The organism is Corynebacterium halotolerans YIM 70093 = DSM 44683, from assembly GCF_000341345.1.
GTDB lineage: Bacteria > Actinomycetota > Actinomycetes > Mycobacteriales > Mycobacteriaceae > Corynebacterium > Corynebacterium halotolerans.
The window spans coordinates 568152-624803 of the sequence record NC_020302.1 but is presented as its reverse complement, the minus strand read 5'-3'; the positions used below and the strand labels follow the sequence as shown (position 1 = coordinate 624803).

Annotated in this window: 54 protein-coding genes and 1 pseudogene (1 of these 55 cut by a window edge); 15 read left to right on the top strand and 40 right to left on the bottom strand. The window is 69.4% G+C overall.

Translation table 11 applies throughout. From position 1 onward, the window contains the following. The 3 genes from A605_RS02965 to nadB form a co-directional block, all read right to left on the bottom strand. Nucleotides 1-187, bottom strand: the 5' portion of a protein-coding gene (locus tag A605_RS02965; protein ID WP_015400019.1) for a hypothetical protein. The gene continues 293 nt to the left of window position 1, outside the view; the window shows 187 of its 480 coding nt (coding positions 1-187); the start codon lies at nucleotides 185-187; its stop codon lies off the left edge, out of view. A gap of 222 nt (nucleotides 188-409) precedes the next feature. Next, on the bottom strand, nucleotides 410-1159 hold the full coding sequence (locus A605_RS02960) for a class I SAM-dependent methyltransferase (RefSeq protein WP_015400018.1): 750 nt from the start codon (nucleotides 1157-1159) through the stop codon (nucleotides 410-412). Between the two features lie 53 nt (nucleotides 1160-1212). Continuing rightward, nucleotides 1213-2889 carry an L-aspartate oxidase gene (gene nadB / locus A605_RS02955; protein WP_015400017.1) on the bottom strand — a complete coding sequence of 559 codons (1677 nt, stop codon included), beginning with the start codon at nucleotides 2887-2889 and terminating at the stop codon, nucleotides 1213-1215. 64 nt (nucleotides 2890-2953) lie between these two features. On the opposite strand from nadB, the gene A605_RS02950 reads away from it, so the two are divergent. Next, entirely contained in the window at nucleotides 2954-3679 is a 726-nt protein-coding gene (locus tag A605_RS02950; protein WP_015400016.1) for an NUDIX hydrolase, read from the top strand. A gap of 10 nt (nucleotides 3680-3689) precedes the next feature. On the opposite strand, the gene tsaE is transcribed toward A605_RS02950, so the two are convergent. The 5 genes from tsaE to A605_RS02925 form a co-directional block, all read right to left on the bottom strand. Then, a complete protein-coding gene (gene tsaE / locus A605_RS02945; protein ID WP_015400015.1) occupies nucleotides 3690-4184 on the bottom strand; it encodes a tRNA (adenosine(37)-N6)-threonylcarbamoyltransferase complex ATPase subunit type 1 TsaE in 495 nt (164 codons plus the stop codon). Continuing rightward, nucleotides 4181-5278: an alanine racemase gene (gene alr / locus A605_RS02940; RefSeq protein ID WP_015400014.1), complete on the bottom strand. Its 1098-nt coding sequence runs from the start codon at nucleotides 5276-5278 to the stop codon at nucleotides 4181-4183. The genes tsaE and alr overlap by 4 nt, the downstream gene beginning before the upstream one ends. A 162-nt stretch (nucleotides 5279-5440) precedes the next feature. Beyond that, entirely contained in the window at nucleotides 5441-6517 is a 1077-nt protein-coding gene (locus A605_RS02935) for a maleylacetate reductase (RefSeq protein ID WP_015400013.1), read from the bottom strand. Between the two features lie 305 nt (nucleotides 6518-6822). Next, nucleotides 6823-8010 (bottom strand): cytochrome P450, encoded by a 1188-nt coding sequence (locus tag A605_RS02930; RefSeq protein ID WP_015400012.1) that lies wholly within the window; start codon nucleotides 8008-8010, stop codon nucleotides 6823-6825. Between the two features lie 79 nt (nucleotides 8011-8089). Continuing rightward, the gene (locus tag A605_RS02925) at nucleotides 8090-9037 is read right to left on the bottom strand and encodes a LysR family transcriptional regulator (protein ID WP_015400011.1); all 948 of its coding nucleotides are present in this window, start codon (nucleotides 9035-9037) and stop codon (nucleotides 8090-8092) included. A gap of 133 nt (nucleotides 9038-9170) precedes the next feature. Between A605_RS02925 and A605_RS02920 the strand changes: the two genes are divergently transcribed. Further along, nucleotides 9171-9374 carry a ferredoxin gene (locus A605_RS02920; protein ID WP_015400010.1) on the top strand — a complete coding sequence of 68 codons (204 nt, stop codon included), beginning with the start codon at nucleotides 9171-9173 and terminating at the stop codon, nucleotides 9372-9374. A 2-nt stretch (nucleotides 9375-9376) separates the two neighbouring features. Continuing rightward, nucleotides 9377-10507 (top strand): NAD(P)/FAD-dependent oxidoreductase, encoded by a 1131-nt coding sequence (locus A605_RS02915; RefSeq protein WP_027004241.1) that lies wholly within the window; start codon nucleotides 9377-9379, stop codon nucleotides 10505-10507. Between the two features lie 75 nt (nucleotides 10508-10582). Here the strand turns inward: A605_RS02915 and glmS are convergent, their stop codons facing one another. Next, complete coding sequence (gene glmS, locus A605_RS02910) at nucleotides 10583-12460, bottom strand: glutamine--fructose-6-phosphate transaminase (isomerizing) (protein ID WP_015400008.1); 1878 nt, start codon at nucleotides 12458-12460, stop codon at nucleotides 10583-10585. 131 nt (nucleotides 12461-12591) lie between these two features. Between glmS and A605_RS02905 the strand changes: the two genes are divergently transcribed. Continuing rightward, the gene (locus A605_RS02905; protein ID WP_027004240.1) at nucleotides 12592-13437 is read left to right on the top strand and encodes a poly(ethylene terephthalate) hydrolase family protein; all 846 of its coding nucleotides are present in this window, start codon (nucleotides 12592-12594) and stop codon (nucleotides 13435-13437) included. A gap of 9 nt (nucleotides 13438-13446) precedes the next feature. On the opposite strand, the gene A605_RS02900 is transcribed toward A605_RS02905, so the two are convergent. The 10 genes and pseudogenes from A605_RS02900 to eccCa all read right to left on the bottom strand — a co-directional run. After that, complete coding sequence (locus tag A605_RS02900) at nucleotides 13447-13683, bottom strand: hypothetical protein (RefSeq protein WP_034990529.1); 237 nt, start codon at nucleotides 13681-13683, stop codon at nucleotides 13447-13449. Then, nucleotides 13683-15176: a hypothetical protein gene (locus tag A605_RS02895; protein WP_015400005.1), complete on the bottom strand. Its 1494-nt coding sequence runs from the start codon at nucleotides 15174-15176 to the stop codon at nucleotides 13683-13685. The genes A605_RS02900 and A605_RS02895 overlap by 1 nt, the downstream gene beginning before the upstream one ends. Next, nucleotides 15173-15472, bottom strand: coding sequence for a hypothetical protein (locus A605_RS02890; RefSeq protein WP_015400004.1), 300 nt, complete (start codon nucleotides 15470-15472; stop codon nucleotides 15173-15175). Before A605_RS02890 ends, A605_RS02895 begins: the two co-directional genes overlap by 4 nt. A 101-nt stretch (nucleotides 15473-15573) precedes the next feature. Beyond that, a complete protein-coding gene (glmM, locus tag A605_RS02885) occupies nucleotides 15574-16917 on the bottom strand; it encodes a phosphoglucosamine mutase (protein ID WP_027004239.1) in 1344 nt (447 codons plus the stop codon). Nucleotides 16918-17126: 209 nt separating this feature from the next. After that, on the bottom strand, nucleotides 17127-17666 hold the full coding sequence (rpsI, locus tag A605_RS02880) for a 30S ribosomal protein S9 (RefSeq protein WP_015400002.1): 540 nt from the start codon (nucleotides 17664-17666) through the stop codon (nucleotides 17127-17129). Further along, complete coding sequence (rplM, locus tag A605_RS02875) at nucleotides 17663-18106, bottom strand: 50S ribosomal protein L13 (RefSeq protein WP_015400001.1); 444 nt, start codon at nucleotides 18104-18106, stop codon at nucleotides 17663-17665. Before rplM ends, rpsI begins: the two co-directional genes overlap by 4 nt. A gap of 367 nt (nucleotides 18107-18473) precedes the next feature. Continuing rightward, nucleotides 18474-18761, bottom strand: coding sequence for a WXG100 family type VII secretion target (locus tag A605_RS02870; protein ID WP_015400000.1), 288 nt, complete (start codon nucleotides 18759-18761; stop codon nucleotides 18474-18476). Nucleotides 18762-18823: 62 nt separating this feature from the next. Continuing rightward, nucleotides 18824-19141 carry a WXG100 family type VII secretion target gene (locus A605_RS02865; RefSeq protein ID WP_015399999.1) on the bottom strand — a complete coding sequence of 106 codons (318 nt, stop codon included), beginning with the start codon at nucleotides 19139-19141 and terminating at the stop codon, nucleotides 18824-18826. A 149-nt stretch (nucleotides 19142-19290) separates the two neighbouring features. Beyond that, nucleotides 19291-20352, bottom strand: a complete 1062-nt coding sequence (locus tag A605_RS02860) for a type VII secretion-associated protein (RefSeq protein ID WP_015399998.1) — start codon at nucleotides 20350-20352, stop codon at nucleotides 19291-19293. A 3-nt stretch (nucleotides 20353-20355) separates the two neighbouring features. Then, nucleotides 20356-23736 (bottom strand): annotated as a pseudogene (gene eccCa, locus A605_RS02855) (type VII secretion protein EccCa); the annotation flags it as partial. 31 nt (nucleotides 23737-23767) lie between these two features. Here eccCa and A605_RS02850 point away from each other — a divergent pair. The 9 genes from A605_RS02850 (at nucleotide 23768) to A605_RS15230 (ending at nucleotide 33326) form a co-directional block, all read left to right on the top strand. Further along, a complete protein-coding gene (locus A605_RS02850; RefSeq protein ID WP_015399996.1) occupies nucleotides 23768-25231 on the top strand; it encodes a recombinase family protein in 1464 nt (487 codons plus the stop codon). A gap of 278 nt (nucleotides 25232-25509) precedes the next feature. After that, the gene (locus A605_RS02845) at nucleotides 25510-25734 is read left to right on the top strand and encodes a hypothetical protein (RefSeq protein ID WP_015399995.1); all 225 of its coding nucleotides are present in this window, start codon (nucleotides 25510-25512) and stop codon (nucleotides 25732-25734) included. Next, the gene (locus A605_RS15465) at nucleotides 25731-25901 is read left to right on the top strand and encodes a hypothetical protein (protein WP_154653281.1); all 171 of its coding nucleotides are present in this window, start codon (nucleotides 25731-25733) and stop codon (nucleotides 25899-25901) included. Before A605_RS02845 ends, A605_RS15465 begins: the two co-directional genes overlap by 4 nt. A gap of 356 nt (nucleotides 25902-26257) precedes the next feature. Beyond that, the gene (locus tag A605_RS15920; protein ID WP_015399994.1) at nucleotides 26258-28789 is read left to right on the top strand and encodes a bifunctional DNA primase/polymerase; all 2532 of its coding nucleotides are present in this window, start codon (nucleotides 26258-26260) and stop codon (nucleotides 28787-28789) included. 924 nt (nucleotides 28790-29713) lie between these two features. Further along, nucleotides 29714-30295 (top strand): BRO-N domain-containing protein, encoded by a 582-nt coding sequence (locus A605_RS16005; RefSeq protein ID WP_015399993.1) that lies wholly within the window; start codon nucleotides 29714-29716, stop codon nucleotides 30293-30295. A 44-nt stretch (nucleotides 30296-30339) separates the two neighbouring features. Further along, entirely contained in the window at nucleotides 30340-31455 is a 1116-nt protein-coding gene (locus A605_RS02830) for a hypothetical protein (protein ID WP_015399992.1), read from the top strand. A gap of 51 nt (nucleotides 31456-31506) precedes the next feature. After that, complete coding sequence (locus tag A605_RS02825; protein WP_015399991.1) at nucleotides 31507-32103, top strand: hypothetical protein; 597 nt, start codon at nucleotides 31507-31509, stop codon at nucleotides 32101-32103. Continuing rightward, entirely contained in the window at nucleotides 32100-32486 is a 387-nt protein-coding gene (locus A605_RS02820) for a hypothetical protein (RefSeq protein WP_015399990.1), read from the top strand. Before A605_RS02825 ends, A605_RS02820 begins: the two co-directional genes overlap by 4 nt. A 36-nt stretch (nucleotides 32487-32522) precedes the next feature. Beyond that, the gene (locus A605_RS15230; RefSeq protein WP_149029371.1) at nucleotides 32523-33326 is read left to right on the top strand and encodes a DUF3800 domain-containing protein; all 804 of its coding nucleotides are present in this window, start codon (nucleotides 32523-32525) and stop codon (nucleotides 33324-33326) included. A 106-nt stretch (nucleotides 33327-33432) separates the two neighbouring features. Here A605_RS15230 and A605_RS02815 read toward each other — a convergent pair whose 3' ends face one another. Further along, complete coding sequence (locus tag A605_RS02815; protein WP_015399989.1) at nucleotides 33433-33681, bottom strand: hypothetical protein; 249 nt, start codon at nucleotides 33679-33681, stop codon at nucleotides 33433-33435. Nucleotides 33682-33838: 157 nt separating this feature from the next. On the opposite strand from A605_RS02815, the gene eccD reads away from it, so the two are divergent. Continuing rightward, nucleotides 33839-35164: a type VII secretion integral membrane protein EccD gene (gene eccD / locus A605_RS02810; protein WP_015399988.1), complete on the top strand. Its 1326-nt coding sequence runs from the start codon at nucleotides 33839-33841 to the stop codon at nucleotides 35162-35164. Continuing rightward, nucleotides 35161-36420, top strand: coding sequence for a S8 family serine peptidase (locus A605_RS02805; RefSeq protein ID WP_015399987.1), 1260 nt, complete (start codon nucleotides 35161-35163; stop codon nucleotides 36418-36420). The genes eccD and A605_RS02805 overlap by 4 nt, the downstream gene beginning before the upstream one ends. Here A605_RS02805 and A605_RS02800 read toward each other — a convergent pair. The 20 genes from A605_RS02800 to secY all read right to left on the bottom strand — a co-directional run bounded on the left by A605_RS02800 (nucleotide 36417) and on the right by secY (nucleotide 56301). Further along, complete coding sequence (locus tag A605_RS02800) at nucleotides 36417-36845, bottom strand: TIGR02611 family protein (protein WP_015399986.1); 429 nt, start codon at nucleotides 36843-36845, stop codon at nucleotides 36417-36419. The two genes, A605_RS02805 and A605_RS02800, sit on opposite strands and share 4 nt — an antisense overlap. A gap of 130 nt (nucleotides 36846-36975) precedes the next feature. Beyond that, a complete protein-coding gene (locus A605_RS02795) occupies nucleotides 36976-38271 on the bottom strand; it encodes an SAM-dependent methyltransferase (RefSeq protein ID WP_015399985.1) in 1296 nt (431 codons plus the stop codon). A 70-nt stretch (nucleotides 38272-38341) separates the two neighbouring features. Further along, a complete protein-coding gene (locus tag A605_RS02790; protein ID WP_027004236.1) occupies nucleotides 38342-39868 on the bottom strand; it encodes an FAD-binding oxidoreductase in 1527 nt (508 codons plus the stop codon). Between the two features lie 198 nt (nucleotides 39869-40066). After that, a complete protein-coding gene (gene eccB, locus A605_RS02785; protein WP_015399983.1) occupies nucleotides 40067-41317 on the bottom strand; it encodes a type VII secretion protein EccB in 1251 nt (416 codons plus the stop codon). A 91-nt stretch (nucleotides 41318-41408) separates the two neighbouring features. Continuing rightward, nucleotides 41409-43937, bottom strand: coding sequence for a DUF6541 family protein (locus tag A605_RS02780; RefSeq protein ID WP_015399982.1), 2529 nt, complete (start codon nucleotides 43935-43937; stop codon nucleotides 41409-41411). A gap of 93 nt (nucleotides 43938-44030) precedes the next feature. After that, nucleotides 44031-44936 carry a tRNA pseudouridine(38-40) synthase TruA gene (truA, locus tag A605_RS02775; protein ID WP_015399981.1) on the bottom strand — a complete coding sequence of 302 codons (906 nt, stop codon included), beginning with the start codon at nucleotides 44934-44936 and terminating at the stop codon, nucleotides 44031-44033. 144 nt (nucleotides 44937-45080) lie between these two features. Beyond that, a complete protein-coding gene (locus tag A605_RS02770) occupies nucleotides 45081-45758 on the bottom strand; it encodes a DUF2382 domain-containing protein (protein WP_051625627.1) in 678 nt (225 codons plus the stop codon). Nucleotides 45759-46206: 448 nt separating this feature from the next. Then, entirely contained in the window at nucleotides 46207-47043 is an 837-nt protein-coding gene (locus tag A605_RS02765; protein ID WP_149029370.1) for a hypothetical protein, read from the bottom strand. A gap of 168 nt (nucleotides 47044-47211) precedes the next feature. Continuing rightward, on the bottom strand, nucleotides 47212-47700 hold the full coding sequence (locus tag A605_RS14740) for a PRC-barrel domain-containing protein (RefSeq protein ID WP_015399978.1): 489 nt from the start codon (nucleotides 47698-47700) through the stop codon (nucleotides 47212-47214). A gap of 294 nt (nucleotides 47701-47994) precedes the next feature. Beyond that, complete coding sequence (gene rplQ, locus A605_RS02755) at nucleotides 47995-48555, bottom strand: 50S ribosomal protein L17 (protein WP_015399977.1); 561 nt, start codon at nucleotides 48553-48555, stop codon at nucleotides 47995-47997. A 79-nt stretch (nucleotides 48556-48634) separates the two neighbouring features. Beyond that, on the bottom strand, nucleotides 48635-49648 hold the full coding sequence (locus A605_RS02750; RefSeq protein ID WP_015399976.1) for a DNA-directed RNA polymerase subunit alpha: 1014 nt from the start codon (nucleotides 49646-49648) through the stop codon (nucleotides 48635-48637). 96 nt (nucleotides 49649-49744) lie between these two features. Beyond that, entirely contained in the window at nucleotides 49745-50350 is a 606-nt protein-coding gene (gene rpsD / locus A605_RS02745) for a 30S ribosomal protein S4 (RefSeq protein WP_015399975.1), read from the bottom strand. A 27-nt stretch (nucleotides 50351-50377) separates the two neighbouring features. Then, nucleotides 50378-50782, bottom strand: coding sequence for a 30S ribosomal protein S11 (gene rpsK, locus A605_RS02740; protein ID WP_015399974.1), 405 nt, complete (start codon nucleotides 50780-50782; stop codon nucleotides 50378-50380). A 3-nt stretch (nucleotides 50783-50785) separates the two neighbouring features. Further along, nucleotides 50786-51154 (bottom strand): 30S ribosomal protein S13, encoded by a 369-nt coding sequence (rpsM, locus tag A605_RS02735; protein WP_015399973.1) that lies wholly within the window; start codon nucleotides 51152-51154, stop codon nucleotides 50786-50788. A gap of 192 nt (nucleotides 51155-51346) precedes the next feature. Next, nucleotides 51347-51565 (bottom strand): translation initiation factor IF-1, encoded by a 219-nt coding sequence (gene infA, locus A605_RS02730; RefSeq protein ID WP_004566852.1) that lies wholly within the window; start codon nucleotides 51563-51565, stop codon nucleotides 51347-51349. 229 nt (nucleotides 51566-51794) lie between these two features. Next, the gene (locus A605_RS02725) at nucleotides 51795-52547 is read right to left on the bottom strand and encodes a L,D-transpeptidase (protein ID WP_015399972.1); all 753 of its coding nucleotides are present in this window, start codon (nucleotides 52545-52547) and stop codon (nucleotides 51795-51797) included. 103 nt (nucleotides 52548-52650) lie between these two features. Further along, nucleotides 52651-53346, bottom strand: a complete 696-nt coding sequence (locus tag A605_RS02720; protein ID WP_027004234.1) for a L,D-transpeptidase — start codon at nucleotides 53344-53346, stop codon at nucleotides 52651-52653. A 166-nt stretch (nucleotides 53347-53512) separates the two neighbouring features. After that, on the bottom strand, nucleotides 53513-54307 hold the full coding sequence (gene map, locus A605_RS02715) for a type I methionyl aminopeptidase (protein WP_015399970.1): 795 nt from the start codon (nucleotides 54305-54307) through the stop codon (nucleotides 53513-53515). Between the two features lie 129 nt (nucleotides 54308-54436). After that, on the bottom strand, nucleotides 54437-54982 hold the full coding sequence (locus A605_RS02710; RefSeq protein WP_015399969.1) for an adenylate kinase: 546 nt from the start codon (nucleotides 54980-54982) through the stop codon (nucleotides 54437-54439). Continuing rightward, nucleotides 54979-56301, bottom strand: coding sequence for a preprotein translocase subunit SecY (gene secY, locus A605_RS02705; RefSeq protein WP_015399968.1), 1323 nt, complete (start codon nucleotides 56299-56301; stop codon nucleotides 54979-54981). Before secY ends, A605_RS02710 begins: the two co-directional genes overlap by 4 nt. Nucleotides 56302-56652: the final 351 nt, after the last annotated feature.

Below are 56652 nucleotides of genomic sequence, written 5' to 3'. Positions count from 1 at the left end.
CCGCCGGTGAGATCGCGGAGATCGTCAGTCCCTGTTCATCGAAGGCGCCGAGGGTGCGCTCGAGGCCACCGGAGGTTTCGAAACGGGATTCCGTCATCCCCGCGCGGGCGACGAGACCACCCAGCACGATGACCCACACGACCAGAATCGCGACCACGATCCACAAGCTCTTCTTGGACAGACGCACAAGCTCCCCTTCATTGGTTCGGTTAACGGGCCCACGGTACCGGGTGTATCTGCGCGTTTCACGGCCCGCCCCTGTCAGGCGGCTGACAACCCGGGCGGGACGTGCCCGTGTCGCTCAATCGACCATCCCTGCCAGGGGCGGGAAAATTACGCCGGTCCCCGAACAGGCACCAGAAAATACTGCGCTTTCCGTTCGGGGTTCCGGGAAAACCGCCCGCCCCCTTCAGCCCACCCGCCCGGCGCGCACCGTCACCGGCCAGACCACGGTGCGGGCCTGCTCGGGATCACCCCAGCGGGCGGCCAAGCGTCGGGCGAAGTCCGCCAGCTCACCACCGTGCCCGCTCTCACGGGCCTTCTTCGCCGCGGACCAGGTGCCCACGTAGCCGAGGAAGTGGGCGAGCCGGTGTTTGCGCACGATCGGCGGGCAGACGATCTCGACCTCCTCGTAGGGGAACGGCAGATCGGCCAGGCCGTTTTCGACGTGCACGCGGGCCGGCGCCCAGAACCGGTGGAACTCACCCCAGTAGAACTCCTGGTAGAGCTCGTCGATTCCGGGGTCCGCCTCGGCGTCGAGACGGCACATGCCGTAGCTGACCAGGGCCAGGGCCGCACCGGGGGCCGCGACCCGGTCAACCTCACGGTAGAAGGCAGGCAGGTCGAGCCAGTGGGCGGCCTGCGCGACGGTGATCAGGTCCATGCCGGCGTCGTCGACGGGCAGGTCCTCCGCGGTACCGACCCGGTAGGTTGCCCCCGGGGCCGGGGTGGCGGCGTCGATCTGGCCGGCGCTGGCGTCGACGCCGAGGACCCGGTCGAAGTGACGGGAAAGCTGGACGGTCAACTGCCCGGTGCCGCAGCCGACATCGAGGGCGGTTGCGCGCCGTGCCGGCAGTTCCGCGAGCAGGCCGCCCAGCTCCCGTGGGTAGTCGGGGCGGTGGAGGGCGTAGTCGGCGCCGTCGGTGAAAGGGTTGGCCATGCAGTCAGCGTACGACCGGAACCGGTGCGTGGGGCGGTTTCGGGCGCGGGAGCTCAGACGGCCGCGACGACCGCGCCCACCGGCTCGTGGGTGATCACGATCTCCCCGGCCGCGCCGGGGGCCAGGCGCAGGTGGCTCTCCCAGTCTCCGGAGGTCTGAGGGTGGTCGGCACGGCGGTGGGCCCCGCGGGACTCGTCGCGTTCCCGGGCCGCCCGGGCGATGAGTCTGCCGACGGCGTGCAGGGCCGTGGTATCCAGCGTTGCGTCGTCCACGTCCGGGCGGGTCACCGGCAGGGTGGGCAGCGCGTCGAGCCCGTCGATTGCCGCGTCGAGGCCCTCGGCGGTGCGCAGCACCCCGACGTAGGTGTCCATGATCCCGTGGATGCGGGTCCGCGCCGCCGCGTCCGTGAGTGCCACGGCGGGCCGCTCGACGGGCTCACCCGCCCTGCCCGGGGGTGCGGAGGCCAGCAGCTGCCCGCACCGGTCGCCCATGACGAGTGCCTCGGTCACCGAGTTGGAGGCCAGCCGGTTGGCGCCCTGCACCCCGGTGGCGGCGACCTCCCCGATGGCGTAGAGACCGGGGACGCTCGTGCGTCCGTCCATGTCGGCGGCCACCCCGCCGCAGAGGTAGTGGGCGCCGGGGCGCACGGGAATCGGCTCGGTGACGGGGTCGATGCCGCGTTCGCGCAGCATCGCGAGGATGCCGGGGAATTTCGTCGCCCACGCCCGCGCGCTGAAGTGGCGGGCGTCGAGCAGCAGGTACTCCTCCCCCGTGGCCAGCATTCGTGCGTGCATCGCCGCGGAGATGACGTCGCGCGGGGCCAGGTCGGCCAGCGGGTGCACCCCGGCCATGACCCGCCGTCCGGCATGGTCGATGAGGACGGCGCCCTCGCCGCGCACCGCCTCGGAGATGAGCACGTCGCGCCCGCCGCTCCGCTCCTGCCCGGTGCGGCGGTGGAGGATCGTGGGGTGGAACTGGGTGAACTCGACGTCGCGCAGCACCGCCCCGACGCGCCAGGCCATCGCCAGTCCGTCGCCGGTGGCCACCCCCGGGTTCGAGGTCAGGGTCCAGGCCTGGCCGGCCCCGCCGGTCGCCAGCACGACCGAGTCAGCGAGTAGGTCACCGATGCGTCCCGTCGCGTCCCGGACCCGGACGCCGGCGGCGGCCCCGTGGGCGTCGGTGAGCACGTCGACGGCGCGGAGGCCGGTGCGCAGCCGGACGCTGCAGCCGGGCCGGTCCAGCCGGCGGCGCAGGGCGTTGACGAGCGTGCGCTCGACCTCGCGGCCGGAGCCGTCGCCGCGGGCGTGGAGGATGCGCCGGGTGCTGTGCCCGCCCTCGAGGTGCAGGTCGTAGTCGTCGCCGTCGCCCCCGCGGTCGAACCGGGCGCCGAGGGCGATGAGCCGGCGGACGGCGTGCGGAGCGGCGTCGACGAGGGTGCGCACGGCCGCGGGGTCGCAGAGTCCGGCGCCTGCGGTGAGGGTGTCCGCCACGTGGGCCTCAGGGGAGTCGGCGGAGTCCCACACCGCGGCCAGTCCGCCCTGGGCCCAGTCGGTCGAGGAGTCGGCGGGGTCGGTGGCGCGGGTGAGCAGCATCGCGGGCACGCCCGCCTCCGCGAGGTGGACCGCCGTCGCGAGTCCGGCGGCCCCGGAGCCGATGATGACCGCTCCGGTCTCGCGCCGCCAGGTCGGGGCCGGGGTGGCGAGCGCGCCGGCTGGTGCCGTGGGTGTCATTTCTCCTCCTCAGAGGTTTGCGACCGGGGGTCGAAAACTTTTGCCGCATGCTAGCATCCGATTCGTGCACAGTCCCAACCGCCCGGGCCCCCTCCGCGACCCCCTCGGTGTGGCCAAGTACCGCCACGAGGCGGTCGCGGTGACCCTGCGGATCAGGTTCGACGACCCCGCGCCCCCGGCGCTCGAGGTGCTGGCCTACCGGCGGCGCCGGGCCCCCTTCGAGGACCGGTGGGCGCTGCCGAGCGGCGCGGTCGAGGTCGAGGAGACCCTCACCGAATCAGTGCTGCGGCACCTCGGGCAGCGGGCGGGAATCGCCGCCCCCGCCCACCTCGAGCAGCTGGAGACCCGCGGCGCGCCCGGCCGCGACCCCTGGGACCGTACCATCGCCACCGCCTTCCTCGGACTCCTGCCCTGGTCGGACGGGCCGCGGGTGCGCGGGGAGCTGGCCTGGCTGCCGGTGGCCGACCTGCCGGAGATGGCCTTCGACCACCGCGAACTCACGCAGGTGGGCGTGGAGCGACTGCGCGCCAAGCTGTCCTACACCAACATCGCCTTCGCGCTGGCACCGGCAAGCTTCACCATCGCCCGGCTGCGCGACGCCTATGCCGCGGTGCTCGGCCACGAGGTCTCCGCCACGAACCTCAAACGCATCCTCACCCGCCGCGGTCAGCTCGCGGAGACCGGGCAGCATGCGGCCCCCGGGACCGGGGGTGGGCGGCCCGCGCAGCTCTACCGCTTCACGCGACGGGAGCTGACGGTCACTGACCCGTTCGCCGTGCTGCGGCCGTGAGTCCGTGAGTCTACGAGGCCCCGAGCAGCTCCCAGGTGAAGATGCGCGCCTCGGAGGACGGGTCCTCGGCCACGGCGGTCTCGCGGTCGATCCGGATCAGCAGGTAGGTCTGCGCGATCTGTTCGACCAGTCCTCCGCCCCACTCCGCGACGACGACCGCGTCCTCGATTTCAGTGTCCAGGTCGAGGGCGTCCAGCTCCCCGATGGGATCCCCGGAACCGCCCTCGCCGACCAGCCGGTAGGCGTCGACGTGCACGAGCGCCGGACCGTCCACCGTGGAACGGTGCTCCCGGGCGATGACGAACGTCGGGGAGGTCGCCCGCCCCCTGACCCCCATCCCGCGGGCCACGCCCTGGGTGAAGGTGGTCTTGCCGGCGCCGAGCGGGCCGTCGAGGATGACGACGTCGCCGGCCTCCAGCACGGTACCGAGCTCCTCGCCGAAGGTCTGGGTGTCGGCCGCGGTCTCGAGGCGGCGGGTGCCGGTGGTCGGGAAGGTGGGCTTCACTGCTGGTCGCCTCCTGTGTAGGTGCGCACCGTGCGGCCGGTGGGCAGGCAGATGATCTCGTAGTTGATGGTGCCGGTGGCCTCGGCCAGCTCGGTGGCGGACATGCCGCCGGCACCGAAGATGACGGCCTCGTCCCCGGGGCGGACGTCGGCGGCGTTGTCGCCCAGGTCGACGACGATCTGGTCCATGCACACCCGGCCGACCTGCGGGTAGCGCTTCCCGCCGATACCGACCTCCAGGTGCCCCTGCACCATTCGCGGCAACCCGTCCGCGTAGCCGCAGGGAATGACGGCGAGCCGGCCGGCCCGCTCGGCGTGCCAGGTCAGGCCGTAGCTCGTGCCCTCCCCCGGCGCGATCGGCTTGACCACCGCCACCCGGCCCACCCAGGTCATCGCGGGCTTCAGGCCGTGGTCGAGCCCCGGGACCGGCTCCTGGCCGTAGAGGGCCACGCCCACCCGGACCTGCCCGAAGTGCAGGTCCGCCCGCGTCAGGGCGCCGGGTGAGTTGCACAGGTGGTTGACGGGCACCTCGAGGCCGAGTTCCCGGGCGCGGGCGATCGCCCGGCGGAAGCGCTCGGCCTGCCGGTCGGTCTCCGGGTTATCGGGCTCGTCGGCGCAGGACAGGTGGGAGAATACGCCGGTGACGGTCAGGTGCGCGGCGTCGCGCAGGGTGGTGAAGACCTCGTCCCACTCGGCCTCGTCGACCCCGGAACGGTGCAGGCCGGTATCGACCTTGACGCAGACGCGGGCGGGCACCTCGGCGGCGACCAGCGCGCGGGCGTGCTCCAGCGAGGGCACGCCGAGCTCGATATTCAGTGCCAGCGCCTCGGCGACGTCCTGGTGGGGTGACCAGATCCAGGCGAGGATGGGGGTCTCGATGCCGGACTCGCGCAGCTCGACGGCCTCGGCGAGGGTGGCGACCCCGAAGGCGTCGGCGCCGTTGGCGGCCATGACGGGGGCGACCTCGGTGGCGCCGTGGCCGTAGCCGTCGGCCTTGACCACGGCCATCAGGCGCGCCTCCCCCACCAGGTCCTTGAGCAGGCGGGTGTTGTGGGCGATGGCGTCGAGATCGATGCGGGCGGTCAACAGGTCCATGGGGACCTATTGTGCCACCAGGACCGCAGGCCCTACTTCTCGGCGGGGGCGAGGACGATGTCGCAGCGGCACTTCGCCCAGCTGCGCTCCCCCGGGTCCCGCCCGTCCGGCGTCGGGCACCGGAGAGCCACCGGTTCCGGGCGATCCCGGGTGCGGTGTTCCCTAGTTGTCCTGGACGGAGGCCGGATTATCGCCGCTCAGCGCGGCGGTCAGTAGGGCGGTGAGGCTGCCCTCGTCGACGGCGCGCGGGTTGGAGTCCGGGATCGCCTCCAGCGCCAGCGCGACGGCCGTGGGCAGGTCGTCGGCGGTGAAGCCGTAGTCGGCCAGGGCGGTCGGGGCGTCGAGACGTTCCCGCAGCCCCTGCAGGCCCTCGAGTGCGGTGGGGGCACCGAACGCGGCGGCCATGCGCGCCTCCGCCTCCGGGGCGTTGGGGGCGTTGAAGGCCAGCACGTACGGCAGCACGGTGGCGTGGGTCTGGGCGTGCGGCAGGTTGAACGTGCCACCGAGGATGTGGCAGATCTTGTGGTGCATGCCGGAACCGGCGGAGGTGAACGCCACCGCCGACAGGTACGCCCCGTACAGCGCCAGATCCCGGCCGTGGACCGACTGCGGGTCCTCGACGATCACCGGCAGCCCCTCATTGAGCGCCCGGATGCCCTCGGCGGCCATCGCCGCGTTGACCGGATCGGCCTCCGGCGCCCACAGCGAGTCCACGCAGTGCGCCAGACCATTGAGCCCGGAGGCCACCGACAGCTCCACGGGCAGCGACAGGGTCAGCTCCGAGTCGTAGATGACGCTGGCCGGCAGCACCCGGTTGTCCGTGCCGGTGGTCTTGCGCCCGTTCTCGGTCAGGCCCCACACGTTGGTCGCCTCGGAACCGGCGTAGGTCGTCGGCACCGCGACGATCGGGATGCCGGTGGTCAGCGCCACCGCCTTCGCCAGCCCCGTGGTCGATCCGCCGCCCACGCACACCAGCAGGTCCACCTCGTTGCGTTGGGCGACATCGCGGGCGGCCTCAGCGGTCTCGACCGGCACGTGCATGACCACGTCCGAGTGCCAGACCGCCACCTCAATCCCGGCGGCGACCTCCCGGGCCAGGTCCAGTTCGCGTTCGCCGGCGATGACCATCACCCGCTGAGCATCGAATCGGCGGACTTCCGCGGCCAGGTTCCCGGACGCCCGGCCGAAACCGAACAGCACCCGCTGCGGAAGTGTCACATGGTTGAACTCCAGGCTCATTGCCTTGTCTCCTTCTTCTCGTCTTCGTCGTCCCAGTTCTGTCCCCACTGCGTGCGCCGCCATGGTACGGCGGCGTCACACCTCCACTGTGCCAGCGAGTCAGGACCGCCGTGGCCGGAATGAGCCCGGGGACGAGACAGACGAAGCGGGTGCCGGTCTTCGTCGATTCGCGGCGAGTGACGTCAGAAAGGGCCGCGGAGGAGTGGTCCCGGTCGAGGACCACTCCTCCGCGGCCGACATCGGCGTGTCAGCGCTTCCCGTGCCGCGGGAATCGGTCACGCCTCCACAGCGGTCCCCGGCGGGTACTACTCACCGGCGGGCACGAGGTCGGTGATCTCGATGGAGTCGTAGGGGCGGGTGAAGTTGTTCAGGCGCTGGACGACCTCACCGACCCGGTAGCTCTTGACGCGCGTGGCCCAGGCCTCGAGCAGTCCGTGGATCTCCAGTTTGGCCAGCCCCTGCCCGGCGCAGGCGTGGATGCCGTAGCCGAAGCCGAGGTGGTCGACGGCGTTGCGGGAGATGTCGAAGGTCTCCGGATTCTCGAACTTGCGCGGATCGAGGTTGCCGGAACCGTAGAGCAGGGCCACCTGCGCGCCCTCCGGAATGACCGTGCCGCCGATCTCGACGTCGCGGGTGGTCCGGCGGCCGAAGGCCGGGGTGGGGGTCTTCACGCGCAGGACCTCGGTGAGCGCGGCCGGGACCAACTTCGGGTCCTGGCGCAGCTTCTCGAACTGCTCCGGATTCCGCGCCAGGAGCACCAGCGCATTGCCGATGGTGGTGATGGTGGTGTCCATGCCGGCGGCCAGGATCTGGTGGACGATGTAGCCGAAGCTCTCGTGAGAGATGTCACCGCGCTCGGCGGCCTCCCAGATATTGCGACCGATGCTGCCCTCGGCCAGGTCCTCACCCCGCATCTCCTCGTGGGTCCAGTGGAACAGCTCGCCGGCGATCGGCAGACTCTCCTGGGCGCGCTGGTTCATCGGGCCGAGCAGGTTGAAGGCGGCCTCTCCCCAGGGCAGGATCCTCTCGCGCAGGTCACCCTGGACGCCGATGAGGTCGAGGACGATGGAGACCGGGAAGTGCACGGCCATGTCGGCCATGCCGTCGAAGCTGCCGCGCTCGACGAGTTCGCGGACCAGCTCGTCGGCCTTTTCGTAGATACCGGCCTTCATCTTGCGCATGGCGCGCGGCGAGAGGTTGTCGGTGAGCACCGCGCGGAGATCGCCGTGCTGCGGTGGATCGGACGCCAGGCTGGTGCCGGAGAGGATCTCGTTCATCTGTTCGTTGAACGCGACCGCCCTGGAGGAGAAGGTGGCGGGATCACCCAGGGCGTCGCGGATGTCCTCGTAGCGGGTGACCACCCAGGAGTCGTTGGCCGGCAGGTAGACAACCGGGGCCAGCTCCCGGAGTTCGGCGAACACGGCCTCGGTGTTGCGCAGGACGTCGTCGGAGAACAGGTCGATGGTGGATGTGGCGGGCACTGCGACCGTCATGGTGCACCTCTCTCGGATGAGTGAACTTGATCTGGGTCACAGTAAAGCGCGCCCACGCCCATCGGACAAATGAATGTTCCTAATCTTCATTATTCGGCCACTGCATGTCACAAGCCCGCAGGAGCAGATCCCGCAGCCATTCCCGGAAAGCGGCGTCACCCAGCCAGGGGTTCCACACGGTGTCCACCCCCAAACCGAGCAACGGAAACGGGAAATCCGCGATGTAGAGCGGGTGGTTGTGCGTCATCCGCTCGACGGCGCGGCGGCGGTGCAGGCCGATCTTGCGCACCCCGGCGACGAACTGCGGCAGCAGGAGGTAGTCGTTGACCCGCACCTGCACCTTCACGTCCACGCCCCGGTGCCGGAGCACCTCATAGGGGCGCGTCAACCGCTCCGAGTCGAGCGCCACGTGGGGCCAGTCCTGCAGCCGGGAGATCACGTCCCCCTCCAGCAGCTCGGGGGTGCCGCCGATGACCACCCACTCGTCATCGAAGAGCCGCTGGCGGGGATGTTCCGTCTCATACCCCTCCGCCAGCAGCAGGACATCCGCCCCCTGTTCGAGGAAGACCGCGTCGGAGGTGTCGGTGGTGGCGATGATCCGCAATCCCATCCGCGGCGCCTCCTCCTCCAGCAGGTGCGTGACGGCGCGACCGAGAATGTAGGCCATGGTCGGCGACATCGCGATCGTCACCGTGCGCTGGCTCCGTTCCGGGTCGAAGGCCTCACCACCGAGCAGCCGGGAGGCCCGGTGCAGCAGTTCACGCAACGGCCCCAGCAGCCCCTGCGCCCGCGGGGTGAGCACGCTGTGCACCCCCTGGCGGATGAGGATTTCGTCGCCGAAGAGCTTCCGGATGCGGCGCAGGGCGTGGCTCATCGCCGGTTGGGACAGTCCCACCCGGTCGGCGGCCCCGGTGACGGAACGTTCCTCGAGGATCGCATGGAGGGAGACGAGCAGATTCAGGTCGACGGTGGCGAGATTAACCCCGAAGGTGCGGGATGACGTGGGGAGTTCCCGGAAGTTATTCATGTCAGGAATGTTAGTCATTTTGTTTATTCATTAGACAGATTATCCGGAATCTGCGAGGCTCGACCCCACAGAAGCATGACGGGCATCACACTCCCCGCCCTGCCGGACACCTTTTCACCCAGGAGGACCCATCATGGTCGCCGACCACACCCGCATCGAACTCGACCGCCCCCGCTGCGAGGGCCACGGCCTCTGCGAGGAGGCCGCCCCGCACCTGATGCACCTCGATGACGAGGGCGAGCTGATCCTCGACGTCACCGAGGTCGACTCCGGGGATCTGCCGGCCGCCCGGGACGCCGTCCGCGTCTGCCCCGTCGCCGCCCTGAAGCTGGTGTGACCATGGACCACATCATCATCGCAGGCAACGGTGTCGCCGGTCTGACCGCCGGCGACACACTCCGCCGCCTCGGCTTCGAGGGCGAACTCACCGTCATCGGCGAAGAGCACCACGCCACCTACAGTCGCCCCGCCCTGTCCAAGGCGGCGCTGGCCCCCGGCGATGAACTGGCCGTCAACTTCCTCCCCGACGCCACTCACGGCGGCACCGAACTACTGGGTCGCTGCACCACCGGCCTCGATCCGGAGAAGCGGACCGTCACCCTCGACGACGGCACCGAACTGTCCTACGACGGCCTGGTCATCGCCACCGGCACCCACGCCCGGCGCTTCACCGGCAGCGCGCGCGAGTTCACGTTGCGCTCGCTCGACGACGCCGTGCAGCTGCGGAAGCGGCTGGAGTCCCGGCCGCGGGTCACGGTCATCGGCGGCGGTCCCCTCGGCATGGAGGTCGCCTCCGGCGCCATCGGGCTGGGCTGCGCGGTCACCCTCGTCCACCCGGGCACCCCGATGCTGCCGCACATCGGCCCGCTGCTGGCCGGCGTGCTCACCGAGGCCGCCCTCGAGCACGGCCTGACGCTGGTCGACGACTTCGTCGCGGAGGTCCGCGAGACCGCCGAGGGCATGGCCGTCACCCTGGCCTCCGGGGCGGAACTCAGCTCGGACGTGGTCATCTCCGCCGCCGGCGACATCCCCAATGACGGCTGGCTGCGCGACTCCGGGCTGCTTGTCGACGGCCGTCTGGTCACCGACGGGCGCTGCCGGGTGCGCGACAACATCGTCGCCGCCGGTGACGTCGCCTGGCTGGACGGGGCGGACGGCCCCCGCCGCAGCCCGGTCTGGACCAGCGCCATCGAACAGGCCAAGACCGCCGCCGCGGCCCTGCTGACCGGCGACGAGGCCGAATCGCTGAGCTTCCAGTCCTACTTCTGGACCGACCAGTGGGGCATGAACCTCAAGATCAGCGGGCCCATCCCCCACGGCGACGAGCAGCCGGTCGTCGTCAAGGGGGACCTCGCCGAGCGCTCCGCCGTCCTGCACTGGCCGGGACAGGGTTCAGCCGCCGCGCTCAACATCCGCATGCCGATCCCGCGGCTGCACAAGCTGGCCCAGTCCGAGCCGGCCAGCGTGTAGCCGGGTCACGGTACGCAACGAGGGACGGGGATGACCCGGTGGTCGTCCCCGTCCCTCACGACGTCGCTACGCGGGCTACTCCACGGTGACGGACTTCGCGAGGTTGCGCGGCTTGTCGATGTCCTCGTTGCCGCACTCGCGGGCGATGTCGGCGGCCAGGAACTGCAGCGGGACGGTCGCCAGCAGCGGCTGCATGATCGTGGAGGTCTGCGGCAGGCGGATCAGCCAGTTGGCGTACGGCTCGACGGCGGTGTCGCCCTCCTCCGCGATGACGATCGTCTTCGCGCCACGGGCGCGGATCTCCTGGATGTTGGAGACGATCTTCGAGTGCAGCAGCTTCACGCCGCGCGGGGACGGGACGATGACGACGACCGGCAGGTCATCCTCGATCAGGGCGATCGGGCCGTGCTTGAGCTCACCGGCGGCGAACCCCTCGGCGTGGATATAGGCCAGCTCCTTGAGCTTGAGCGCGCCCTCCAGCGCGATGGGATAGCCGACGCCGCGCCCGAGGAAGAGCATGGTCTGGACGGCGCCGAGGAACCCGGCGATCTCCCCGACCTGGTCCTTGACCTCCAGCAGCTCCTCGATCTTGGCGGGGATCTCCTCCAGGGCGTCCCAGATCTCGCGGATCTCGTCCGGGTACTTCGTGCCCTTCGCCTGCGCCAGGGCCAGACCGACGATGTAGTTCGCGGCGACCTGGGCGAGGAAGGCCTTGGTGGAGGCCACCCCGATCTCCGGGCCGGCGTGGGTGTAGAGCACGGCGTCGGACTCGCGCGGGATCTGTGAGCCGTTGGTGTTACACACCGCCAGCACCTTCGCGCCCTGGGTCTTGGCGTGGCGCACGGCCTCGAGGGTGTCGGCGGTCTCGCCGGACTGGGAGATCGCCAGCACCAGGGTGCGCTCGTCCAGCACCGGATCGCGGTAGCGGAACTCGGAGGCCACCTCGATCTGGACGGGGATGCGCACCCAGTGTTCGATGGCGTACTTGGCCAGCAGGCCGGAGTGGTAGGCGGAGCCGCAGGCAACGACGAAGACCTGGTTGACGGACTTCAGGTCGGTCTCGGACAGGTGCTGCTCGTCGAGGATGACACGCCCCTCGCTGAAGTGGCCGGCCAGAGTGTCGCGCACGGCGGCGGGCTGCTCGTGGATCTCCTTCAGCATGAAGGAGTCGTAGCCGCCCTTCTCGGCCGCCGCGAGATCCCAGTCGATGGTGAACGGCTTGCCCTGCCCCGGCGTGCCGTCGAAGTTGAGGACCTCGTAGGAGTCCTTGGTGATGACCACGACGTTGTCCTGTTCAAGCTCCACGGCGTTCTTCGTGAACTCGATGAAGGCGGCGACATCGGAGCCGAGGAACATCTCACCCTCGCCGACCCCGACGATCAACGGGGTGGAACGGCGGGCGGCGATGATCTGGTCCGGGTGGTCGGCGTGCATGAACAGCAGGGTGAAGGCGCCCTCGAGACGGCTCAGGACGTGCAGGGCGCTGGCGCGGAAGTCACCGGCGGTCCCGCCCTCGTTGTAGGCGCGCGCCAGCAGATGGGCGGCGACCTCGGAGTCGGTCTCGGAGGTCAGCTCGATACCCGCGGCCTCCAGCTCGGCGCGCAGCGGGGCAAAGTTCTCGATGATGCCGTTGTGGACGATCGCGGCGCGGCCGTCGAAGGACAGGTGGGGGTGGGCGTTCTCGTCGGTCGGGCGACCGTGGGTGGCCCAGCGGGTGTGGCCGATGGCGGTGGTGCCGGCCAGATTCTCCTCGCCGATCTCCGCGATACGATCCTCGAGGTTCGCGAGCTTGCCGGCCCGCTTCACCATGGTGACGACCCGCTGATCCTGCTCATCGGTGCCCGCCACCGCGATACCGGACGAGTCGTACCCGCGGTACTCCATACGGCGCAGCGCCTCGAGCGCAAGATTCAGCCCCTGTCGTTCACCGACATATCCAACAATTCCACACATGGGAAACAGCATAATGTATGACCACTTCTCTGACCGAGCGTGAAATTCCGGGGATTTCCTCCGGTCGGGTTCTCCGGCGCCGCGGCGTTCATCGTGCGTGGGAACAGTCCTCTTCCACTATCGTGGAGGACGTGTCTGAGAATCTGAAGAAGCACCTGGCGAACCTGTCCAAGCGCGGCCCGCACCGCGTGCTCGTCGGCGACCTCGGGTACGCCGGTCTCAAGGGGAAGATCTACACCCCCGCGGAGGGCAAGCGGCTGCCCGCGGTGGCTTTCGGACACGACTGGACGAAGCCGGTGGCCAAGTACCGCGCCACCCTCCGCCATCTGGCCAGCTGGGGGATCGTCGTGGCCGCCCCGGACACGGAGACCGGTTTCACACCGGACCACCGCGGCTTGGCCGCCGACCTCGAGACCGCCCTGCAGATCGCGGCGGGCGTCAAACTCGGCAACGGCAACGTGACCGTCGGCCCCGGTCGCCTCGGCATGATCGGACACGGCATGGGCGGCGGCGCCGCGGTGCTCGCCGCGGCCAACAACAGCAAGGTCCAGGCCGTGGCCACCGCCTACCCCGCCGCCACCGCCCCGCCGGCGGAGATCGCCGCCCGCTCCATCGACGTGCCCGGCCTGGTGATCGGCTCCGGGCAGGCGGGCCTGGTCGAGGCGGGCAACCCGGCCAAGCTCGCCTACAACTGGGCCGGCCCCGTCGCCTACCGTGAGATCGAGAACGGCAACCAGCAGGGCTTCTCCGAGGACACCCTGTTCAAGCTGTTCGTCGGCCTCGGTCGACCGCAGACCGCCGCCCAGGACTCCGTCCGTGGCCTGCTCGTCGGCTTCCTCCTGCACCAGCTCGCGGGAGAAAAGGAGTACGCCGGATTCTCCGCCCCGCTGGCCGAGGCGAAGAAGATCACCAGCTACACCGGTGAGGAGCTCGCCGAGAAGGCCGGTCCCGCCCGCGACGACGCCCTCCCCTTCTGATCCTTCTGATCAGCCGCGTTTGAGTATTCCCCGGACCTCACCGTGACCCGGTCCGGGAGGCCGCGGCCGGCGGTGGACCACCGGGCCCGGCTGTCCCGCCGCCGGGGGACGTTGCCGGGCCCGGCTCTGCTCTGTCTGCGTGGCCCGCTCCATCCGGTTCTGTGCGCGGGCCAGGGCCGCCTCGAAGTCGAGCATGCGCTGCGCGGTCCGCTCCCGGAACTGCCGGGAGAACTCCTCGAACTCCATCACCACTGCCCCGCCTTCCTGGCCCCGCCGGTGTGCAGCGCGGGTTCCGGCTCAGGTGCCGGAGGTGGTGGCGGTGGCGCAGGGGCAGGTGGCGGATCCACCTGGGTGGTGGCCGGGGCGGTCTCGACGGGCACGGCTGCGGGTGCCGGTTCAGCCGCCGGAGGTGGTGCGGCAGCGGGCACATTCTGTTTCGAGGGTGGTGGCGGCTCCGGGACCTCCGCCAGGTCCTCCGGGGGCGGTGGCACCTCGGCGGCCTCGGGCTCTGGTGCCGGTTCAGGCTCTGGTTCAGGCTCGGGCACCGGTTCGGGGACCGGGGCATCGATGAGCGCGCCCTCCAGCGCGGTCGCCAGCATTCCGAGACCCAGCAAGGCCACACCGACGCCCAGGACACCGAGAACTCCGCAGCAGGAGGTGCGCTCAGGACAAGGCTCCGCAGCGTCGGGCTCGGGAGCGGAGTCCTCCGGGCAGGGCGTCGTCGGTTCAACGGGATCCGCCGGGGGAACCGGTTCCGGCTCAGGCTCCGGCTCCGGTTCAGGTTCCGCTTCCGGCTCCGACGACGACGGGGTGATCGGTGCCTCGGGTGGGCAGTCCTCCTTCTCCGGTGCCGGCTCCGGCTCGACCGGAGGTTCCGGCTCCGGCTTCGGCTCCGGTTCCACCGACTGCGGGGTAGTGGGCACCTCGGGCGGGCACTCCCCCTCCGGCACAACCTCAGGTTCGACAGGCTTCTCCGGCACGGGTGCCGGCTTCGGCGCCGGTCCCGGTGTCGGCGGTTCCTCCGTACCGGCCGCAGGTGGCCCCGGTTTCTCCGTTCCCGGGGACGGACCCTGCTGCCCAGGCGGGCAAGCCGGTTCGGGCGCCTCCGTGACGCGGCACGGCCGGGCGCAGACCTCCTCTCCGCGGGAGAGGAACTCGTCCAGACAGCCCGTGACGGCCTCGTCGCGTTCCCGGCAGCAGTCGAGCACGGCCCGCCCGGCGTCGTCGATCAGGTTCGCACCGGTGCGCACGCACTCATTGAACTCATTCGGGTACCGCTCCGGGTCCATCTGGGAGAGGAAGACGCACAGCTGGTCGATGACGGTGCGCAGAGTGGCGAGAATCTCGGCGATACCGGTCTCGGAGGTGTCCTGGATGTCGGTGAGGGCGTCGGACGCCTCCTCCGCGGAGTCCTCCAGCTGCGCCGAGTCGGAGCGGTTGTCGAACCAGTCGGTCGCGGCGTCGATGAGCTGGTTGAGCAACGCTCCCAGCACCACCTGCGCCAGCAGCCGTCCGATGGCCGGCAGGATGGCGCCCAGATTCGAGGGATCGCTGGAGCCGACCGCGGCGCGGGTGTTCTCCAGCAGCGCCGCCGGGTCGAGTCCCTCGGTGGCCCGCAGGGCGGAGTCCAGGGCGGCACCCGTCACGGCCGGGCCCTGGTAGAGGCCGCGCGAGGCCTGCCGGAAACTGGTCACCGCCCGGTCGTAGTCGCCGGCCAGCAGGGTCGGTGCCGTGGTCACCGGCGCCTCCCCAGGGTGGCGGCGAAGTCCGTGTCGGTCTCGCGGAAGACCCGCACCTGGGCGCGGGCGGCGTCAGCGGTGGCCGTCACGGCGTCGATACGTTGCCCGCCGACGGCGTGCAGGCGCTGCAGCATCTGCGCGATGGCCGCGCCCCGGTCCCCGAAGTCGCGCCCGGCGGCCGAAGCGGCCAGTTCCGGTGTGCGTGCCTGGTGCACGCGGCGTTGTTCGGCACCGTCGGTGACCATCCGCGACAGCTCCCTCAGCGCCGCCGCATGGTCGAGAACGATCTCGGACATGAGAAATCCCCCTTGGCTCCTGACTGTGGCACCCACCCTGTCCGGGTCGGCGGTCACCACTGTTGGACTGTGCCGGAGGGGGATGAGGTTCCCGGGGTCTCCTACACGGCGGCCACGACGGCGGCGAGACGGCCCGCCACCTTGCGGGCGGACTCCTCCTCGGCGGCCTCGACCATCACGCGGAACAGCGCCTCGGTGCCGGAGGGGCGCAGCAGCACCCGGCCGGTGTGGCCGAGTTCGGTCTCGGCCTCCGCCATCGCCGCGGCGACACGATCGTCGCCCATGACGGCGCTCTTGTCCGGGACGGGCACGTTGATGAGCACCTGCGGCAGGACCGTCATGACCCGGGCGAGCTCGGCCAGGGACGAGCCGGTCTCCGCCATCCGGGCCATGAGCTTGAGACCGGAGAGCGTGCCGTCACCGGTGGTGGAGTGGTTCGGCATGACGATGTGGCCGGACTGCTCGCCGCCGAGGCGGAAACCGCCGGCGTTGAGTTCCTCGAGGACGTAGCGGTCGCCGACGGCGGTGTGGAGGATGTCGATGCCCTGCTCCTCCATCGCCAGCTTCAGCCCCAGGTTGCTCATGACGGTGGCCACCAGGGTGTTCTTGCGCAGCTCCGACTTCTCCTTCATGCCCACGGCCAGGATCGCCATGATCTGGTCGCCGTCGACGACGTTGCCGTCCGCGTCCACCGCCAGACAGCGGTCGGCGTCGCCGTCGTGGGCCAGACCCAGGTCGGCGCCGTACTCGACGACGGCCTTCTGGATCTGCTCGATGTGGGTGGAACCGCAGTTGTCGTTGATGTTGTAGGCGTTGGGCTTGTTGTGGATGGCCACCACCTCGGCGCCCGCGGCGGCGTAGGCCAGCGGGGCGACCTCGGAGGCTGCGCCGTTGGCCGTGTCCACGACAACTTTGATGCCGGTCAGGTCGGCCGGTGCGGACTCCCTCAGGTGGGCAAGGTAGCGATCCTGGGCGTCCGGGGACTCCTCGATGATGCGGCCGACGCCCGTGCCGGTCGGCCCCTGGCCGTTGAGCTCCACCATGGCGGCCTCGATCTCGTCCTCCACCGTGTCGGGCAGCTTGCGCCCGCCCGAGGAGAAGAACTTGATGCCGTTGTCGGGCATCGGGTTGTGGGAGGCCGAGATCATCACGCCCAGATCGGCGCCGTAATCGTCGGTCAGGTAGGCCACGCCCGGGGTCGGGATGACGCCGACGCGCAGGACGTCGACGCCGCGTGAGGCCAGGCCGGCGGACAGGGCGGCCGCGAGCATCTCCCCGGAGACGCGCGGGTCACGTCCGACGATCGCGGTGGGCCGCAGTTCCGTGGACTTCCGGTCAGCGGTGAGCACGTGGGCGGCCGCGGCCCCCAGCTTCATGGCCAACGGTGCGGTCAGGTCCTTGTTCGCCAGGCCGCGAACGCCGTCAGTTCCGAAAAGTCGAGTCATGGCCTCCATTATCACCCCTGGCGTTCTTCCCACCACCCGGGGCTGGCCGGATTCAGAAAGGTTTAAGGAAAACAACCGTCCACGGGGGCTTTCCCCGGGGAGAACGTGGCACAGCCGCCGCCTGTCGACGTCGCGGAAGGACCCCGGAAACGGCGAATGCCGCCCCACGGAACGTGGGACGGCAATGCGCGGCAGCGGAAAGCGAAAGCTTAGCGCTTGGAGTACTGCGGGGCACGACGTGCCTTGTGCAGACCGGCCTTCTTACGCTCGACGGCGCGGGCGTCACGGGTGAGGTAGCCGGCCTTCTTCAGGGCGGCACGGTCAGCCGGGTTGTAGGTGTTCAGCGCACGGGCGATGGCCAGGCGCAGGGCACCGGCCTGACCGGTCGGGCCGCCACCGTGGATGGTGGCCTTGATGGCGAACTGACCCTCACGCTCGAGCAGGTTCAGCGGGGAGAGGATCGCCTGCTGGTGCAGCTTGTTCGGGAAGTAGTCCTCCAGCGAACGGCCGTTGCAGGTGATCTCACCGGAACCGGCGACGAGGTGCACACGGGCGATGGCGCGCTTACGACGGCCGACGGTCTGGATCGGGCCCTCGTGAACGATCGGGGCGGTCTCCTCGACCTGCTCCTCGGCCTCCGGGGCGACAGCGTCACCGATGGTGTAGCTGAACTCCTCGGTGGCTGCGGCGGCAGCGGCGATGTCCGCGGCGTCGGCAGCGAAGTCTTCGGTGTTGTTCGGTTCGGTCACTGGGCCACCTGCTTGATCTCGTAGGTCTCGGGCTTCTGGCCGGCGTAGGGGTGCTCGGAGCCGGCGAAAACGTGAAGCTTCTTGGCGGAGGAGTTGGAGAGCTTGTTGTGCGGCATCATGCCCTTGATGGCCTCCTCGACCACGCGCTCCGGGTGCAGCTCGAGCGAGCGACCCAGGGTCATGGTCTTCAGACCACCCGGGTAGCCGGAGTGGCGGTAGCGCATCTCGCGCTCACGCTTGTTGGAGGAGATGTGGACCTTGTCGGCGTTGATGACGACAACGTGGTCGCCGCAGTCGACGTTCGGCGCGAACTGGGGCTTGCCCTTGCCACGCAGCAGGTCTGCGGCGTGGGTGGCGAGTCGGCCCAGCACCACGTCGGTGGCGTCGATGACGTACCACTTACGGGTGATGTCACCGCTCTTCGGGTGGTAAGTAGACACTAATGACTCCTTGAAAGTCTGTCTGGGGGCTGCCGGCCAGCGGCGTGTGGTCACGGATGCACCCTCGGCGGCCGGTGGAGACCCAAGAGCGCGGCTATCCGGCAACGATCACCGGAATACACACACAACGTCGCAATTCTACTGCACCGGAGCCCCACGACCAAAACCGCCCGCACCAGGGAAAGCTCCTGGTGCGGGCGGGAAAGCAGGTACCGGGTGCCACCGGCGGTGGGCGGCCAGCCCAAGCCGCGGCCGTCCGGCACGGTGCGTCCGCCCCGCCGACACAGGCTCACCGTGTCGGGGACATGGGTTCCGTGCCGGGGGCCTCACCGCCGCGCGGTGGCCCGGAAGGGTGACCCGTGTGGCATCAGCCCCAGCTGGCGGCGGCCATGCGGTTGACGTCGCTCATGCGGTCGTTGCCTTGCTGGACGGTCCGGGAGATGGTGGACAGGATGACGTTGAGCTCGGCGGCGGCGTTGTCCCACTTGGCCTGCGCGGCGGCGTACGCCGAGGCGGAATCGCCCTCCCAGGTCGCGACCATCGGCTGCAGCTGGGACTTGAGGTCGTCGAGCAGACCGTTGATGCGGCCCGAGGTGGCGTTGATGTCGCCGGCGGCGGCCTGGATGGCGCCGAACTGGTACTTGATTGCGTCCATGTCGTGCTCCTTGTTCTGGTGTGTTGGTGTGGCCGGACGGATTCCGCGACCGGCTGGAGGGCCTAGAGGGCCAGGCCCTGGCCGCCGACGGCGTTGAAGGCCTGTGCGTTCTGCGCCTCCATGCCCTCGAAACTGCGGGCGTTGTGGCGGATGTTCTCCGAGATGCTCAGCAGCGCCTCCCGGAGTTCACGCGCGGAGGTGTTCCACCGCTGCATGAGATTGTCGAAACTGACCTGCGCCGAGCCCGCCCAGCTGGCGCGGACGCCGTCGACGACGCCCTGCAGCCGGCTCAGCTCGCCCTGCACCTGGTCGTTGGTGTCGTCCACGCGGCCGGCGGTGGCCACCATGACATCGGCTTCGGTCCTGAACAGTTGAGACATTCGTGTTCGCCCCTCCTCGAATGAAGTGTGGTTTCACGGCGCCGGGGCGTCTCCCCGGCACTCCCCCGAAAAAGCCGGTTCCGGCCTTCTCACCTTCTTGGACTGCCGACGACCCCCGGCGGTTCCCGGTGCGGGACAATCCAGTCGGCTCATCCCGTCATGGACAGGCTCTCCACGGCCATGCGGCAGGCGGCCTGCTGCGGCAGTGTCGGGGTGGTCCGGGTGTGGCAGCCGACGCTGAACTGGTGCCCGGCCGCCACCCAGGTGGACCAGGCGACCTCGGAGCCGTCGCCGGGAAGTTCCTGGTAGACCAGCACCTCGTCGCCGCGTCCGGGGTCCTCGTCGCGGTGGAACCCGTCGAGGGTGGGGTCCTCGGCGACCATCGTCTCGATCTCCCGGTGCACGGCCTCGGCGGGGACGTTGTGGACGGGATCGGCGGCCAGGTGGATGCGTAGGTCGGGGTCGTCGCCGGTGGCCAGCAGGGCGTCACCGCGGTTGTCGACGTGGAAGCCGACCGGGGCCGCCAGCCGCAGGCCGGAGTGCTCGAGCACCACCCCGGCGGAGGGCTCGGCCGCGTCGTCGGGCTCCTCGCCGCCCGGTGCGGGGTCCGGCGCGGTGGGATCTTCGGCGGCCGCCGCCTCCCCCGCCCGTTCCCCCGGTCCGGGGTGGGCGGCGATCACCGCGTCCGGATCCTGTCCCGGCGCGGGCCTGCCCGACTGGTTGTCGATGGCCCACCAGCTCACGGCCCCGACCGCGACGATGACGGCGACGATCGCCAGGTGGAAGGGGTGCAGGCCGAGCCGGGCGGCGAGTCCGCCGCCGTGGAAGCGGTGGCGCCCGCCCGTGGTGGGGCGGGCGATCTCGACCTCGTGGTCCTGGGGTTCGGTGGGCAGGGCGGTCTCGCGCAGCGCCTCGGTGGGGTAGGCGGCCACGCCCTTGTTCAGCAGGGTGCGGGTGAGCAGTTCGGTGGTGGGTTCATCGGCGTCGATGATGATCTCGACCTCGGGCCAGTGCAGGCTGCACAGTTCCTTGGCCTGGTCGATGACGGCGGCCAGTGCCCAGCCCTCGGTGACGCCGGTGCCGGGCAGGTCGTAACGGTAGACGGTGTCGGGACCCTCGAAGATGGTGGCGGTGTCGAGCACCGTGATGGTCAGGGTGTCGGGTGCGGCGGAACCGTTCTCGACGGTCGGCGGGGTCGCGGGTGAGCTCATGGTCTACTCCTCCCCTCCCGCTGCGGCCGGTCCGGTGACCGCCACCTGACAGATGCCGACGGTCTCACCGCGGACCTGCCAGGTGCCCCGCCCGGGTGGCTGGGCGACGGGTCTGATGCCGAAGACGGTCCCTTCCTCCCGGTCGGCGTCGAGCAGCAGCACGGCGGGGGTCTGGTCGCGCACGGCCGACAGGAACGGGGAGAACATGGCGCGGCCGATGCCGCCGGATTTGCGCGCCAGCACGAGGTGGAGCCCGATGTCGCGGGCGTGCGGCAGCAGTTCGGTCAACCGGTGCAGGGACGGCTCGGGCACCAGGTCGAGATCGTCGATGACCAGGTGGATGTCGGGGCCGGACCACCAGGAGCGGGCGGCGAGCTGCTCCGGGGTGATCTCCGGGCCGGGCAGGCGCGCCGTCAGGGTCGTCACGGTGTCGTCGAGCACCTTCTCCGTGGCGGTGGTGGTCGCCGAGTAGGCGGCGACCATGGCTTCGTCGAGTCGGCCCAGCAGGGCGCGTCGGTGGTCGATGACGACCAGGCGGGCGTGGTCCCGGCCCAGCCGGGCGATGCCGGCGGTCAGCGTGTGCAGCAGCGTGGACTTGCCGGAGCCCTGCCCGCCGATGCACACCAGGTGGGGGCTGTCCCAGGCCAGGGTCTCCAGCCGGGGGCCGCCCACGGCGAACGGCACCCCGGATTCCGGTTCCGCCAGTTCGGCGGCGTCGATGTGTCCGGGCAGGACACGCAGGCGCGGGACGGGTGCCTGGCCGGCGTCGTGGGCGGTGGCGGTGATGTGCGCGAGATCCTGGGTGGAGCTGAGCGCGATGAGCATGGTGCCGCCGTCGCCGGTGAGCCCGCGGCCGGGTAGGGCGGGGAGTTTCTGCTGCGCCTTGCGGTCGATCAGGGAGTCCATCGCCTCTCCGAGCTTGAGCTCGAGGCGGTGGGTGATCAGGTCGCGCACGGCCGGGCGCAGGACCGTCCAGCGCGGCGTCGAGATGATCAGGTGCACGCGCGCCGACGGGCCGTCGGCGGCCAGGCGGGTGACCGGATCGACCAGGTCCTCGAAGTCCGCGACCACGGCGTGCCAACCGTCGACGACGAGGAAGGTGTGGCGCTGCTCCGGTTCCTCCACCAGGCCGGTGACCTCGTCGACGATACGCCGCATCCGTTCCGGCTCCGCCCGGCCCGCCACCCCGGCCACGTGGGGCAGCCGGTCGAGCGTGCCGAGCACCCCGCCGCCGAGGTCGAGGACGTAGAAGCGCACGTTGGCGGTGTCGTGGGTGGCCGCCAGCGAGGCGACGATCGTGCGCAGGGCGGTGGACTTGCCGGTCTGGGGCCCGCCGCACACCGCGACGTGACCGCCGCCGGTGGCCAGGTCCACCACCAGCGGATCCTGGCGCTGATGGAAGGGCCGGTCAATGATGCCGACCACGGCCTTCAGCTCACCGACGTCCTCGGCCACCCCGGCCAGCTCGATGACCTCGGGCAGCGGCGGCAGCCAGATGCGGTGGGCGCGCTGCCCGCGGACGTCGGCGGTGACGCGGGCGGCGTCGACGACGGCGTCGAGCAGTGTCGTCGACTCGTCCAGCCGGGTGGGTGTCTCGGCGGTGTCGAACTGGTCCCACCCGGTGAACAGCGACACCCTCCCCTGCCCCGGGGCGGCGGCGACGTCCCGGCGCGGCAGCGGCCCGGAGACGTAGGAGGCCTGGAAGCGGGTGATGTCGTCGGCGTCGTGCTTGAGGTAGCCGGCGCCGGGCTGGGCGGGCAGGTGGTGGGCGTCGACGACGCCGAGGACCTGGCGGGATTCGGCGGCCGAGAAGGTCTTCAGGCCGATGCGGTAGGACAGGTGGGAGTCCAGGCCGCGCAGGCGGCCCTCCTCGAGTCGCTGGCTGGCCAGCAGCAGGTGGACGTGCAGGGAGCGCCCGAGGCGTCCGACGGCGACGAAGAGGTCGGCGAAGTCGGGGTGGGTGCCGAGCAGTTCGGAGAACTCGTCGACGACGATCAGCAGGGCGGGCAGTGGCGCCAGGTCGTCGCGGCCGTTCAGTCGGGCGTTGGTGTAGTCGGTGACGTTGGCGAAGTTGCCGGCCGCCCGCAGCGCCTCCTGCCGACGTGTCATCTCCCCGCTGATGGCGTCGTACATGCGCTCGACCAGGATGGATTCGTCGGCGAGGTTGGTGATCACCGCGGAGGTGTGCGGCAGCGACTCCAGGCCGAGAAAGGTGGCGCCGCCCTTGAAGTCGACGAGCACGAGGTTGAGTTCGTCGGGGCTGTGGGTGGCCGCCAGTGAGACGACCAGCGTGCGCAGGAGCTCGGATTTTCCACTGCCCGTCGCCCCGATGCACAGCCCGTGCGGGCCCATGCCACCGTGGGCGGACTCCTTCAGGTCCAGGCGCACCGGCGCACCCTGGGGCGTGGTCCCGACCGGGACGGCCAGGCGTTGGCGGGACTGCTCCCGGCCCGGCCACATGGTCCCGGCCGTCAGTTGGTCGATGTCGGCGATGCCGAGCAGGCTGAGCAGATCCCCGGACCCGGCGGAACCGGCGCCGGTGTCGGGACGTCGGTAGCGGGTCAGCGCCCGGGCGAGCACCACGACGTCCTCGGTGCGCAGGCGGTCGGGTCGGCCGAGGATCTCCACCCCGGCGGCGGTGTGGACGCTCAGATCCGCCCCGGCGCCGAGCGCCAGGCCCTCCTGCTCCGCGCGCAGCCCGAGCGCCGTCGTCGAACGGGAGCCGACGTCGATGATCGTCGTCCAGGTCGGATCGTCGAGAAAGGCCTCGGTGCCGGTGGTGACCACGTCGTCGACGATGAGGATGCGGTGGGCGGCCTGCTCCGGGGCGCGGGTGTGCGGCAGCCACTTCACCCAGTCCCAGCCCTCCCCCATCACCTGCAGGCCGAGTGTCTCGGGACCGTGGGCGGTGACCAGCTGGGCGACCAGGGCGCGCGCCAGGTCGCCGGCGCCCGGGCCGGAGACGCCGAGGAAACGGAAGGCCTGCAGCTGCACCACCACGGGCATGTCCGGCAGCGTGCCGACGGCGCGTACGATGCGGCGCAGGCTGACCGCGCACACCGGGTCGAGCTCCTCCGGCGCCCCCGGATCCGGGACCTGCACCGGCGTGCACAGCGGGGCGTCGCCGAGCCCGATGCGCACCTCGAGGGCGTCCGGGTCGTCGGCGCCGCGCTCCCACAGGCGGCGGCTGTCGACGCCCGCCCACAGGTCGGTCGGCTCCGGGTGGCGGTGGAGCTCGTGCGCCCGCTGGGCGGCGGCGTTGACCAGGGCCTTCTCCCGCAGGACGGCCAGGTGCCGCAGGTAGGTCCGGCGGGTTTCGTCCACGTCCCGCCCCTGGGGCGGGGAGAACATCATGAGCATCGACATGCCCATCATCAGCGGGAATCAACTCATGGCACTTTGGTAGTTTCAGGCCATGACCACAGATCACGGCGGGCGCGCCGCCATATATGCGCGCATATCGGAGGACCGCCAGGACGGCGCGGGTGTGGCCCGGCAGATAGCAGAGTGCCGGGAGTTGGCCGCCGCCCGCGGCCTGGACGTGGTGGCCGTCCACCAGGACAACAACATTTCCGCGTACACGGGAAAGGACCGGCCAGGTTTCTCCGCCCTCATGGCAGACATGGCCATGGGGCGGGTGGACGTGGTGCTGGCGTGGGCCGTGGACCGTCTGGCCCGGAACACGGAGGACAATGAGCGGTTACTGGTGGCCGCCACGAAATCCAAGGTCCGGATAATCACGGTCCAGGGCGGGGAGGCGGACCTGGAGACCGCGGGCGGGAAGTTCGTGGCCCGTTTCACCGCCCTCATTTCCAGTTACGAGAGCGACATTAAGGCCGCCCGTATCTCCGCCGCCGCCCGGCAACGGGCCACGGCTGGCCGCCCTCCCGGCGGTATCCGAAAGTTCGGTTATTCCAAGGACCACCGCGAACTAGACCCCGTGGAGGCCCCGGCGCTCCGTGAGGCCGTGGAGGCCATCCTGTCCGGGTCCAGTGTGCGCTCCCAGGCCGCCAGATTGAATGAGCGCGGCCTGTTCACCCCGTCCCGGAAACGGAAATCAGACGGAGCGGAGCGGGGCCGGAACCTGTGGCAGACCACCACGCTCCGAAACACCTTGTTGTCCCCGGCTATAGCGGGCCTGGTCAGTTACAAGGGCGAACTATTCCCGGACGTAGAGGCCCAGTGGCCCGCGATCATCACCCCCTCCCAGCACCACGCCCTGGTGGCCCTGTTGACCAATCCGGCGCGGAGGACCAACGGACGAAAGGGCCGCGGGGCCAAGTACCTGGGGTCCGGCCTATTCAAGTGCGGTGGCCAGGGGTGCCCGGACGGTCGTATGGTCACCTCGAAACAGCGCCGGAAGAACGGACACGCCACGGTCTACGTGTGCAAATACTCCCACTCCGATCACGGCCCAGCCGGGGCCAGCCACACGGGCCGGAACGTGGAACTTACGGACCGGACCGTCCGGGAGGTCATCGTGGCCCGCCTGGAGAAAGGCGACATTCAACAGGCCCTGGCGCGGTCCAAGGGCCAGGACACCGCGGAGCTGGTGACGGAGCGGGACACGGTACGCCAGGCCATGGCAGACCTGGCGGAGGCCGTAGGGGCCGGGGCCATGACCGTGGCACAGATGACCGCCGCTAACGCTGGCCTCATGGCGCGCCTGGAGGAACTGAATGAGCGCCTGGAGGCCGCCGACACCACCGGAGTCCTAGCCCAGCTGGACGGGGTGACCTCCCCTAGGGATTACTGGGACTCCGCCGACCTAGAGCGCCGCCGCGCCGTCCTGGACGCGCTGGTGGAGGTGGTCATCCTCCCGGTGGGCCGGGGCCTGCCCGCCGGGCCGGAGTCAATCCAGTTCAACTGGAAAGTGTAGACCCCCCCCCGGACGGGGTGGCCTATTGACATATGGGGTACTAGGGGTACTGCGGATGACCTGGGGATTATCCCAGGTCATTTGTCGTTGCTGGTATCGGAACTAGTTAAGGTCCTAGGGTCTAAATAGCTGCTCCGATAGCGGCAAATTGGACCCGGCCAGCGGTCCCGTTCCTGTTTTCCTGTTTTCCTGTTTTCCGTACATGAGTTGGCCGTACGCCCGGACCTCCGCCCTCCCGTAAGGGCACGGCGGAGGTCCAGAGTGAACAGGAAACACTCATGTCACCGACCTATTTCGACGTGATGGACACGGCCAGGGCCTCCGGCAGACTCACCGCCGCTCGCCGTCACTACCCCAGCCAGGACCACACGGACCTGGAGCAGGACCTGGCCACGGCCCGGATACTGAACTACGCCCGTAAGGTCCTGGGGGACGGCCCCGGCCTCTCCGAGGGCCACGTGGCTATCCTCACCACCGCTCTCCGTGGGGAGGTCCTCCGATGACTTCCACCGCGACGATGACCCCGGCCCCGCCCGCCTCCGTCCCGGAGGACCGCCTGGCCGCCCGTATCTCCGCCTACGCCGCCGGAGTGGTTGCCCAGGCCCCGCCGCTCTCCCAGGAACGGCTGGACCGCGTGGTGGCCGTTATCCGCGCCGGGGGTGCCCGATGACCGCGAACGATAAGCACCCCGCCGGACACACGGCGGACGGTTTCCGCGCCCTGGAAAGTCAGTCCCGGCCGGGAGAGGTAGCGCCGCGGGTGCCGGAGTCCATGGCCCGCTGGGCAGAGACCAACACGCCGGACGGCATAGTTACCCGCCGCGCTCTCCGGGCTAACGCACGCCGGAACGCTGGAGCTGCGGACGTGAGGCGGAATCTCCGCCGGAACATAGAGGGCCGCGGATGACCCGTCCCGGAACCGCCGCCAGTACCTCACACATGAGAAAGTCCCCCACCAGTCCGGTCCCCGGAGGACCACGCCGGACTGGCGGAGGAACTTTCACCCCATCCCAGAAAGGACACCCCCATGGTATCCCATACCCCCACCCCGTACCAGCACAGTGGTCCCACCAGCTCCGCCGCCGACCGCGCCGCCGCCCTCCAGGACGTACTCCGTGAGGCCCCGCGGGTAGATCAGGCCGACCGTGAGACGGTCCTGGCGTGGGCGGCGCGTCTCCAGCGGTTGGGCCTGTACGTGTTCCCGGTCCAGGCTGGGGCGAAACTCCCCGCCACCGGTAAGGGTGGTTTCCGACACGGCACCACGGACCCGGAGACGTTGGCCGCCATGTATACCCAGGGCATGAACCTGGGTGTGTGGCTGGGAGCCAGCGGCCTGGTGGTCATCGACGCGGACACCCCCGCGGAGGTGGAGGCGTACCGCGCCTGGTGGCGTAGCGTCGCCCGCGGAGCCGCGCTCCCGGCCCCCACCGTGGCCACCCCCGGCACCCAGGACGGCCACCACGGCGGTGGGCACTGGTGGACGGTGGCAGACGTAGACCTCCGAGAGGTGCCGGAAATGGACCTGGCCGCGCCCGGCGCGGGGGATGATGAACCCACCGCCACCGCCACGGCTAAGACGGGCGGGCATTACGTGTTGCTCCCCGGCTCCGTGAGGACGGACGCGGCGGACCCGGCTCACCCCACCTACACCGTCACCGGGGAGGTCCAGCACAACCGCGCCGGGACCCCTGGCGTGGTCACCACCGTGGTCCGCGCCAGGGAGAAACAGGCCCAGGACCGGGCGCGTGTCCGTGAGCGTAGCCAGCACTACCTGGAGCACGTCGCCGGGCGCGGCGGGGCCATTGACGAATGGACGGAGGCCACGCCGTGGTCTGAAATCCTGGAGCCTCACGGCTGGGAGCTGACCACCACCCTGGCCCGGTGCGGGTGCGAGAACTGGACCCGGCCCGGTAAGTCGGACGGGTCCAAGTCCGCCACCGCCCATGAGACCTACACCTGTACCGCGGACATGGGAAACGTCCTCAAAGTGTTCAGCGACAACGCCGCCCCGCTGGCCCCGGTCCGCGATACCGGCCAGGGTGGCTATTCCAAGCTGGACGCATACGCCGCCCTGGAGCACGGCGGCGATACGGGCGCGGCCATGGATGACCTGAACATGGTCAGCGGCCAGTTTCTGGACCCGGCGGACGTGGACCCCACCACCTGGCCGGAGGGCTGGGCAGAGAAGTGGGAGCGCGGGCTGGAGACTCTCCAGGCTCACCAGGCCGCGGCCGCGAACCTCCGCGCCGTGGACACGGGCCTGGATGACTCGGAGCTATGGGAGGCGCGCCCCTGGCTGGGAGAGGTTAAGCGGCTGGCCTGGCTTAGAGCCGCGGACCCCTACGCCCTGTTGCTGGTGGTCCTTTCGGAGGTGGCCCTCCGTGTGCCTCCCCAGTACATTCTGGCCTCACCGTCTGACGTGTCGCTCAATCTGTTCACCATGCTCCTGGCCGGGTCCAGTGAGGGTAAGGGCACCACGTCCAAGCTGGGCCGGAAACTGGTGGCCCATGACTTCCGCGGGGAGGTGGAAATCACCAGCATTAACGGCTGGTCCGGCCAGGGCATGGGAAAGGTATTCACCTGGAGGGGAAAGGGTGAACAACCGGATGACTGGAAACCGCCTCACGTCCGTTTCATCGACTCCGAAGCGTCCAAGCTCATTAACCTGGCCAAGTCTGAAAGCTCTACCCATTTCGCAGCCCTTAACGGCATGTTCATGGGAGAGGAACAGGGAGCCGGAAACAGTGAGGAATCCCGTTTCTGGCAGCTGGCCGCCCACACGGGACGGGGGTGTGTCCAGCTGGAGGCCCAGGACCCCGTGGTGGGGCCTCTCATGACCGGTGACGCGCTGGACACCGGACTCACGGCCCGGCTATTGCTGGCCCGGCCCTGGCTCCCGGTGGCGGCGCGCCAGGAATGGAAGCGCCAGCGGGACGCGGGGCTACTGGAGGACCGTCACGCGGACCCGGAGCCGGTGGTCATCGTGAACCCGGACCACTTCCCCCGTATCCGCCGGGCGGACGGCCTGGTCCCGTTCCCCACCGCCCCGGAGGTCCTGAACCTGCTGGAGGACGCGCGGCTGGGTCTCGGAGGTGACCGTGATGAACTCACGGCCCATGAGGGTCTCCGCCGTCGAAAGGTGGCCACGCTCATGGCGATAGCCTCCGGGGAGGCGGAGGTGACCATGGAGTGGTGGCACCTGGCCGGGTACGTCATGGCCAACCACCGCGCCGTTATCCGCCAGTGGCGTAAGGACCACGGGGCGCGTGAGCGGGAGGCCGTGGTGGCGAAACTGGCGGAGGCGGCCAGCCGGGAGGATGAAGCCCGCGCCCAGAAGATGGACGCGGACCTGGACCGGGTGGTGGAGTGGCTCCGCGCCCTGGACCCCCAGCACCGAGACCCGGAGGGCTGGGTGAAATGGTCGCTGGTCCGGTCTAACGGGCCGGGACGGCGGTGGACCAATGACCACCGGGATAAAGTCCGGCAGACGCTGGAGGATGACCCCCGCGTGGAAGTGGAGGAAGTGGCCCGCGGCCACCGCCTCCGGCTTACCGCGTAGGACTCCCGGCCCAGGGTGACACAAGGGTGACAAGGGTGGACAAGGGTGACACCTACGTCCACCCTTTGTTTTCCCAGCTCATGGCCTGTTTTCACCACAAGGGTGGACAGGGTGGACAAAATGACACCCCGCGGGGCGCGGATGGACATTTCTATGTGTTTAACCCGAATATCTATCTATTTTATAAGGTCCACCCGGAGAGATAGGCGGCCGGGCGGAGGTGTGCCCGTTTGTCCACCCTGTCCACCCTTAGCCTAGAAACCACCCACTATCTGGGAGTATGAGGGGTGGACATGCCTGTCACCCTTGTCCACCCTGTCCACCCTGGTGTCACCCCCCCCCCGCTGTGCGCCAGGGAGCCATGTCTCACTACGTCTCACTACCGCGCCGGGACCCAGTGAGACACCAGCCGGGAGCGCCGGGGACCATCGACGCGCCACGCGCCACGGAGAGCGTCCGAGACCATCGACTGGAGTAAGTGTCCGGCGGAGCCGTGAGAGGCCGCTGGCAGACGCGCTGGACGTGGAAACGGACGCGCTGGAGCGGACATGGACAACACCAGCGACAGGACCAGCGAAACGTGGACAACGGAATTTCCCGCGCTCTCTATCCACGGGAACGTGGTTTATGCACTACCCGGCCCGCGTATGACACACTGGCCGGGAGCACAGGGTGGGGGGTACCTCCCCCGCGGACCCCTCATCCCCCCTCCGAGTATTCACATTTCGATGTCTCGTAATACATTTCCCCTGGCTGGTACTACGTAAATCCCCCTGGTCAGAGTGCATAGACCCATGTATAAGGGCCGTTTCTTATGCATAAGGGACCCCCACCGGGGCGGTAGTTCGCCAGACGTGCCAGGCGATACCCGCCCCCGCGGCGGAGACCCCCCAGCCCGTCCCGTTCAATTTCCACGGCCAGGACGTGCGGACGTTCACCATCGACGGCGCGCCGTGGTTTGTCCTGGCAGACGTGTGCCGGGTGCTGGAAATGAGCAACCCCCGCCAGGTGAAATCCCGCCTGGCCAGCGAATATGTATCTACCGTCATTATTAATGACGGTAGCCAGCGCCGCCACGTTACCGCCGTCAATGAGTCCGGCCTCTATGACGTGGTGCTGGACTCCCGTAAGCCCCAGGCCCGTGAGTTCCGCCGCTGGGTCACCTCGGAGGTCATCCCCTCCATCCGCCAGACGGGGAGATACGTGGCCCCCGGCGCGCCCCAGCCGGGCCGGGAGCCGGTCTCCGAGGTCATCCCCACGGCGGTGGCCGGGAGACCAGGCCAGGCCGGGAAACGGGCCGCCCGGGAGGCCGTGCTCAACGTCACAACCCACCAGCCACACTACCCCCGTATGGGTGTAGTTGACGGGGGTGGAATTTACCGCCCTCCCCAGACCATCCTTAGAGGTGGACCGCAGTACCCGTACCCATTCACCAGGCAAAACCGTAACCGTCCGCTACCCCTACATCCTGGCCGGGAAATCGACAAACACGGGGGGTCAAATTAGCGTCAGTTGTGTTCCCATCCCCTGACCTGTAAGGACACCCTACGATGACCAGCACCACGCCCTCCCTGACCCCATTCCAGGACCGCCACGCCGCCGTGGCCACCTCCCTGGCCGCCGTCTCCGTCATCCCGCCCCACGGCCCGGCCATGGTAGAGGCAGACCAAGCCGTGGCCGATAAGCTCCAGGAACTTTCCTCCGCCCTGGCCGCGCCCGCCGTGGAGTCCGTGGCGGATACGGCACGGCGCTGGGCACGCGGGGAGGTAAAGCTGGACACGCTCACGAAAAAGATCACCGCCCCGGCAGTCCGGGAGCGCCACACGGTCTCCGTGCCGGACGATAGCCGCGCCGGGTGGACCACCCACGCCGTGGCTCGCCCGGAGGCCCAGCGATACGCCGCCGCACGTAAGGCCGCCCACGCCGCCCTGGTCGCGGACCTGGACCGCCCGGAGTGGGCCACCACCGCCCTGGTGGAGGCGTGCCGGGAGTCCGTCACCTACGCCATGGAGAACATGGCCGCCGCGGCCCAGGAGACGCTGGAGACCCTCCCCGCGGCGGGCCGGGAGTGGTTGCTCACAGACATTAACGCGCGCCCGGAGAATATCGCCCGCCGCCTGATCGACGGCCAGAGCACTCCGTCCGCCCATATCGACGCTTACCGCGCCACCGCCGCCGCCTGGGCCGCGCTCATGGACGTGCGTAACTCCACCGCCTGGTCCGCGCTGTTCAAAACCATGGCCGCGGGCCGCCCCACGGACCCCCACCGCCCCGGCGGACCGGAGTTCCCGGAGGACCAGTTTGGCAACATCATGGCGGACCCGGCCGCTATCTGGATGGACTGGGAGACCAACGTGGCCATGGCCATGGGCGGTACCGGCGGCATGGCCGGGGTCATCCTCCAGGGCCGGGGTAAGTTCGCGCCGCTGGCGGACCCGCTGGGAGCAGACGCGGACGAGTACATGCGCCGCTGGAGCGTCCGGGAGGCCGTGACGGCCTGGGCAATTTCCAAAAATGAGGACCTGTCCGCCCGCCTGGGCCGCTCCCTCCAGAATGGCCGCGTCCCGGAGCGTCTGCCCCACGTGGAGGGTCCGCTCTACCGCGCCGCCGGTTACTCCAGCCCGGACCAGGCCCTGGCGGTGTACCTGGACCGGGAGCGGGTCTAGACCATGGCGAAACCTGGCCGTGACCCCGGAGTCACGAAGTGGACAGGGCACGTGGACACCTTTGACCCGCTACACCTGGACCGCCACCTCTGTGACGGAGAGCCGGACCCGGCCCGCTACCCCGTCCACCCGGCGGGGACGTGGGAGCGGGCCATGTTGTTCATGTCGCTGGGTTACCGGCCAGCGCGTGAGGACGTGGAGGACCTGGAGCGGTGGTCCCGGCTGGGACCGGGTGAACGTCATACCGCGCTGGCCAAGCACCGGCGCACCATGCGGGCAATCACTACCGCCGCGGGCAAGGAACTGGCCACCGGGGAGGTCGAAAGCTCCACCCGTCTGGCCCGCCGCCTGGCCGGGTACCCCGGAGTACCCCACGCCACCCGGACCATGGCGCTGTTGAAAACAGTTCCCCACGTGCCCCTGGGTGCAATGGGCAGCGGTGGAGAGCTGAGACGGCTGTACCTCCCGCGGGCCAGCGGCTCCCCCGGCCACTTCCTTTCGTTCTCCACCAGGGCACTCCGGGAGTTCCCGGAGGTCTACGCCCAGCGCCGGAGTGCCCAGCGCCGGGACATACTCACCAACTACTGGAGCCAGGTCCATGACGGTCAGCGTCCCGGCCCTGACCACTCCGAAAGGAAATCAGCATGACACCCACACCAGAGGAACTAGCCCAGCTCCGCGCCGACATGGAGGCGGAGGACCGCCGCCGGGAGGAAATGGAGGAACGGCGGAAAGGCCGCGGCCCGGTCACCGATTACCCGCTCCCCGGCTCCGGTAGGGAGACCCTCTCCGAGACCGGCGCGCGTATCTACGGCCGGACCCCGGCGCGCCCGGCGGAGGATGAACTGGCCCGCCGGGTGGACCGGGCCACCGGAGCCACGGCGGACGCGGTGTATGTCACCGAGAGCCGGGAGCCGGAGGTCCCCCGTCGCCGGGCGGTGGACCGCGGACCCTGGCCGGGCGGTGGAGAGGATGACGGCGGGGAGGACCTGGACCAGATAGGCCGCCGTATGTTCCTCCGTACCAGGTAGTACCCTTACCTGTATCACCCACAGGAAAGGAACAGGTTGTACACATTTCATATTGATGAATCAGGAAAATCTCCGCAACAGAATAAATTCTTCTACTTGGGCGGTGTGGTCGCCACGGCAGATCAACTGGTGCAAGGGTATGAGGGCGTTTTCCATATCCGGCGAAAGTACGGCTTTCGTAATGGTGACCAATTAAAGTTCACTACCAATACAAGGCCCGACCACATTGAGAGAGAGGCTTGGAATGACGCTAAATCCGAGGTTCTCGACCTAATAAACAAAATTGGGATTAAGGTCATGGTGACCTTGATCCATCACAAAATAAGAGATAAAAACCCTCGGAATGCCGATGTATGGCCGCTCCAGAATCTCATCCGAGAGTTTTCTAATTCAATACTGGATCAGGAATCTACTTATGGAGCGGTATGCATGGACCGGGTAGATGAGTCTTGGGCCTACTCCGAAGTTGAGAGGATGGCTCAGGGGCAGATTAAGTACGGGGAAAGCGAAATCGGTTTCCCCAGAATTATCCATTACTCCTACACCTCGGCCAGTTCCTCTAACTTCAACTCTCTAGTTGATATTGCCTTGGGGTCCACCCGGCTATGTTGCGAGAACGCTTTTCTGACAACTCCCCGGAGTCAGGAAGTCACACAAAAGGTTTGGCCCAAAATTTATGAGTCCCTAGTCAAACATCCGCGTGAGAATTCCGCTCTAGGAGTGGGTCTAAAATTCCAACCGGAGGAAGTCAAAAGTGCCGCTTATCGTGCAGACTATGAAAAACTCCAGAGGTATTTGGCACACTATTCGAAAGACCTGGTGAAGCCCCCCACCCAGTAGAGGGCCAATCTCGTCACATACCCCCGCCCCCGGAAGTCCTGGGGCGGGGATATTTCTATTTCCGCTGGTAACCACCCCTTTTCCCACTTTCTAACAATACCCACAACTACACCTGTTGGAAAATGAGCATCATCGGGCTGGCCGCCCCGCCCGAGAGCAGCATCAGGCCGACGAGTGCGGCCATGGCGGCGATCATCACCACCGGCATGAGAACACGCATCAGCGGCACGGGCCCGGGCCGGTGCGCCGGTGGCACCGCCTCCGCACTCAGGCCGCCCTGCGGCAGCGGTGGTGCCGGTTCCCGTTCCGCGTAGGCGAGCGGTTCGACGATGCGGTCGACATCGAGGCCGAGCATGCGGGTATCCCCCATCCGTCCCCAGTCCCCCGGTCCCCCGACCGAGTCCCCCGAACTGTGGACACGCGCCCGATGTTAGGCCATGATGGCCGTGTCCGGGCAAGGGGGAACGTTCCGGGTACTCAAGATCGGGATTATCTGGGGGGATGGACATATCGTGGCCGTCGATCAATTTCTGCGTCTGACCGTGCGTTTCCACGTCGGCAGCTTCCACCGCGAGGCGGATCTCGCGCTACCGGCCGGCTCCGCGCTGGCCGACCTGCTGCCCGAGATCTGGCGGTTGTGCGGGGCACCGAAGATCTCCCGCCCCTGGCAGGCGAGCACCGCCGCCGGCACGGTCGTCGACCCGGCCGTCCCGCTGCACACCACCAGCCTGGACCACGGTTCGGTGCTGGTGCTCACCCCGCACCACGGGGTGCCCGCCCCGGTGGTGCGCGACGCCGCCGAATCGCTTGCCGACGCCGCCGACCGCCCGCCCGCCGCGGGACTCGCCGCCACGGGCGCCGTGGTCGGCTGCCTCGGTCTGGTGACCGTGCTGTCGGCCCTGCTGCCGGCGTCGGTGGCGCTGGCGGCCGGTGCCGTCGCCGCGTTGGCGGTCCTGGTGTGGCGGCGCTCGGCGCGGGTGCTGGCCCCGGTCGCCGTGGCCCTGGCGGGCGCGGCCGCGGCCGCCGCGGTGCTCGCCGACGCCCCGCAGGAGGCGGCCGCCTACGGGTGGGCCGGGCTGGCGGCCGGCGTGGCGGTGCTGGTCACACTGTTGGCCGCGGTCGTTGTCGGGGTGGTGGGACCACGCACGGCGGCCGCGCTCGCCGCCGGCTGCACGCTGGTCGGTCTGGCCGCGGTGGGGATGTTCCTGCCCGGGGTCTCCGTCTCCGCCGGGACTCTTGCCGCCCCGGCCGCCCTCGTGGTCGTCGCCGGGCTGGTGCTGGTCACGGCCGCACCCGGGCTGTCGTCGCGCGCGGCGGGGCTGAAGGTGCCGCGGCTGCCCACCGCGGGGCAGGACCTGGCGGTCTCCGACGATCCCCCGGCCGATGTCGATGACCGCGCCCGGCGCGCCCTGCACCTGCACGAGGGGCTGGCGGTGGGCACCGCCACCGTCCTGGCCCCCGCCCTGCTGCTGGTGGGGGCCGCCGGTGGTGGATTCCCGCAGGGGCTGTGCGTTGCCGCGGCCGGGGCGACGCTGCTGCACGCGGCCCGGCACCGGCACGCGGTCCCGGCATGGGCGTGGCTGGAGGTGGGACTGGCGGCCTGCCTCGGGGTCTGCCTGGCGGCGCTGACCGGCGGCGGGCGTCCGCTGCAGCTGGCCATCGGCGCCGCGGTGGCGTTGGCCGGGCTCAGCTCCCCGCTGTGGGCTGCCCGCGTGCCCGAGCTGGAGCCGACCGCCGTGGTGTGGTGGGAACGCGCCGAGTCCCTCGCCGTCGCCGCGACGTTGCCGCTGGCCGCACACCTGGCCGGGCTGTTCAGTCTCATCCGGGGGCTGGGATGACCGGCGGCAGGGCCCGGGCCCGGCTGGCGGCGTCCGTGCTGGTGGTGCCGGTGTTGGCCGGCTGTCTCCCGTCCCCGCCGGCGGTGGCCCAGGAACAACCGGGCCGGCAGCCGGACATCGCCTGCGCGGTACCGGAACCGGCCGCGGCCCCCGCCGGGCCACCACCCGGCCTCGCCCCGGCCCACCGCATCGCCACCGGGGCCGGGGTGCGGGTGGCGGTGGTCGACACCGGGGTCGCCGACCACCCGCAGCTCGGCGGGGTGGTACCGGGCGGGGATCTGGTGAGCCCGCAGGCCCCGGAACCGTTGCTGGACTGCGACGGCCACGGCACCGTCGTCGCCGGGGTGATCGCCGCCCGGGACTCCGGCATCGCCCCGGACGCCACGGTCATCAGCGTTCGCCAGTCCAGCGCCCACTACCGGCAACCGGCCACCGGGGAGACGAATCAGGGCGGGGCGGCCACCGGCGCCACAGCCACCACCGGCACCCTCGCCGGCCTGGCGGAGGCCGTCCACCTGGCGCTCGACGCAGGGGCGCAGGTCATCAACGTCTCGGTGGTCTCCTGCGTGCCGGCCGACGTCGCCGCCCGCCTGGACACCGGCCCGCTCGATGAGGCGCTCTACCGCGCGGAGGCCGACGGGGCGGTGGTCGTCGCGGCCGCCGGCAACCAGAGCCGGACCTGCGGGCCCGGCGCGGTGGTCTACCCGGCGCACGCCCCCACCGTGCTGTCGGTGGCCGCCCTCGACCGGGACGCCCCGCACGCCCTGGCCGGATACTCGATGCCCGCCGGTACCACCGGTTCCGGGCTGGCCGCACCCGGCGCGGTGCCCACGGGGCTCTCCCCCGACGGGAACGGGTGGGCGGCGGGAATGCGCGGGGCGGACCGGGGCGAGGTGGTCCCCTTCGCGGGGACGAGCTTCGCCGCGCCGGTGGTCTCGGGGACGGTGGCCCTGCTGCGGGAACGCCACCCACAGGAGTCGGCGGCACAGCTGCGCGAACGGGTGCGGGGCGCGGCGGAGCCCGGCCACGGGGTCGTCGACCCCTACTCCGCGCTGACGCACCTGGCCGCCGACTTCACGGTCGCGGCCCGGGACAAGGAGGTCACCGCCACCCCGGCACCTGATGAGCGGGCGCGCCGGGCCGCGCTCCTGGTGATGGGAGGACTGGGCCTGCTGGTACTCGCGGGCGTGGTGGTGGCCGGACTGCTTCCCCGCCGCGTCACTGCCCGGCGGCTCCGAACGCACCGGCGGCGCTAGCGGCTCAGGCCGATCTCCGCGGCGTAGGGGTCGAGGAACTCGAGTGCGCCGGCCTGCCAGGCCGTCCACACGATGCCGGCGAAGATCACCCAGATGACCAGGATGAGGCCGCTGATGAGTGAGAGGCGGACCACCATGGACTGCCGGTGGTACCAGGCGAAGAAGCGGTCGTAGAGGTGCACGCCCCGGGCCAGGAGGTTGCGGGCCCACCTGTGTTCCAGCGAGAGGATTCCCACGCCGAGGAAGGTGGTCAGCCAGCCCTGCCCGGGAAGCGGGATGGTGACGATGCCGACGATCAGCACCGTCCATCCGAGCACGAGGGTCAGGGGGCGCACCAGGTAGCCGTATCTGCCCTCCTTGGAACGCGCGTGGGTGGTGGAGAGCCGTTCCACGCGCTCCGAGACCATTTCCCGCATCGTGCCCATATCTTCTATAACGGTCCAATCACCGGCGGGGTTCCGCCCCGTGACTGAATTGTGACCGGAATCGCGAAACCCGCGGTCAGGGGCGACAAGCGTGTCCCCCTGATCGCGGGTGGCGGTGGACCGACGGTGGTTACACGGTCCACCACATGCGTTCGGGCACATCGCCGCGGGAGCCGTCGTCGAGCAGCTTGACGCCCAGGACGTGGTGGAGCTGGATGACGTTGTGCTCGAATCCCCACTCGGATCCGGCCATGTACATGCCCCACAGCCGGGCGGTGGGCAGGCCGACGAGTTCGACGGCCTTGTCCCAGTTGGCCTTGAGGTTCTCGCACCAGTCGTGGAGGGTGCGCATGTAGTCGAAACGCAGGTTCTCCTCGTGCAGGACCTCGAAGCCGTTGTTCTGCATGTTCTTGATGATGGTGCCGGAGCCGGTCAGCTCACCGTCGGGGAAGATGTAGCGGTCGATGAACTCGCCCTTCCGCGTCTTGTGGTTGTCCGGGTAGGTGATGCAGTGGTTGAGCATCAGCCCGCCCGGCCGCAGCTTGCCGGACAGGAACGAGAAGTACCTGGCATAGTTGTCGACGCCGACGTGCTCGAGCAGACCGATCGAGGAAACGGCGTCGAAGTCCGACTCGGGGATGTCGCGGTAATCCTGGTGGCGGATCTCGGCCAGGTCCTCGAGGCCCTCCTCCTTGATCTTCGCCCGGGCCCACTCGGCCTGTTCCTTCGACAGGGTGGCGCCGATGGCCTTCACGCCGCGTCGGGCGGCGTAGCGGACCATGCCGCCCCAGCCGCAGCCGATGTCGAGCAGTCGGTCGCCCTCCCTGAGGCGCAGCTTCTCGAAGATGAGGCGGTACTTGTTCTCCTGCGCCTCCTCCAGGGAGGAGTCCGGCGTCGGGTAGTAGGCGCAGGTGTAGGTCATCGAGTCGCCGAGGAAGAGCTCGTAGAACTCGTTGCCCACGTCGTAGTGGTGGGAGATGACCTCGGCGTCGCGTTCCTTCGAGTGACGGCTCAGCCCCTGGTTGATGCGCTTGTGCAGCCAGGAGGTGTGCTCGACCTCCGGGATCGGCTGGATCTGCAGGGCACCCTTGGCGCGCAGGGAACGCACGAGCCGGATCATTGTCGCGGCGTCGGGCTTGCGGAACTGGTCGTAGAGGTCACGGAGCGAATCGAAGATGCCGTAGGGGTGTGCCAGGTGCTCGCCCTCGAGCTCGAGGCCGCCGGTCATCCAGGCCCGCGCCAGGCCGACGTCGCCGGGGTTGGTGGCGATGTAGGCCAGGCCCTCCGGGCGGGTGAGGCGGACGGTGTATTTCGCGTCCTCCGGGCCCGTGGCCGAACCGTCGAAGGCCTCCCAGCGGAACGGGTTCGGCGGGGTGATCAGCGCGTCGATCATCTCGGCGACGGACATGGGGGTGAACGAGGTCATTGTGTTGTTTCCTTTACTGCTGGGCTCAGCTTTTACAAAAGGGGTCCGGATGAGGTGGGGCGTGGCGGGGTCAGGCGCCCCGGACGGTCTTGTCGTAGAGGCCGGGGAACCGTCCCGCGGGGTCGTAGACCTCCTTGAGCTTCTCCGGCAGCTTCCCGCCGTAGAGGTCCTCGAACTGCTCCCGGGTGTAGAAGGCCTCCGAGTACAGGGACTTGTGCCCGCCGAGGTCGTGGACCTTGGCCTCGATGACCCGGTTGAAGGCGCCCGGTTCCGCGTCGGGGCTGACGTGGTCCCCCGGCACCGCCGACCAGAAGCCGACGTTGATCCAGGTGGTGCCCGGCTTGAGCGGGTACAACGGCCACGGACTCGACTCGTCGCCGAGTACCTCACCGGAGTTGCCGAGCCGCTCGACCCCTTCGCGCAGGCGGATCGGGCACAGCCACACGGGCTGGATGTCGCAGGCGTCGAAGAACCAGGTCAGCCACTCGGCCAGCCGGTCGGAGGTGACCTCAATGTCCTGGACGACGCGCTCGCGGTGCGGCTCGCCCTGGCGTCCGGTCGTCAGGCGGTGCTCGACGTCGTACCTGCGGTCGACGCCGATCAGCTTCCAGTAGAAGGATGAGCGCAGCAGGTTCCGTGGCCAGAGCCGGCGGATCGTCGGATCCTGCGCGCCGAAGGCGCGGGAGCACCAGAACCAGTCGATGTCCCAGCGCCAGATGTAGTCGCGGATGGTCAGCCGGTCGCGCAGAATCCCCTCGGGGTGCTGGATGGAGCGGTAGTAGATCCGCTCGCGGGTGTAGTCCGAGACCGGCCCCTCCTCGTCGGTCTGGCGGCCCAGGACGAGGTAACCCTCCTCCGGGGAGAAGACCACGCCGTCGAGGTAGTCGACGGGCTCGCCGTCGTACTCGCGGGAAACGGAGATCTCGGCCAGCGCGTCGGAGAGCGTGTCGACGTCGTGGAAGCGCACGTGGCGCAGTTCGACGTAGGGCTTGACCCGCTCCAGCTCGATCTTCAGGCGCACCGTGTAGCCGAGCGAGCCGTAGGAGTTCGGGAAGCCGCGGAACAGGTCGACGTTCTCCGTCGGTGAGCAGGTGACGATCTCGCCGGTGCCGGTGAGCACGTCCATCTCCAGGACGGACTCGTGCGGTAGACCGTTGCGGAAGCTGGTGGACTCCACGCCCATGCCGGTGACCGCGCCACCGAGGGTGATCGTCTTCAGCTGCGGGACGACGAACGGCATCAGGCCGTACGGCAGGGTGGCGTCCACCAGGTCCTCGTAGGTGCACATGCCCTGCACGTGGGCGGTCGCGGCGACGGGGTCGACCTCGATGACGCCGCCGAGCCCCTCGACGTCGAGCCCCGGCACGGAGGTCTTCGCCCGGCCGCGGAAGAGGTTGGAGGTCTTCTTGGCCAGGCGGACACGCTCACCGTCGGGCACCGCCCGGAAGCTCGCGAGCAGGCGGTCAACGGCCTGCTGGTGCTGGTACCAGCCCACCGGGATGACCCGCTGGGCGTCGAGGCCACGGCCCGGCGCGGCCTTGGCCAGCGCATCGGTCACCCGCCCCATTACCGACAGTGTGGTGTCTGCAATGCTCATGAAAGACCACCTTAACCCCCATTTCCGCGGTGGGTGGGGATGGCCGGCGGCGCGTGATTCTGCTACTCTGCCGCGTTTTCCGCCGCCGGGGGACGAGAAGGCTGGTTGCGACCTCGGAAGATGCTGGCATGCGCCTATGCACGGGCACATGATCGGCCCACACTATGAATTTACTCACATCGACAGGGAATGGTCATCTCAGTAGGTGGCCCGGCGGGCGTCGCCGGGGTCGAGTGCCGGCCCCTCCGGCAGCAACCGCAGCACGGCCCACGGGGCGGTGGCCGGCTCGGCCAGCCCGAGGGCACCCAGCGCCACGGGATCAGGCACCGGGTGACGTACCCCGGTCCCGGAGACCACGTGGTGGCCGTGCCCGCTGTCGACGCCCACCGCACCGCCGTCCGGCCCGCGGAAGCGGTCGGCCACGCCGGTGCCCGACAGCTCCACCGTCCCCGAGCGCAACGCCCCGGCCGCCACGGTGGCGGTGCCGCCGTCGCCGCTTGCGCACAGCACCTGTCCGGTCGGGTCCAGCCACCCCGGCGCCACGGCGGGCAGCGACAGCCCGGTGGCACCGGCCCCCGCGTGGTCGGGGTGGTCCGCGATGTCCTCGCGGGGTGTCTCGCGGACCGGGGTCCCCAGGTCGGCGAGCACCGCGCCCTGCAGAGGGCTGACGGGCGCGACCTCGTCGTCGAACAGCATCCAGTCCCCTCCCCCGGTGACCAGCAGGGCGTCGGGAAGCGGGGCGGGTGCGCTCAGCGGCGGCAGTTCCCGCACCGCGTTCAGCACCTCGGTGGGCGGGTGCCAGCGTGGGGTGGCCGCGTCAACGCCGAGGGCCCGGCGGATGACGCGTCCCTCCCGGGTGGCGGGGTCGGGCAGGGCGGCGCGCCCGTCGGCGCTGAGCACCCAGTCGCGTCCGCCGTCCACCGCGAGCACCGCCCGGTGGCGGGCCAGTGGATCGGTCGGCGGGCCGGCCAGCACGGTGACCGCCTCCCCGTCGTGGCAGGCGGCCCAGGACAGGGGATCGGGGTCGTCGGCGGCCAACAGGCCCGGCGCCCCGGGGATACCGAGGGGCACCCCGCGCGGCTGGTCGGCGAGCAACTCGTCGCCGATGCGGGCGGGGTCGTCGGGCGCGCCGGTGATCAGCCGCGCCGACGCCAGATTGGCCACGGGGTGGACGGTGCCGTCAACGCGGACGTAGAGCGCGCCGGACTCACTCCGCAGGATCGCGGCGTCGCCGGGGTCCGCGGCCGGGCGCAGCCAGGCGAGCAGCCCGGCGCCCAGCCCGATCAGCACGACGGCGGTCAGGCCGAAGAGCATGGCGCGCCGGCGGGCACCGAGTGGGTCGTGGAGCATGCGGATGTCGCCGAGCACGAGTCCGTGCTCGACGCGGCGCAACAGGAACTTGTGCCCGGAGACCTGTGCCTTGGTCGTGGGCAGCAGCGAAGTGCTCACACCATCTCCCCCAGATTCAGGTGTGCGGTGCCGGCGTGGACTCCCCCGAGTCCCGGTCGCCGACCCCGGTCAGTTGTGGTCGCCTGTGAGCCTAGGGCCGGGTGGCCGGGATCTCAAGCGGATCCTGCTCGAGGTTCGGGTTGCCCGGGGTCGGGATCGGGTTCGGCCCGCCCTGGTCGGGGGTGGTGGGCCGGTGGAAATAGGGCTCGTCCACCTCCGCGGGACTTTCGGCGATGCCGAGCTCGCCCCGGGTGGGCACCGGGGGCAGCGGCTGCGGGGAGTTGCCCGGCGCCCGCATCTGCGCCAGCTCCTCGTCGGTGAAGGCGTCGTTGACGGCGAAGATGGTCACGTTCTGATCCTGGTAGACCGCGGTGGCGCCGGGCGCGTGCCACAGACCGTCGAGCATGGCCCAGTTCGGTTCCTGGAAGGCCCAGAAGCTCCACGGGGAGAGGAAGTAGAAGTTGACGCCGAGCTCCTCGGCGGCCCGGTCCACGTTGTTCTCCTGGGTGGGGTCACCGTGGTTGCCCACGCCCAGCAGGTCGGCGTGCCAGTAGAGCAGGTCGGTGGCCGATCCCCGGCCGCTGGTGGGCCACAGGTAGTGGCGCATGACGCTGGGCAGTCCGTTGTAGGCGTACATCCAGCCGTGGCCGTCCGCGGGCTCGCCCATGATCATCCCGTCGTAGGCGTGCGGCTGCCGGGCCAGCCAGTCGAAGGCGCGCAGGTCGACCTCGGAGACCATCCGGCCGTCGAGGCGGGGGGCGGTGATCGACCAGTGGGCACCCTCCTCCACGGCGTCGCGGGTGGCCCAGGCGGCGGTGCCCCAGCCGGCCAGCAGGGCCAGCACCACGGAGACGACCGCCGAGCCGGTCGCCCACTTCTTCACCGGGGCCAGGCTGATCAGGCGGATGAGCACGGCCACGCCGACGCCGGCGGCGGCGAAGGTGAACAGGGCGACCGGCATGACCAGCCGGTGGGCGGTGGAGTAGTGCAGGCTGCCGACGATGTTGAGCCAGTCGCCCCACGGCTGTTCGAAGGCCTTGAGCGAATTCGCGGTCATCCAGACGCTCAGCAGGTAGAAGGCCGGGGCCCACAGATTCCGGCGCCACACCAGCAGCGCGACGGCCCCGATGCCCGCGACCCACAGCAGCAGCGTGGGATCGTACTCGGTGAAGGCGTCGACGTGGCGGGTGTACATCGTGAAGGCCTTCTCCCACGACTCCGCCCGGGTGACGTCCTCCTCCGCGCTGAAGGAGGCGACCTCCTCGGTGGACTCGGCGCCGGAGAGGATCTGCGGGAGCAGGATGACCACGCCGGCCAGCCCCGCCGCCGCGAGCAGCCCGAGATCACGCAGCCGGTAGCCGATCCTCCCACCCCAGGTGCGCGCCTTCCGGGCCGGGGCCCACAGCAGCCTGAACAGCCACCATAGAGCGACCGCCAGTACGGCGATCGTGGCGGCGGCGGGGTGCAGCTGGATCATGCCGGCCAGCGACAGCGCGGCGGCCAGGGCGGCGACGGGCCGGTAGGGCACCAGCATGAACAGGGCGAGCACGATGCCGGAGACGGCCACGGCGGCCAGGTAGGGCCAGGCACCGACGTAGTGGCCGACCCAGAACAGCACCGGGGAGGCGAAGACGGCGATGGCGCCGATGCCCGCGGCGATCTGGGCGGTCAGTCCGCGGTTGCCAACCATCCGCCAGGCGATCAGCGCGACCGACAGCGGCAGCGCCAGGCCCGGCAGGACGATGCTGGAGAGGTTGATGGCGGCGATCGGGCTGACGCCGAGGATCTCCACGAGCAGGTAGGTGCCGGCGTGCCAGGCCGTCGGGTAGTACATCTGCGCCTGGGTCTCGATGTTCTGCAGCTCGCCCATGCGGGTGGGGTCGGCCACGCCGGCGTCCATGATCCAGCGGACGACGCTGGCGTGCCAGTGGACGTCCCAGCCCTGGAAGATGTTCTCGATCCCGCGGGGGACCTCCTCGAAGAAGCCGAGGCCCTTCGAGATGAACAGGTACATCCCCGTCAGCACGCCCGCGGCGGGCAGCAGCCACACCGGGTCGAGCAGGCTGCCGCGGCGGCCGTCGCCGGTCCACCAGCGCCGCCAGAACGACTCCCGGCGCTCCCCCGCGGCCACGGCGCCCGAGGCACCCGGGGCACCGACGGACGGCGCCCCGGTGACGTCCTCGGCAGGCAGCGTGACGACGGTCGCGGCGTCCGGATCGTGCGCGGCGGTCGAGCCGGTCAGCGGCGGATCGGAGGCGGACAGGGCGCCGGCCTCGACCTGATTGGCAGTCTCCCGGCCGGTGCCCTCACCGGCTGCGGGAGCCCCGACGGGTCGCCGGGCCGCCCACCGGCGGGCCCGTTTCCGCCCCACCACGAGGAAGCTGCCACGCCAGATCAGGGCGATGACCATCAGCAGCGCCCACATCACGGTGGCGGAGGCGAGATCATAGCGCAGGCCCATCTGCCCGAGCAGCCAGGCGGCCAGGCCGTAGACGCCGAAGGAGACGGGAAGCGAGGCCGCGGCCGCCCAGGGCGCCTTCAGACCGGAGACCCAGCCGAGCAGGAACCCGGGGACGGTGAACACCAGCGCCGCCAACACAGCCGCCTGGTACATGTCCATCGCGGACCCACCCTTTCCTCGCCTGTCTGCTCAGTGGAACCCGAATGAGTCTAATCGCAGCCTCAGCCCGTCATGCGGCGGCTCGCCCCAAGATCACTCCCGGCCCGGCAGGCTGCGCCGGTCGCGGGTGGTCAACGCCCGGGTGGCGAGCTGATCCTCGGCCGGGTAGTCGACACCGGTGAGGCTCAGGCCCTTCGCCGCGGCGACCGGCACGAGCGGGGACCGGGTGCGCTCGTCGAGCAGCCCGCGGGTGAAGTCCTCCCCGCGGCGCCCCTCCCCCACCGCCAGGCAGGCACCCACCAGGGAACGCACCATGGACCAGCAGAAGGCGTCGGCGGTCACGTGTGCCTCGTACAGCTGCGGCTCGGCGGGGGTGGACACGTCGTGCCAGGTGAAGGACTGCAGGTCGCGCACCGTCGTGGCGTGGGGCTTGGCCTTGCAGAAGGCCGCGAAGTCATGGAGTCCGACGAGGACGTCGGCGGCCGCGCGCATCGACTCCAGGTCGACGGGCTTCGGCCAGGCGGCGGTGTCACGGGCGCGCGTCGGCAGCGCCCCGCGGGGATGGGTGGTCACCCGGTAGACGTAGTGGCGGCGCAGCGCCGAGAAGCGCGCGTCGAAGCCCGCGGGGGCGAGGGTGCAGTCGTGGACGCGGACGTCCTCGGGCAGGAGCCGGCCGAGGCGGCGCACGAGCCGGGCGGGGTCGCCGTCGATGGAGCGCTGCTCCAGCCGGTCGGCGGGGATGTCCAGGTGGGCGACCTGCGCGGAGGCGTGCACCCCGGCGTCGGTGCGGCCGGCGACGGTCAGCTCGGCGTCGGTGCGCAGGATGCGGCCGAGCGCCTCCTCCAGCACACCCTGCACCGTGCGCAGCCCGCTGTCGCCCTGTTTCGCCCAGCCGTGGAAGTCCGTGCCGTCATAGGCCACGTCGAGCCGCAGGCGCAGAGTGTCCTCTGGGGTTCCGGGATTCTCTGCGGTGGTGGGCGAAGACTCGGGGCGGGGCATGCGGGTGGGCGACCTTCCGGGGCTCGGGGAACTCGGGTGGGGCCGGAGGCCGCGTCAGCGCGGCCCGGTTCCCACTGGAGTATAGGCACCCCTGGCCCTGCGGTCCGCGGCGGGCGGGACCGCTGGTCGACGCCCGTGCCCGGTTCAGCGGCGGTCGCGGTCGACGTCGCCGAGGTCGGGATCGTCGACCGGGGTGACGGTGCCGTCCTCGTTGACCCGCTCGACGCGCACCTCCTCCCGGGTGACCGGGACCTTGATGGTGCGGGTCTCGGTGACCACGTACTTGCGCAGCCGGTACTCCCCGCCCAGGTCCTGGGCCTCGCCCACCGCGCGCTCGTCAGCGGCGGCCAGGTCCGGGGAGTCACCGGTACGGTTCTCGTCGCGGCGCCGCTCCCCCTCACGCCGCTCCTCCTCGCGGCGCTCCTCTCCGCGGCGATCGTCGGAGCCCCCGTCGTCGGTCCGCTCGTCGCGGGCGTCACGGGGGTCGCGGTAGCCGGACGCCTCGGGGGCGGATTCAACGCCGTAGTGGTGCAGGAGCTTATTTTCCTGATCGCCGGTCATCCCCTCCCCCGATTCGAATTCCGGGGCGTCCTTGATCCACTCCTTCGGGAAGGCCAGGTCGAGCTGCTCGCCCTCGAGTCTGCTGCCGCGCAGCGGGACCAGGCTGTCGCCCATGCCGAACAGGCCGTGGGAGACCTCGATGAAGGAGGGCTGGCCGCTGCGGTTGTCCAGGTAGACCTGCCGGACGGCGCCGAGCTTCTCGCCGGAGCTGTCGTAGGCGGTGGCACGGAACAGGTCGTCGATCTGAGGATTCTGGCTCATGGTCATGTTCCTTTCGGCTCTCCCGGTCTGGTCCCGGTCGACCCGTCGCGGAGCTCATGCCCCCTGCGGCGTCGGCGGCCATTCCTGGGGTGTGCTGTTCAGTTGTGGCGGGCGGCGGCCGGCGGTTACCGGTGCCGTTGGAACCGACGATAACCCCGGATTGCGGAGAAGGTCCGTCGAACACCGGGTGGAGCACCGGGAAGGACCGGAACCGCCCACGTTGACCGTGGAAAGGAACGGTCCCGCGGAGTCGGGGGAAGCGGCCCGGACACGAATTCCCCCAGCTCAGGGGGTGATAGGTCACTCGCCCCGCAAGGCGATCAGGGAGGCTCCGCCCCGGGCGAGCCAACCGGGACGGCACAGAACCGGGCCATAACGAATCGAAAACGAGGGCCGGGAGGCCGCGATCCGGCGGTCATGCGGTCACTTCCGGTCGTCGCATGTGAGGTTACTGCTCGAGGCCCTCCACGGCCTGCCGCACCGCGGCGTCGCGCTCGGCCCTCTCCCGCCGCAGCTGCCGTCTCTCATCGGTCCGCTGCTGCTCACGGGCGCGTGTCAGCGGCAGTCCCAGGAGGCCGGTGCCCAGCAGAATGGTCCACAGCCCCAGCAGGTCGAAGGTGAGCCGGTCAACCAACCCCGCCGCGAACTCCACCAGCCCGGCCAGGACCAGGGCGAGGAAGCCCGCCACCGAGACGATGAGCAGCACCAGTGTGGCGCGGGCGGCGGGCCCGGACACCAGCGGCAGGGGCCCCTCGGCACCCGAGCGCCGCCAGGAACGGAAGGCCCACCACACCAGGGCCATCGCCGCCCAGGTCAGCACGGCCCGCGCGACTCCCGCGGCGTCGTGAAGCACGGCGTTGACGTTCGCCGGCACCGCGCCGGTGACGATGAGTGCGGCGCCGGACAGGAGCAGCAGCCAGGCGACGGCGCTTCCGCCCCGGATCCGGTCCGGACTGCGCCGCAGCCCGGTCAACAGGAGCAGGGCGCCGATGATGAGCAGTACCCCGCTGACTATCGTGCCGATGTTGAACCAGCCGTAACCGGGGCTGCAGGCGTAGCGGGGGAAGAACAGGTCCTGGACCATCCCACAGGTGGTGAGGCCGAGGTCGCTGATCCGGTTGAGACCGAAGCTGTAGCCGACCTGCCGCCACTGGCCGATCGCGAGAAGCTGTCCGAGGAAGCCGACGAGTGCGCTGAGTATCAGGACCATCCCGGCGAAACGGAGGACGCCGCTGCCCGCGCCCCGGATTGAACTCTGGGTGGTGGTGTGGTCGGTGCTGCTCATGATGTCCACCAGGCTACTGTGGCGGACGCACGATGACAGCCTGGACCCACGCGGTGAATCCGCCTTCACGGATCCACCGGCCCCCGCGCTCCGCGCGCACCGACGGCACCACTTCCCTGCCCCGGTGCATCGCGCCGTCAGGGACTCGGAAAGACCATGCCCGGTCGGTCAGCGAACCGGACCGGCGTCATCCTCCGGATCAACCTCGCCGAAGGAGCCGGCGACGCCATCGTCGTCGAGCTGGCCCAGTCCGTGCGGATCACGCAGGCGATCGGTGCGGGAGTCGCCCACCCGGGCACGTCGGTCATCGCCGTGATTCGGGTGTGCGCCGCCAGCCCCCGACACGGCGGAATCGAGGCCGTAGTGCCGGAGGATCTCCTCCTCCCGTTCCCTGGTCAGCTCCTTCCCGGGCTCATGGTGGGGCGCGTCCTTGATGAGATCCTTCGGGAAGGCCAGGACGAGATCTTCTCCATTGAGGTGGGAGCCGTCCAGTGGGACCAGGCTGTTGCCCAATCCGATCACGCCGTAGGAGATCTCCACATAGGAGGGATGCCCGGTGTCGTCGGTGTACACCTGGGTGACGTTGCCGAGGGCCTCTCTGTCGCTGTCTTGGACGGTGGCCCGGCGCAGGTTATCGATCAGGTGGTCAGTGCTCATGGTGGGGCTCCTTTCGGATTACCCGGTCCGGCGCCCCGCCGTCATCATCACCGTCGGCGGAAGCGGCGTCCGTTCCAGGGGTCGGGTGTGCCGTTTCTGGACGTTGGCCGCCGGAGACGGCCGTCACCCCACACTAACCACGCAACCTGGCTCCGGGGGCGGCCCCGCTGGACGGGTGCCCCTCCCGACCGAGGGGACAACCGTAGCCGCCCCCGCCCCCACCCATGAAAAACCACCGCGCCGCTCCCTAGGACAGGGTGCGGCGCGGTGGTCGTGATGAAGCGGCGGGGAGGGTTACTTCTCCTCGTTCTTCTCCTCGGCCGGAGCCTCGGGGGACTCGGCCTCGGCCTCGGTGGCCTCGTCGGCGGCCTGAGCGTCGGTGGCCTGGTCGGCCTCGACCTCGGGGGCCTCGGTGGTCTCCTCGGCCGGAGCCTCGGTGGCCTCGGCCTGCTTGGAGGCGGCGGCACGGGCGGCGCGGGTGGCCTCGGTGGTCACGGTCTCCTCGAGAACGAGGGAGATCTGGGACATCGGGGCGTTGTCACCGCTGCGGTTCTCGAGCTTGACGATGCGGGTGTAGCCGCCGTCACGGTTCTCGAACTTCGGGGCCAGCTCGTTGAACAGGTAGTTCACGACGTCCTTCTGCGGAACCTGCTTGAGCACCAGGCGACGGTCGGCGACGGAGCCGGACTTGGCCTTGGTGATCAGCTTCTCCGCGAAGGGGCGAAGCACCTTCGCCTTGGCATCGGTGGTCTTGATGGCACCGTGCTCGAACAGAGCGGCAGCCAGGTTGGATAGGATCCGCTTCTGGTTGGCCGCAGAGCCGCCGAGACGGGCACCTTTCTTCGGGGTAGGCATTTAAGTACTCCTCGTGTACGGATTGGGTGAGCGCGAGGGATTCCCGGACCCGTGGGCCCGGGAATCCCGGCTGGGCGTCTTACTCGGAATCTTCGGCCTCGAGGTCGATGTAGTCGCCGGTCTCGGCGTCGTAGCCCTCCAGTGTGGAGGGGTCGAAGTCCTCGGGGGCATCCTTCAGGGTCAGACCCAGGCTGGCGAGCTTGATCTTCACTTCGTTGATGGACTTCTGCCCGAAGTTGCGGATATCCAGCAGATCCGACTCGGTGCACTCGGCGAGTTCACCGACGGTGTGGATTTCCTGGCGCTTCAGGCAGTTGTAGGAGCGCACGGAGAAGTTCAGATCCTCGATCGGCATGCTGTAGGCGGCGATGTACTCCGTCTCCTGCGGGGACGGACCGATCTCGATGCCCTCGGCGGCGGTGTTCAGCTCGCGGGCGAGGCCGAACAGCTCAACCAGGGTCTTGCCTGCCGACGCCATGGCGTCACGCGCGGTGATGGAGTTCTTGGTCTCGACATCGATGATCAGCCGGTCGAAGTCCGTGCGCTGCTCGACACGGGTGGCCTCGACCTTGTAGCTGACCTTGAGCACCGGCGAGTAGATCTGGTCGACCGGGATCCGGCCGATCTCACCGCTCGCGGTGGTGGCCGCCGGAACGTAGCCGCGGCCACGCTCGACGATCAGCTCGATGTCCAGCTTGGCCTGCTCATTCAGGGAGGCGATGTGCAGATCCGGGTTGTGGATCTCCACACCGGCCGGCGGCTGAATGTCGCCGGCGGTGACCGCTCCCGGGCCCTCCTTGCTCAGGTACATGACCACCGGCTCGTCGGAGTCGGAGGACAGCACCAGATCCTTGATGTTCAGGATGATCTCGGAGACATCCTCCTTGACACCGCTGATCGTGGTGAACTCGTGGAGCACACCGTCGATCTTCACGCTGGTCACAGCCGCGCCCGGGATGGACGACAGCAGGGTCCGGCGCAGGGAGTTGCCGAGGGTGTAGCCGAAGCCCGGCTCCAGCGGTTCGATGACGAACCGGGAACGCGCGGAGTCAACGTAGTCCTCGGTGAGCGTGGGACGCTGGGAAATGAGCATGGAACTCTCCTTGTGTGACGCCCGCTATTTGACGTCGATAGGCAAAGGATGAAGGGGTGAAGATTCCTGCGGCCGGGTGGCCCGGCCGCAGAAGAATTACTTCGAGTAGAACTCGACGATGAGCTGCTCCTGCAGCGGAACGTCGATCTGGGCGCGCTCGGGCAGCTGGTGCACGAGGATGCGCAGGGTGGACGGGACGACCTGCAGCCAGGCCGGGACGACGGCGTCGACGAGGTTGTCCTGGGCCTCCTCGAACCAGATCATCTTGCGGGACTTCTCGCGCACGTCGATGATGTCGTACTGCGACACCTGGAAGGAAGGCACGTTGACCTTCTTGCCGTTGACGAGGAAGTGCCCGTGGGAGACGAGCTGGCGGGCCTGGCGGCGGGTGCGTGCCAGACCGGCGCGGTAGACCACGTTGTCGAGACGGGACTCAAGCAGGATGACCAGATTGTCGCCGGTCTTGCCCGGGCGACGGTTGGCCTCGGCGTAGTAGCGACGGAACTGCTTCTCCATCACGCCGTAGGTGAAACGAGCCTTCTGCTTCTCCTGCAGCTGCAGGAGGTACTCGGACTCCTTGATGCGGGCGCGGCCAGCCTGACCCGGCGGGTAGGGGCGACGCTCGAATGCCATGTCTCCGCCGACGAGGTCGACGCGGAGGCGGCGGGACTTGCGGGTTGCGGGGCCGGTATAACGAGCCATGAGTTGCTTACCTCTTCCTTTCCCTGATTAAACGCGACGACGCTTCGGCGGACGGCAGCCGTTGTGCGGCTGGGGCGTCACATCCGAGATCGAGGACACCTCGAGGCCGGCGGCCTGGAGGGAGCGGATAGCGGTCTCACGGCCCGAACCCGGACCCTTGACGAACACGTCGACCTTCTTCATGCCGTGATCCATCGCCTTGCGGGCGGCGTTCTCGGCGGCCATCTGCGCGGCGAACGGGGTGGACTTACGGGAGCCCTTGAACCCGACGTGGCCGGAGGTGGCCCAGGAGATGACGGCACCGTGCGGGTCCGTGATGGACACGATGGTGTTGTTGAAGGTGGACTTGATGTAGGCGTGGCCCTGGGCCACGTTCTTCTTTACGACGCGACGGCCGGTGCGGCGTGCGCCAGAGCGAGTCTTCGGAGGCATGAGTTACTTCTTCTTTCCGGCGATCGTCTTCTTGGGACCCTTGCGCGTACGGGCGTTGGTCTTGGTGCGCTGGCCGCGGACGGGCAGTCCACGACGGTGGCGCAGACCCTGGTAGGAGCCGATCTCGATCTTGCGGCGGATGTCGGCCTGAACCTGGCGGCGGAGGTCACCCTCGACCTTCCAGGTGGCCTCGATGACGTCACGCAGGGATGCGATCTGCTCGTCAGTGAGGTTGTCGGTACGCAGGTCGGGAGAGATACCGGTCTCCTCGAGCAGCTTGGCGGCACGGGCGGGGCCGATGCCGTAGATGTAGGTGAGTGCGATCTCCATGCGCTTGTTGCGCGGGAGGTCAACACCAGCAAGACGTGCCATGTGGCAGTACCTTTCGGGTTGTTACGGTGGTTTTCTCCCGGCTCATCCCCACCAATCGGTGCTTTGCCCAGACCGAGACTGGACGATGGACCGAGATCCGTGGGGCTCCAGCCACCGCGGCCGGAGGTGAGTGAGGTGCGCACCGCGTCAGACGCGGACACGCGCACGGTGGAGCAGGGAGGCGGTTTGCTCTTACTTGTAGCGGTAGACGATGCGTCCGCGGGTCAGATCGTAGGGAGAAAGCTCCACGACGACGCGATCCTCGGGGAGGATACGGATGTAGTGCTGGCGCATCTTGCCACTGATGTGAGCGAGAACCTTGTGCCCGTTGTCGAGTTCGACACGGAACATTGCATTCGGCAGGGGCTCGATGATCCGGCCCTCAACCTCGATGGCGCCTTCCTTAGCCATATCCTCCACATTCCCGGTGCCGACCGACGCCGGCGGGGCGATCGGTGTAGTGGGGCACCTTAGATTTCATACATGTCCACTGCAGGCGTGAGTGCGGGTGCACACACACCGTTGGATCATCCTACAGTTGAGAGGGCATAAAAACAAACCCCTCACCGGGGAACCCACTCCCGACACAGCTGGTCAACGTGGCGGGAGGGTCCTGGTTCAGGGCGGAGCCGGCGAGCGGTCAGTAGATGTAGACCATGTCACCGATCTGCAGCTCGTTGAAGTACTTCACGGCGTCGTCGTGGTTCAGGCGGATGCAGCCGGCGGACAGGTAGGCCGGATCGCCCTGGTGGAAAGCGTGCCCGTTGTAGGTGAAGTACACGGCGTACGGCATCGGGGCGTTGTTGAACTCGTAGGAGATCTCGTCCTTGACCTTGCGGTTGACGTAGAAGGTCCCGCTCGGGGTCTCCTGTCCCGGCTTGCCCGGGGCCATGTGCACCGCACCGTGGGTGACGACGCCGTCGCGCTGCAACCAGGTGCGGCGACCGTCGAGATCCACGCAGGCGCGGGCCGCCGGCGGGCAGGAACCGAAGTCGAAGCCCGGCTTGGCGGCGGGCGCGGGCTCGGCGGCCGGGGCGGTCGCGACGACCGGCACCGGATCCGGCTCGGGAGCGGGGGAACGCTCGGCGACCAGACCGGGGAACACGCCCTCGACGGCATCGTCGACGGCACCGCGGAAGATGTCGGCGGCCTGCGGCGGCAGCACGTCGGCCTGCTGGTGCAGGGTGGTGCGGGTGTCCCAGACGGTGTCGCGCAGTCCGGTCTCAACGGAGGTGACGACCTCCTCCGGGGAGGATGAGCCGGCGGGCAGCACCGGGGCGGCGGAGGCGGCGACGGGGGCCGCGATCAGGGCGATGGATGCGGCAGCGGCGGCGATCAGTGCGGTGCCGCGGCGCGTGAAGGCCGACATGACGGTGCGGGGCGTGAACTGCATGAGCAGAGTATAAACACGTCAAGTAGATTCCCACCTGCCGGAGGTCGATTTTCCTGCCCTGCCCGTCACCCGGGGGTGGGAGGACGGGACCGGCGCCTCCCGGTCAGTAGACGTGGACCATGTCGCCGATCTGCAGCTCATTGAAGTAGGTGACCGCGTCATTATGGCTGAGCCGGATGCAGCCGGCCGAGGAGGTGCTGAGGTCACCCTCGTGGAAGGCGTGGCCGTTGTGGGTGAAGTAGACCGAGTACGGCATCGGCGCCAGGTCGTAGATGTAGCTGACCTCGTCGATGACCTTGCGGTTGACGTGGTGGGTGCCCCGTGGAGTCTCGTGGCCGATCCGTCCGATCGAGATCGGCACCGGGCCGTAGCTGACCTCGCCGCCCTCCTGCAGCCAGGAGCGGCGACCGTCGAGATCCACGCACGCACGGGCCGCCGGCGGGCAGGAACCACGGTCGAAGGGCGCCGGTTCCGGGGCCGGAGGCAGTGCACGTTCCTCGATCAGCCCGGGGAACAGGCCCTCGACGACCGCATCGACCCCGTCGCGGCTGCTGCCGGCGAGTTCCGGCGGAAGCTCCTCCGACCGGTCATGCAACTGGTTGCGGGCCTCCCAGGCGCCCTCGCGGGCGGCGGCTCCGGCCTCGTCGAGCATCCGGGAGGAACTTTCGGGCAACGCCGGTTGAGCGGACACTGCCGCGGGAGCGGCCAGCAGCGAGGCCAGAAGGGCACCGGCGGACGCGAGGTGGGTGACACATCGCTTCATGGAGGTGGACCGGGGACGGCGAATCTGCGGGAACATGCCTTGAGCATAAAACGAACCTGGAGTGATTCACACCACACTGCTTGATCCGGCAGCCCTCCGGGGGTGGCGCGGCACCGGCCCCAGGAACACCGTCCCCACTCCCCGGCAGGTCAGCGCAACCCCGTCCGCCGCATTCCCGGGGCCCGGCACCGCCCGGCCCCACTCAGGAACGGGGGGTGAGAATCCGCGGGCCACCGGAGGTGGCGGCGACGGTGTGCTCCCAGTGGGCGGCGACGGAGCCGTCGAGGGTGACCACCGTCCAGTCGTCGTCGAGCACGGCGGAGTCCTCCGTGCCCAGAGTGAGCATGGGTTCGATCGCCAGCACCGAACCCTCCTGGATCAGCGGGCCGCGGCCGGGACGGCCCTCATTGGCCAGGTAAGGGTCCTCATGCATGGTGCGGCCGATGCCGTGGCCGCCGTAGCCGTCGACGATACCGAGCGCGACGCCGAACTTCTGCTCGGCCTTGCGGGTGGCCGCCTCGAGGGCGTGGGAGACGTCGGTGAGCCGGTTGCCCGGCACCATCGCCTTCAGCCCCTGCATGAGCACCCACTCCGTGGCCCGGTTGAGTGCCTCGACGTCCTCGGCGAGCTCGCCGACTCCGAAGGACCAGGCGGAGTCGCCCACCCAGCCCTCGAAGGTGGCACCGCAATCGATCGAGACGAGATCGCCGGGGGCCAGCACGGTGTCGGCGTCCGGGATGCCGTGGACGATGACGTCGTTGACGGAGGTGCAGATCGAGCCCGGGAAGCCCTGGTAGCCCTTGAAGGTCGGCACGGCCCCGGCCTCACGGATGGTGGTTTCGGCGACCTCGTCGAGTTCGAGCGTTGTCACGCCGGGGGCGGCGGCGGCCCGCACCGCCTGCAGGGCGCGGCCGACGATCTCGCCCGCCGCCTGCATGGCGTCGAGCTCACCTGGCGTCTTGGCGGCGATGGCGCGCTTCTTGGAACGGAATCCCATGGGGTCTCCTTGGTCTGGTTGAGCGGGAATGGTGGTGCGGGGTGGCCCGTAGCCGGGTGGCCGGAGGGAACAGAAAGGGGCCGCGCCCCGAGTTGATCGGAACCGGCCCCTGGTCGCGTGGTCCGCGGGCTACTTGCCCAGGGCGGACATCGCGCGGGCGTTGATCTCGTCGACCTCGCCCTCGGCGTCGATCGGGATGATCCTGTCGCCGTAGTGCTCGATGAGCGGTGCGGTCTCGTCGTGGTAGACGGACAGACGGGTGCGGATGGTCTCCTCGTTGTCGTCGGCGCGGCCGCGGGCCAGCATGCGCTCGACGACGACGTCCTCGGCGATCCGGAAGTTCAGTACGCCGTCGAGCTCGAGGCTCTGCTCGGTGAGGTGGTCGGCCAGGATCTCGGCCTGCTCCACGGTGCGCGGGAAACCGTCGAGGAGGAAGCCCTCCTGAGCGTCGTTCTCGGCGAGGCGGGACTTGACCATGCGGGCGGTGACATCGGTCGGCACGAGCTTGCCGGCGTCGATGTAGCTCTTGGCCTCGACGCCCAGCGGGGTGCCCTCGCCGATGTTGGCGCGGAACAGGTCACCGGTGGAGATGTGCGGCACGCCGAGCTTCTCGGAGAGGAGGGCGGCCTGGGTGCCCTTGCCGGCACCGGGGGGTCCGAGGAGTACGAGTCTCATTTGAGCAGTCCTTCGTAGTTGCTTTGGAGAAGCTGGCTTTCGATCTGCTTCACCGTGGTCAGGGCGACCGACACCATAATCAGGATGGCGGTACCGCCGAATGCGGTCATGCCAGCACTGGCATTACCGACACCCAGGTCAAGGGCGATATTCGGCAGGACGGCGATGATGCCGAGGTAGGCGGCGCCGACGAAGAGCAGCCGGTTCATCACGTACGCCAGGTACTCCGCGGTCGGCCGTCCCGGGCGGATACCCGGGATGAATCCACCGTACTTCTTCATGTTCTCCGCCTGGTCGTGCGGGTCGTACTGCACAGAGACGTAGAAATAGGAGAAGAAGATGATCAGGACGAAGTACAGGACGATGTACTGCCAGGACGATGGGGTCTGCAGGTACTGGATGACGTTGCGCTGCCACCAGTTGTCCGGCGGCACCGCAGTGCCGGAATTGACGATCTGGGTGATCAGCACCGGCATGTAGATCAGCGAGGAGGCGAAGATGACCGGGATGACGCCGGCCTGGTTGACCTTCAGCGGCAGGTAGGTCGAGGAGCCGCCGTACTGACGACGGCCGACCATGCGCTTGGCGTACTGCACCGGGATGCGACGCTGACCCTGCTCCACGAACACCACACCGATGACGAGGATCACCACGGCGGCGACGACGGCCGCGAAGACGAGCCCGCCGGAGTTGGACAGGATGTTCATGCCGTCGGTCGGGATGCGCGTGGCGATACCGGCGAAGATGAGCAGGGACATGCCGTTGCCCACGCCCTTCTCGGTGATGAGTTCGCCCAGCCACATCACCAGTATGGCACCGGAGGTCATGACGAGGACCAGGATGAGCAGGTCCCAGATGGTGCGGTCCGCGTCCAGCACCTGGATACCGGCGCCCAGCAGCTGCTCACGGTCGGCCAGGGCGACGATGCCGGCGGACTGCAGCAGCGCCAGCGCCAGGGTCAGGTACCTGGTGTACTGGTTCATCTTCGTCTGGCCGGACTGTCCCTCCTTCTTCAGCTCCTCGAAGTGGGGGATCACCACCGTCAGCAACTGGACGATGATCGACGCGGTGATGAAGGGCATGACGCCGATGGCGAAGACCGACAGCTGGAGAAGAGCGCCGCCCGAGAACAGGTTGATCAACGAGTAGACGCTGCCCTCCTCCTGGGTCAGGTCACGCAGTCGACCACTGATCGACGCGTAGTCCACACCCGGGGACGGGATCTGCGCACCGACACGGTACAGAATGATCATCACGACCGTGAAGATGATCTTCTTCCGCAGATCAACGTCCTTGAATGCCTGGATGATGGCGGACACGTAGCCTCCTGGCTCCCCGGATCCCGCCGATTACGCTCAGCGGGGTCGACGGGAAGGTGATTCGGGAAAGTTGATTGTTGAGAAGTTTCCGGGGCGCGGCCGGAAGATCGGGGCATCGGAGTGCTCCGACACCACGCCCACAGATATACGACTCTGTTACCTTACCAACACGTCAACACACCCGCTGTGCCCGGGGAACCGTATTTCACCCTCCCCCTACCCCACCCGGCGCCGGCGACCGGTCGGACATTGCCGGTCGGACCGATGTCCGGCACGCTATCGTGATATTCACCACGGGCCCCGGAGGCACGCCCGTCCGCACCGCCACCGCCCCCTGCCGACCACGGGAGA

Bases quoted from the DNA above. Each gene is read 5' to 3' on its own strand.
- A605_RS02960 (WP_015400018.1), bottom strand. From the start codon at position 1,159: ATGGCCAACCCTTTCACCGACGGCGCCGACTACGCCCTCCACCGCCCC.
- nadB (WP_015400017.1), bottom strand. From the start codon at position 2,889: ATGACACCCACGGCACCAGCCGGCGCGCTCGCCACCCCGGCCCCGACC.
- alr (WP_015400014.1), bottom strand. From the start codon at position 5,278: ATGGACCTGTTGACCGCCCGCATCGATCTCGACGCCATCGCCCACAAC.
- A605_RS02935 (WP_015400013.1), bottom strand. From the start codon at position 6,517: ATGAGCCTGGAGTTCAACCATGTGACACTTCCGCAGCGGGTGCTGTTC.
- A605_RS02930 (WP_015400012.1), bottom strand. From the start codon at position 8,010: ATGACGGTCGCAGTGCCCGCCACATCCACCATCGACCTGTTCTCCGAC.
- A605_RS02925 (WP_015400011.1), bottom strand. From the start codon at position 9,037: ATGAATAACTTCCGGGAACTCCCCACGTCATCCCGCACCTTCGGGGTT.
- A605_RS02920 (WP_015400010.1), top strand. From the start codon at position 9,171: ATGGTCGCCGACCACACCCGCATCGAACTCGACCGCCCCCGCTGCGAG.
- A605_RS02915 (WP_027004241.1), top strand. From the start codon at position 9,377: ATGGACCACATCATCATCGCAGGCAACGGTGTCGCCGGTCTGACCGCC.
- glmS (WP_015400008.1), bottom strand. From the start codon at position 12,460: ATGTGTGGAATTGTTGGATATGTCGGTGAACGACAGGGGCTGAATCTT.
- A605_RS02900 (WP_034990529.1), bottom strand. From the start codon at position 13,683: ATGGAGTTCGAGGAGTTCTCCCGGCAGTTCCGGGAGCGGACCGCGCAG.
- A605_RS02890 (WP_015400004.1), bottom strand. From the start codon at position 15,472: ATGTCCGAGATCGTTCTCGACCATGCGGCGGCGCTGAGGGAGCTGTCG.
- glmM (WP_027004239.1), bottom strand. From the start codon at position 16,917: ATGACTCGACTTTTCGGAACTGACGGCGTTCGCGGCCTGGCGAACAAG.
- A605_RS02870 (WP_015400000.1), bottom strand. From the start codon at position 18,761: ATGGACGCAATCAAGTACCAGTTCGGCGCCATCCAGGCCGCCGCCGGC.
- A605_RS02865 (WP_015399999.1), bottom strand. From the start codon at position 19,141: ATGTCTCAACTGTTCAGGACCGAAGCCGATGTCATGGTGGCCACCGCC.
- A605_RS02860 (WP_015399998.1), bottom strand. From the start codon at position 20,352: ATGAGCTCACCCGCGACCCCGCCGACCGTCGAGAACGGTTCCGCCGCA.
- A605_RS02850 (WP_015399996.1), top strand. From the start codon at position 23,768: ATGACCACAGATCACGGCGGGCGCGCCGCCATATATGCGCGCATATCG.
- A605_RS02845 (WP_015399995.1), top strand. From the start codon at position 25,510: ATGTCACCGACCTATTTCGACGTGATGGACACGGCCAGGGCCTCCGGC.
- A605_RS15465 (WP_154653281.1), top strand. From the start codon at position 25,731: ATGACTTCCACCGCGACGATGACCCCGGCCCCGCCCGCCTCCGTCCCG.
- A605_RS15920 (WP_015399994.1), top strand. From the start codon at position 26,258: ATGGTATCCCATACCCCCACCCCGTACCAGCACAGTGGTCCCACCAGC.
- A605_RS02830 (WP_015399992.1), top strand. From the start codon at position 30,340: ATGACCAGCACCACGCCCTCCCTGACCCCATTCCAGGACCGCCACGCC.
- A605_RS02820 (WP_015399990.1), top strand. From the start codon at position 32,100: ATGACACCCACACCAGAGGAACTAGCCCAGCTCCGCGCCGACATGGAG.
- A605_RS02815 (WP_015399989.1), bottom strand. From the start codon at position 33,681: ATGCTCGGCCTCGATGTCGACCGCATCGTCGAACCGCTCGCCTACGCG.
- A605_RS02805 (WP_015399987.1), top strand. From the start codon at position 35,161: ATGACCGGCGGCAGGGCCCGGGCCCGGCTGGCGGCGTCCGTGCTGGTG.
- A605_RS02800 (WP_015399986.1), bottom strand. From the start codon at position 36,845: ATGGGCACGATGCGGGAAATGGTCTCGGAGCGCGTGGAACGGCTCTCC.
- A605_RS02795 (WP_015399985.1), bottom strand. From the start codon at position 38,271: ATGACCTCGTTCACCCCCATGTCCGTCGCCGAGATGATCGACGCGCTG.
- A605_RS02790 (WP_027004236.1), bottom strand. From the start codon at position 39,868: ATGAGCATTGCAGACACCACACTGTCGGTAATGGGGCGGGTGACCGAT.
- A605_RS02780 (WP_015399982.1), bottom strand. From the start codon at position 43,937: ATGGACATGTACCAGGCGGCTGTGTTGGCGGCGCTGGTGTTCACCGTC.
- truA (WP_015399981.1), bottom strand. From the start codon at position 44,936: ATGCCCCGCCCCGAGTCTTCGCCCACCACCGCAGAGAATCCCGGAACC.
- A605_RS02770 (WP_051625627.1), bottom strand. From the start codon at position 45,758: ATGAGCCAGAATCCTCAGATCGACGACCTGTTCCGTGCCACCGCCTAC.
- A605_RS02765 (WP_149029370.1), bottom strand. From the start codon at position 47,043: ATGAGCAGCACCGACCACACCACCACCCAGAGTTCAATCCGGGGCGCG.
- A605_RS14740 (WP_015399978.1), bottom strand. From the start codon at position 47,700: ATGAGCACTGACCACCTGATCGATAACCTGCGCCGGGCCACCGTCCAA.
- rplQ (WP_015399977.1), bottom strand. From the start codon at position 48,555: ATGCCTACCCCGAAGAAAGGTGCCCGTCTCGGCGGCTCTGCGGCCAAC.
- A605_RS02750 (WP_015399976.1), bottom strand. From the start codon at position 49,648: ATGCTCATTTCCCAGCGTCCCACGCTCACCGAGGACTACGTTGACTCC.
- rpsD (WP_015399975.1), bottom strand. From the start codon at position 50,350: ATGGCTCGTTATACCGGCCCCGCAACCCGCAAGTCCCGCCGCCTCCGC.
- rpsK (WP_015399974.1), bottom strand. From the start codon at position 50,782: ATGCCTCCGAAGACTCGCTCTGGCGCACGCCGCACCGGCCGTCGCGTC.
- rpsM (WP_015399973.1), bottom strand. From the start codon at position 51,154: ATGGCACGTCTTGCTGGTGTTGACCTCCCGCGCAACAAGCGCATGGAG.
- infA (WP_004566852.1), bottom strand. From the start codon at position 51,565: ATGGCTAAGGAAGGCGCCATCGAGGTTGAGGGCCGGATCATCGAGCCC.
- A605_RS02725 (WP_015399972.1), bottom strand. From the start codon at position 52,547: ATGCAGTTCACGCCCCGCACCGTCATGTCGGCCTTCACGCGCCGCGGC.
- A605_RS02720 (WP_027004234.1), bottom strand. From the start codon at position 53,346: ATGTTCCCGCAGATTCGCCGTCCCCGGTCCACCTCCATGAAGCGATGT.
- map (WP_015399970.1), bottom strand. From the start codon at position 54,307: ATGGGATTCCGTTCCAAGAAGCGCGCCATCGCCGCCAAGACGCCAGGT.
- A605_RS02710 (WP_015399969.1), bottom strand. From the start codon at position 54,982: ATGAGACTCGTACTCCTCGGACCCCCCGGTGCCGGCAAGGGCACCCAG.